Genomic DNA, 57671 nt, shown 5'->3' with positions numbered 1-57671 from the left:
CGCAAGCTCCGGACCGGTCCCCCTCGCGCCGCCGCGCCGCCTCGTCGACGTCACCGTGGACGGGGAGCAGATCCGCGTCCCTGAGGGCTCGACCCTGCTCGACGCCTGCGAGGCGAAGGGGGTCGACGTTCCGACCCTCTGCTACGGCGACACCCTCACCCCGCGCAATGCCTGCCGGATCTGCGTCGTCGAGGTCGAGGGGGCGCGCACGCTCGCCCCGGCCTGCTCGCGCAAAGCCGAGGAGGGGATGAGCGTCCTCACCGACTCAGAGCGGGTCCGGCACAGCCGCAAGCTGGTCCTGGAACTGCTCGGGTCGTCGGTGGACCTGTCGACCACGCCGGGGGTGCCCGAGTGGAACGAGCGCTACGGGGCGGCCCCGGACCGGTTCGGCCCGCGCGCCGACCCCGCGCCCCTGGGCGAGCGGGACGCGCGCCACGCCGGTGAGCACGCACCCGTCGACGGGACGGCCGCCGCCACCGTCGAACAGCCCGCCAAGGACGACAACGACCTCTACGTCCGCGACTACGGCAAGTGCATCATGTGCTACAAGTGCGTGGACGCGTGCGGGGAGCAGTGGCAGAACACCTTCGCCATCGGTATCGCCGGGCGCGGGTTCGACGCGCGGGTGTCCACCGAATTCGACGTCGGGCTGCCCGACTCGGCCTGCGTGTACTGCGGCAACTGCATCGAGGTGTGCCCCACCGGGGCGCTGTCCTTCGCCACCGAGTTCGATATGCGCCGCGAGGGGACCTGGGACGAGGAGCGCCAGACGCGGACGACGACCGTGTGCACCTACTGCGGCGTCGGCTGCAACGTCACCCTGCACGTCCAGGACGGGGAGATCGTCAAGACCAGTTCGCCGCACGACAACCCGGTCACGCACGGCAACCTGTGCATCAAGGGCCGGTTCGGCTACCAGCACGTGCAGAACGCGCCCGGGAAGCGACAGGCGCGGGGCGGCGGGGAGACAATGGTGTGAGCCGCCCCGGGCAGGAACGCCGGGGCGGGCGCGACGCCGGAAGGGCTGAGGGCTCATGGGACGGGTGACCACCCGCGAGAAGGTGCTGCGGATCCGCGGTGCGGCGTCGGACGACCGCGCCGACACCCTCGTGGTGGAGGAGCCGCTGGAGATCCGCTTCGGCGGCGAGGCGCTCGCGGTCACGATGCGCACCCCCGGCGACGACTTCGACCTGGCCGCAGGGTTCCTGGTGAGCGAGGGCGCGGTGGCCGCCGCCGAGGACCTGGCCTCGATCCGCTACTGCGCCGGCGCCACCGAGGACGGGTCCAACACCTACAACGTGCTGGACGTGGCGGCGGCCCCGCACGTGCCGCCGCCGGACCCCTCGCTCCGGCGCAACTTCTCCACCACCTCGGCGTGCGGGCTGTGCGGCAAGGCCTCGATCGACGCGGTGCGCACCACCGCCCGCTGGGAGGTGGACCGGGACCCGCTGGAGCTGTCCCCGGGTCTGCTGGCCGCCCTGCCCGAGCGGCTCCGCGCAGCCCAGCGGGTCTTCGACCGCACGGGGGGCCTGCACGCGGCGGGCCTGTTCGACGCCGACGGGGAGCTGCTGTGCCTGCGCGAGGACGTGGGGCGGCACAACGCGGTCGACAAGCTGGTGGGCTGGGCGCTGCGCCGGGGAAGCCTTCCGCTGCGCCGCACGGTCCTGATGGTGTCGGGGCGGGCCTCCTTCGAACTGGTGCAGAAGGCCCTGATGGCGGGCATCCCCGCCCTCGCCGCCGTGTCCGCCCCGTCGTCCCTGGCGGTGGAGCTGGCCCGGGAGAACGGGCTGACCCTCGTCGGGTTCCTGAGGGGGGACTCCATGAACGTCTACGCCGGCCGAGAACGGATCACCCTGGAGACGGCGTCCCCGACGCCTATGGCGGCCCCGAGGTGACCCCCAGGCCGGACCCGTAGACGCGGAGCCGGCCGGCGCTTCCACAGCCCCCTGCGCCGGCCGGTTCCGACAGCCGCTCCGGCCCTGGCCGGCCCCCTAACCGGCGAGCAGGGCGCGCACCAGGCGCCCGAACACCAGGCGGCCGCCCAAGGCCACCGGAGCGTCGAGGACACGGGGAAGCCCGGCGACACGGACCTCCTCACGCCACAGCACCCGGCAGTGCCCGCCACTCCCGCCCACGACGATCTCGGCCCATCCCGTGACCACGGAACCGCGCTTCTCCAGTCGGCAGAAGCCCGGCCTTCCCTCCACGGGAGGGGACCACCGCACCACGTCCATGGGATCGTCGAACCCCAGCGGCCCGACCCCCGTACGCGCCGAGACCCGAGTCCCGACCCCGGTCGCCCCCGGGGGCTCGACGGTGACACGCGTCAGAGGAATACGCTCCCCATGCCGCCGCCAGTCCGTGATCCGCCCCCACGCCTCCTCAGGCCCCAACGCGACACGACGCACGATCCTGAAATAGGCCACGGGCCGATGGTAGACGAAGTCAGGCGGACGACGCCGGTTCCCCGACGCTCCATTGGCGCCGAAGACGCTCGGCCAAGTCGGTGCGCTCGAACCCTTCGAGGATGGTGACCAGCCGATCCACAATCGCCGACCTCTCCCACACCTCAAGGTCGGCGAGGAAGGCGTCCATCACGGGGGTCTCGGTTCCGTGGCCGCCCTCGGCGGTGATGCCTCCCACCTGTTCCGGAGGTGTCAGTAGTTCGTCGAGCTTGTCTCCGATCTCCGAGATGGCGGGCAGCTGCTCGGGGTGCTGCTCGAACCACCACACCCGGGCGAGAACGGAGTCGACCAGGACATCGCGTTGGAGCTCGCGCACACGTTCCATCCGCGCTCGGTGCGCGGCGGATCGGATCTCGTTCCTGGGACCGAGAACCTCCAGCTCCTTGGCCAGCTTCATGTCCTCGGGGTCGACGGCGAGTTCCACTGCGACTTGATGGGCCCTGACCTCCGCCCTCTCGAAGACGGGGTCATCGGCCAGTTCACACTTCAGTTCCGCTTCCGCAGCCCCCTTGTCTCCGAGAGTGAAGCGTGCGGAATGCGCTCCCGCCGACTTGATGACCTCCCGCTGAAGCTCCGCCAGCGCCCGCCTCCGCTCCACTTTCCCGATACCGTTCCAGGTGACCTCCATCGCGAAGGCGGCGTCGAACCAAAGCCCGTCGTTCCCGCTCGGAAGACGCGTCTCGAAATCGACGTAATCCTCGGGAGCTCGGAAGGCGATGCTCCATGACGGAATGGTAGGCCGCTCCCCCTTGGATTCGGAATTGAACAACGGCATACGATCCACCTTTCAGGACATGCTCAGCGCTCGTCGTTGATCTGTGCGTACAGTCGCTCGATGGCCGCGACCCGCCGCCCATGGGCGAGACGCCAGCGGTTGATGGCCCGGATCGACATGGCGGCCAGTTCCGGATCGGAGGACGCCGCCGCACGGAGGGAGGCCGGGACGGGCTCCATGAGGTTCGCCTGCGTCTCGAAGGCGTCGAGCCAGGCCCACATGGCCCTAGACGTCTGTCCCGGATCCGCTGAGAGCGTCCTCCAGCACTCCGTGATGGTGTCCTGAGTGACCCTGCCTGCGGCGAGGTCGGCAAATATCGATGGGACCGGTGCGCCTCTCTGACCGTCTCTACGGGTCAGCAGGCGCGCCAGCCCCTGAACGGCGAAGTGCCGCCGGTGCCCGTGCCAGGCCGAGTCGCCACCCCAGGTGGTGAGCTCCTCGAGAACCGCTTCGAGGTTGTCCTGCTCCTGGGCGATGTTCTCGATGATCCCGACGATCGAGTCCGCCCACTGGTGGGGAACCCTGGCGGCGATGAGGCGGAGGCGCACCATCGCCGACCGCGGCTGGGCGCGCCCGTACACGCCGCACACCTCGGCCGCCATGCGCAGTCTCCAGGTGCCTCCGCTGTGCGCGATCTGGTACAGCTCCGCTCGGACCCGGCTCCCGATCTCCACGGTCACGGCGGCCTCGGCGACGGCGGGGACCGCCGACCATATGAGTCTCGGGGTGCTTCCCCACTCCCTCATCAGCTCGATGACGGGGGCGGGGTCGGAGTGGCGCAGCCCGAGGCGGAGCCAGCGGTCGGCGAGCCCCCTCTTGTCCTGGACCGAGAGGGCCTCGGCGGTCTCCCTGGACCATTCCAGGAGACCGGAACGGGCGTGGGGGTGCTCGCGCCAGAGGTGATCGAGGGCCGCACCGCCGAGTTCGGGACGGGTGAACCGGATCCGGTCGCCGGTCACCTCCGCGGGGAAATCGCGCAGCAGTTCGGACAGTCCCCGCCCGGAGATGGGGGTCCTCCATACCGAAGGGATCTTCCAGCGGTCGGCCAGGGCATGGGCCCGCTCCAGCACGACCGGGCAGGGAGCGCCTTCGAGCAGGGCGACCGCTTCCAAGAGGACGCGCTGGAACTCATCGGCGTGGTCGCGGGAGGCGAACCAGGTGCGCAGCCGCTTCGCCGAGTCCGCGAAGGTCTCGACGACCGAATCGACCCACGCCCGGTAGGCGTCCTCGCCCAAGGTCTCCCCCTCCGGACGATCGCGTGCCGCCAGCCCCGCGAGCTGAGTGGCCCGGCCCGGCTCCGCGTTCTCCAGTGCGGTCCGCACCGCCCCGTTGCCGCACCAGCGGTCGGCGTCGGCCGCGCTCGTCCTGTACCGCATGGAGGCGTGGAAGACCTCCAACGGAGGCGGCGGCTCTTCGATCTCCAGCCAGGCGTACGCCTCTCCGAACTCCTCGGTCCACTGTCTGGGGTTCACGATCACGATGAGGACGGTCCCCGCCTCGCGCACTCGGGCGGCGAAGGACCGGACGGCCGCCTGCTGTGTCCGACCGATGTCGCCCGCGTGCGAGACGTCGATGAGGTAGGTCCGGTCCTTGTCGACGGTGACGGAGGACAGGCCGGCATCCCGTTCGCTCAGGTCCGGCATCTCTTCTTGGATCGGGGTCTCCGGCCGGAGCGCGGCGAGAGCGTGGATCGCACTGGCGCCCCTGCCGGTCCCCGGTTCGCCCACGACGATGCCGACCCCGGCTTGCCTCAAGTCCCCCTCGAAGCGGTCGTAGCCCTTGCAGGCGACGTACGTGGCGCGGATGGTCGCGATCTTCCGCTCGTCGATGCGCAGCGCGCTGCGGACCCGCTCGGCGACCTCATCGGAGTAGACGTACGAGTGATAGGAGATCCCACCATTGACCTGGCCGGCCTGGACCGCCTGCCCTCTGTTCGAGGCCATGTGCGAACGCGTCGGCCAGCCGTTGTCCGGACCGCTCTTCGGAGCTTCCTCCCCGGGCCGGGGCCCGTCGGAATCCCGCGGGCCGGGCTCGCCCGGGGCCGATCCTCCTTCGGCCGCCTGCCCCGGGCCCTCGCGACCGCTCGCCTCCTCGCCTGGGGACTCGGCCCTGGGTTCCTCAGGGGTGCCTGATTCCGGTGTGCCAGCGCGGCGGGGGGTGTCCGCCATCGTCGGAACTCCTCATGGTTCGGGGGTGCGGCCGTGCAACTGCACGCCCCCGACCTTCGCCCATTCATGGGGCGCTATGTGTACAGAATCGAACACATGGCGATCTTCAATCGGCCTCGGCCGGTAGAGGGAACAGGGCTCAGGCCCCGTAGGCCTCCGCCAAGGCCTTCAGGACCTCGGAGCAGCCTGCGTCGAGTTTCACCGTCGCCGACTCGTCGGCGCGGGTCTCGCCGCGGTTCACGATGGCGACGGGCTTGTCCTGCTTGGCCGCGTGCCTGACGAACCTGCGGCCCGACAGGACGGTCAGGGACGAGCCCGCCACAAGCAGGGACGCCGACGCGTCCACCAGTGCGTAGGCCTCGAGCACGCGCTCCTTGGGGACGTTCTCGCCGAAGTAGACGATGTCCGGCTTCAGCATGCCCCCGCAGAACTCGCAGTCGGCGACGCGGAAGCCCTCCGTGGAGGCCAGGACCGCGTCGGCGTCGGGGGCGACCTCCACGTCGGCGACGCTCTCGGCGAAGCGGGGGTTGAGCTCGGTCAGGCGCTCGGCCAGGTGGGCCCGGCCGATCGTCCTCCCGCACGACAGGCACACCACCCGGTCGAAGCGCCCGTGCAGGTCGATCACCCTCCGGCTCCCCGCCTCCTCGTGCAGGGTGTCGACGTTCTGCGTGATGACGCCGGACACCGCGCCCGCCGCCTCCATGCGCGCGAGCGCCGTGTGCCCGCCGTTGGGGCGGGTCGCCTCCATGTAGTGCCATCCCACGTGGTTGCGGGCCCAGTAGTGGCGGCGGAAGGCCGGGTCCCCGACGAACTGCTGGTAGGTCATCGGCCTGCGGGGCGGCGAATCCGGGCCGCGGTAGTCCGGGATCCCCGAGTCGGTCGAGATCCCCGCCCCGGTCACCACAGCGATCGGCCCGTCCCCCAGAACCTCCCGCAACCGCGCGGCCGCCGCGGCCGGGCTCTGGGCCTGCGTCATCTGAACCACGCAGACGAGCCTATGCGCGCCGGGCAAGCGGCCGGGCGCATCAGCGTCCGCGGGTCATCCCTTCACATCACCGTCGACGTAGGTCCAGCGGCCCTCGTGGCGGGTGAAGCGGCTCTTCTCGTGGAGGCTTCCGGCGGCACCGCCATGGCGGTAGGAGGCCCGGAATTCGACCGTTCCCTCGGTATGGAAGGCCGTCCCTCCGGTCGTGGACAGGATCTCCAACCCCGTCCACCGCATTGCGGGGTCCAGGTCCAGTTCCCGAGGGCGGGTGCTGGGATGCCAGCTCTGCTTCACGTAAGCGGCGTCGCCCACAGCGAAGGCGCTGTACCTGGAACGCATGAGCTCTTCTGCGCTGGACGCCGAACGCGTCCCCCGGTGCAGGGGAGCGCAGCATTCGGCATAGGCGCCGCCCTTGCCGCACGGGCAGGGCCGGCCGGGGGCATCGGTGGTGTCGGGGCGTCGTCGGGACATGCCCCCATTCTCCCGGCGCGACGGTGCCGGTTTACACCCTGTCCTGCAGCGCGCATGCTGGGGCCACACCGATTCGCAGCGGGAGGAAGACACCGGGGGGAGGAAAGCGAGGCCGAGCATGGCCGCGATCCACGTCGCCTGGTGGAATGTAGAGAACCTCTTCGATGTCGAGGACTCCCCGCGCCGCAGCGAGAAACTGACCCGTGTCCTCGGGTCGTCACTGGAGGGCTGGACCGCCGGGCTCTTAGAGCGCAAGGTCGACCGGCTCGCGTCGGTCATCGCGGGAATGAACGCCGGACGCGGCCCCGACCTGCTCGGGGTCTGCGAGGTGGAGAACGAGCACGTGCTGCGCCTGCTCGCCGAGGCCGTCCGCTCCCGGCTGGGGCGCCCCTTCCGCACGGCGCACGCCGACACCTCCGACCGGCGGGGCATCGACATCGCCTTCCTCTACGACCCCGACCTGCTGCAGGTGCCGCCCGAGGCGGTCTACCAGCACGTCGTCATGCGCCGGACCGGTACCCGGGAGATCCTCCAGGTCAACTTCCGCACCCGGGCGGGCACGACCTGGGCGGTCTTCGGCAACCACTGGCCCTCGCGCAGCGGAGGGCGGTGGGAGTCGGCCGCCTATAGGGCCGTGGCCGGCGAGACCCTGGCCTACTTCCACCAGCGCGCCCTGGAAGTGCACGGGCCGCGGACCCCCGTGCTGGCCATGGGCGACTTCAACGACGAGCCCTTCGACACGTCCCTGGTCCAGCACGCGGTGAGCACCCGCCAGCGCGCGAAGGTCCTCAACGCGGTCTCGGTTCCGCGCCTGTGGAACCTGATGTGGCCGCCCCTGGGAAGCGAGGCCCCCGACGGCTCCGACAGGGGGCCGACGGGGACCTTCTACTTCAACAACTTCGCGAACATGCTGGACCAGTTCCTGGTGAACCGGAACATGGTCACGCGCGGCTCACCGCTCAGGGCGCTCCCCGAGTCGGTCCGCATCGTCCACGACCCCAAGGACATGGTGTCGACCGGCACCTACCCCTCCCCCGTCGGGTTCGGTGGGATGGGCAAGCCGGTCGACACCTCCGGCTACTCCGACCACTACCCCGTCACCATGGACGTCGAGACGTCCGAGTGACGGCGGGCGCCCCCGTCAGTCCTCGTCGTCGCCGGTGTAGACCTCGGCGGTGCCGGGCCCGTGGTCGGGCAGGGCCGACCCCGCGGCGGCCTCGCGGTGCAGGCGCAGGAACTCCAGGTGCCGCTCGTACTCGTCGAGGATGTTGCCGATGAGCTGCTGCTTGCTGAAGCCCATCACGTCGTAGCCCTGGCTGCCCTCGGTCAGGTGCACCTCGAAGCGCACGTAGGTGTCGTGCTCGGTGAGCGAGCGCATGGCGAACGCCGGGGTCGGCATCTCGATCGGCCACACGCGGTAGCTGAACTCCTCCTCGGCGCCCATGGGCACGCGCAGCTCCAGGTGCGGGATCCCGGTCTCCTCGTCGATCCTCTCGCTGATCGAGGCCTCCGATCCCTGTTCGCGCAGCTCCTCGGCCACATCCTGGAACGCGGGGCGGCACACCTCCTCCACGAAGCGGACCGCCGCCCGCCGCCCGGGGAAGTTCGTCACCCGGGCGATGCGCTGGCGCCAGTTGCGGTCCGCGCCCCTGCGGTCGACCTCGGTGCGGTTGGACAGCGAGGAGGACAGCGTGGTGCGGAACGCCTCGACCCGGAACTGCTCGACCCGCAGCGCCCGGTACAGCCCCCAGATGACCAGCAGCATCACGAACGAGAACGGCAGGCCCATGATGATGGTCGCGCTGGTGAGCGCGTCGACGCCGCCGACGATGAGCATGGCCAGGGTGAGCAGGCCGGTCACCGAGGCCCAGAAGATGCGCAGCCACGCCGGGGCGTCGGTGAGCGGGGTGGGCAGGTGGGAGCTGAGGTTGCCGGTCACCAGCGCACCGGAGTCGGCGGAGGTGACGTACAGCAGCAGCCCGACCACTGTGGCCAGCCCGGCGCTGAAGGTGAAGGCCGGGTACTGCTCCAGCAGGGTGTAGAAGCCCTTCTCCGGGGTGTTCATGGCGGTCTCGCCGAACTCGGTGTTGCCGCCCATCACGGTGCTCAGGGCGCTGTTGCCGAAGATCGACAGGAAGGTCAGCGTGTACAGCAGCGGGACCACCAGCGTCGCGGCGACGAACTGGCGGATGGTGCGCCCGCGCGAGATGCGGGCCAGGAACATCCCCACGAACGGCGCCCAGGCGATCCACCAGGCCCAGAAGAACAGGGTCCAGGCGTTGAGCCAGTCGATCGGCTGGTCGTAGGCGAAGGTGTTGAGCGTGATTCCGGGCAGGCGGCTGACGTAGTCGCCGATGTTGAGGATGAGCGTGTTGAGCAGCCAGACCGGGTCCTCGGCGATCATCACGTAGATCATCAGCACGATGGCCAGCAGCACGTTGAGCTCGGACAGGCGCCGGATGCCCCGGTCGACGCCGGCCACGGCCGAGACCGTGGCCACGAGCACGGCCACGATGATCAGCCCGGTCTGGGCGGCGACCCCCTCGGGGACGCCGAACAGCGCGTTGAGGCCGTAGTTGAGCTGCACCACGCCGATGCCCAGCGACACCGAGATGCCGAAGACGGTCCCGATGATCGCCGCCAGGTCGACCGCGTCGCCGACCCGGCCGTGGATGCGCTTGCCGATCAGGGGGTACAGGGCCGAGCGGATGGCCAGCGGGAGGTTGTAGCGGAAGGCGAAGTAGCCCAGGGCCATGCCCATCAGCGCGTACATCGCCCAGCCGGTCACCCCGTAGTGGAACAGCGACCACACCACGGCCTGCCGGGCCGCCTCGACCGTCTCGGCGTCGCCCTCGGGCGGCGCGAGGTAGTGGGTGACCGGCCCGGAGACCGAGAAGAAGAGCAGGTCGATGCCGATGCCGGCGGCGAACAGCATCGCGGCCCAGGCGAACACCCCGTAGTCGGGCGTGGAGTGCTGCGGGCCGAGCTTGATCTTGCCGTAGCGGGAGACCGCCACGAACACCACGAACAGCAGGTAGAGGGTGGCGACGAGGAAGTAGTACCACCCGAATCCCTCGGAGATCCATCCCACGACCGCGCCGATCACCCGTTCGGCGTTCATCGGCGCGATGATCGCCCACACCGAGATCACGAGGATCAGCGCGGACGAGCCGAAGAACACCACGGGCTTGAGGCGGCTCTTCTCGTGACGGCTCCCCTCCTCGGTGGCGGGGTCCTGCGCTCCCGCCGAGCTGTCCTGTCCTCCGTTGGCGGACACCGATCTCACCTCTCCTGCCTGCGGTGCTGGCACCGGCTCACTGCGAACGACCCGGGACGGCCCGGGGCGGCCCGAGCGGGACGCGACCGGGTACGAACGGATGGCCCCGTACGCAGGGACGATCCTGTCTCCATCCTTCCGCGACCCCGCCCCGGCGCCCCCGCAACCCCCACCGCTCGGCGCGCCGCAGGCCCGCAGCACAGCGCCTTAAGGAGCGGAGGGGATCGAAGGGGACCCCGGACGGGGGCCGCCGCAGTATTGCGCACCCGCCCCCGAAGAGGGAAATCGGAACCCCTCACCGACCTGGTGATTTCCCTCTCCGCTCCTCAGGAGCACACCATTCCCGATCGCGGACGCGAGCCATTCCCCATTCGAGACCGACAACTCGAGACCGATAACGGAGCCCGTTCCCTCATCGCCTCGGCCCGAGTAGTGTGCCGGCATGCTTCTCACCGAGGACCGCTTCTCGCAGGTGGTCCGATCCGCCCGGGATAACATGCGGACGGCATTGGACCTGATAGCAATCCATGCGGAGAAACCGGTCCGGGGCCGGCAGCCCCGCGCATCGCTCAACCCGTTCACCGTGGTCGCATCCGTCGGAAGCTGGGAGCGCTTCATCGCCGACCTCATAAGCGCGGCCAAGGAGGACGACTGGCACGGCCCAGGGGCGCACAAGGCCGCCAACGGCTCCCACTGGCCGGGCTTGATCGATCGCCGCCTGACCGACGCAGGCGTTGTCCGTGAGGCACTGACTCCCCGGTGGGAGGTGAAGTTCCCGGCCAACGCATGGGTCGGCGTACGACCGCGCGGCTGGAAGACGGTCCTGCGGGGTTCGCCCGACGAGGACCGCGAGGAATTGCTGGACTACATCGCCGAGACCCGCCGCGCCCGCAATGGCGCCGCGCACTACGCCCTCATGCAGAACGCGTGGGACTCCGCACACGAAGCGGATCAGGACGGCTGGTACCCGTGGCAGTCCGACGCCGATGCACCGACCCTTCAAGCCGGTTATGTTCGCGGCGCCACCGCCGTTCTCCTCCAGCTCATCGACTGCACGGCCGCCACCGTCGCCCGAGACCACGATTGGGACCCCGACCTCTCCAGGCTTCCCGACGACTGGTTCGAGGCCGAAGCGAAAGCGGACCGCTTCGCCGGAGTCCGCTTCTGGGGAGGGGCCGAACTCCACCGCACCGCCCCCTGACCCTCCATCCGTCCTGACCGTGGAGCCGCCGCCCCGTTCAATCGGCGCCGGAGAGCAGCTCCTCCGCGACAGTGCCCGGCTCGGCCCAGCACCTCCACGCGGGGGCCCGCACCGTGCGAATGCCCGACACCTCTTGGAAGAGGGCCGTCCGACCGAGGGTGCGCTCAAGCGCCCTCTCCGAACCGGGCTGTGCCGGAGCACCGATCCCTGAACTGTCCACGATCACGGCGACCTCGCCCTGGGAACTCGGGACGAGGAGGTCACACGCGTACCCGTTGACGACGGACCCCGCCTCCGGGGCGGCCCCTCGGGCCGTCAGCGATTCGAATAGCCGGTTGCGCGCCTCGTCGGGGGCCTCTTCCTCCGTCGGCGAGAGCGTGTGGGCAGCCAGGTCGGCGAGTAGGCCGCCCTGTTCGGACCAGTATCCCCGGTCTCCGACGATGTAGAGGCGCGAGCGCGCTCGGGTGACCGCCACGTTCCACAGGTTCTGCTGCCTGGCGGCCCACTGGCCCGCCCCGCGCTCGACCCCGGTCGCGGCCGTCGGGGACACCACCATGACGTCCCGTTCTCCGCCCTGGAATGTGTGCACGGTACCGACCCGGATGCGGTCCCCCGCCCTGCCACCGAGGTGCCGGTCGAGGTCCCTCTTCTGCGCCGCGAAGGGGGTGACCACGCCGATGCCGGCGTCGGCCGGAAGGTCCGTCCACAGTTCACGCAGCAGGCGGAGGACCTCCTGCGCCTCGTCGGGATTGCGGCAGGAGCCACCCTTGGGCCTTTCCGGGAGCCCCTTGACGTCGATCCAGGTGACGGCCCGGTCGGCGGGTGCGGCGAGCTCTGTGGTGCGGGTGCGCACCGCGAGCCTGTTCCCGTAGAAGCGCCTGTTCACCGGGACGACGATGTCGGGGTGGCAACGGTAGTGCTCGTCGAGCCAGAGCACGTCGCGACCGGCGCGCGCCAGCGCGGAGGCGGCCGCGTGGTAGGCGGACGAGCGGGTGTAGACGAGCGACCGTTCATCGAGCCAGTCCTCGTCCAATCCGGATGCCGCCTGGATACGCCGGTCCTCGGACGCGTCCAACGCGTTCACCGGCTGGAGCTGGTGCGGGTCGCCGATGATGAGCGCCCGCTTGGCCCGGAAGAGAAGCGGGAGCAGGTCGGCGATGGTGCACTGGCTCGCCTCATCGACGACGACCAGGTCGAACAGGCCCTCCCGCGGTGGGAACACGCGGGCGGAGCGGGACGTGGTCGCCCAGGCCCGGGCCACGCGCACGAGGCGGTCCATACCGACCCACGTGGATTTGCGGGCCGCCAGGTTGTCCAGCCGCTCGTCGAGAACGGAGACGCCCTCGTCCCGTGCCCGGGCCACCTGCGCCACGACGAACTCCTCGGCGTCGCCGCGCCGCTGCTCCCGCAGGGCGCAGACCCGGCCATAGGCCTCCGCAGGGGCCGGAAGGCGGTCGAGGCGGGCCCGTGTACGGCGCCAGTCGGACTCGGTGTCCAGGAGGGCGGCGAGCGCCTCCAACTCGGCCTCATCGCGCCCGTAGCGCAGGGAACGCCGTACGAGCCACCGGTAGAACCACCCGGTCCACCTGCGTTCCCGGGCCGCGTCGACCCGATGGGCCCACCGGCGGACGCTCTCCAGGTCCGGGAAGGCGTCGTCCGGAGCGACTTCCTCGGCCACCCGCGCCCTGTCGCCCTCACGTGTCGGGGCCAGGGCGGCCAGCCGGTGTTCCAGCGCACCGATCTCCTCGATCGCCTCATGTCCGGCGCCGAGGCCGCGCTGGTGCAGATCGAGCCGTTCCGCTGCGGTGCGCCCTCGGGAGGAGTCCAGACGCGCCGCCCGCAGCCTCCCGAGGATGTCGGCTTCTCTGCTCTGCTTGTCCGCATTGCCCGTACGGACGATCAGGTCGGCCCCGGGAAGCAGGCGGTTGGCACGATCGACGACCTCGTCCACCGCCGTGTTGTTGGTCGAGGCCACCAGGACGGACTCGCCGCCGGCGACGGCGGTGGTGACGACCCCAGTGATGAGTTCGCTCTTGCCCGTGCCCGGAGCGCCCGTGGCGACCGTCAGGGTCTCGCGCATCGACGATGCCAGGATGCGCTCCTGCGCGGAGTTGCTGAGGCCGGTGATGACGGGGCGCCGGCCACCGGCGCGTCGGGCGTCCCCGCACACCGCCGGATCGGCGAGCGCTGCCAGGGCCGTGGACGGGATGCGCTCGGTCTTCAGGCCCTTGCCTGAACGGTGGTCCAGATCGGCCGACAACCGTCCGACCGCGGAGGCCGCAGGATCGGCAGCATAGAGCAGAGCCGCGTTGCGGGCCCCGCCGGTCAGCGGCCGGCCGGCCTCCAACCGGTCCTCAAGCCTCCCGGGAACCAGGTCCTGGACCTGCGTCAGTCCCAGGCGCCCGCACAGTGCGCGCGCCTTGTCCGCGAGTCCTGCTACGCCCTGCCCCGCCCAGTCCGCCTCGAACCAGGCCAGCAGCTCCTCGATCTCCTCTTCACCGAGGTCGGCGGCGCTGAGCAGGACCTCCCGATTGAGCTCGGGATCGCCGACCGGGACGAGCGTGTCGGCGCCGCCCGGCCCGCCGCCCTCGCGCACTTCGACGTCCAGCACGAGCAGGGGGGCGACTTTGAAACCGGTCCTCCCCTTGCCTCTGCTGCGGGCCGGGTCGAAGAGCACGGCCGGGTACCCGTAGCGCAGAGGGCGCCCCTCCCTGCGGGCGCCGTCGGCGATCCGCGCGGGGTCACCGGTCAGTCCGACTTGCTCGCCCTCTCCGCTCAGGAGGAGTTCCCGCCCCGTCCCCACGACCGCGTACAGGCCCGACCTGAGGTCGGGGAGCTGCTGGAGGACGCTCTGCCTGTCGAGGCAGGAGCGGTAGTAGTCGAAGAGGGCCGCCCATTGCCGGGTGTCCCAGGGGCGCTCGGCGCCACCGCGCTCGGGCCCGTGCACCGCCCCACCGCCCGCGTGGCCCACGGCGGCTCCGCCGTCGGCCCGGCCCTGGACCGGTTCCGCCGCCCCCGTCCCCGGCGACGCCTGGTCGCCCAGCGCCACCCCGGTCGCCGCCCCCGCGTGCCGGGCCAGCTTCAGGCCGCCGCGCACACCGAGGCTGAAGCCGGTCACCCGCTGGCGCCCCTGGCCCTCCACCTGCCGGTGGACGTACTGGTAGAGGTCGAGGGCGTCGATCCAGCCGTCGCCGTCGGAGTCGTCGGCCGCGCCGGCGAGGCCGCGGACCACGGCCGCGGTGAACGGGGAGGGGTCCGTTCCCCCGGTGTTCGCCCCCTCGTAGGCGAGCTCGATGGCCCCCGAGGAGGCGATGACGTAGGTCCCGGACGCGTCCCCCGCACCCATCTGGCGTTCGTAGTCGGGGTGCTCGTCGGCCCCGGCCCCGCTCCGGGTGGCGAACCCGTCGGCGAAGGCACCGCTGTAGCAGCAGTCGAGCAGGACGAACTTGCTCGCCGCGCGGGACTCCTTCAGCATGCGCTGCAACGACTCGGCGGGCAGTCCGGTGGACTCCAGCCGCTCGGAACGGGTGTCGCCGAAGGCGAAATGGAGCCGTCCCCGGGAGTTGCGCAGTCCGTGCCCGGAGAAGGAGAGCACCACCAGGTCCCCCGGCCCCGCCTCCGCCAGGACGTCCTCGACGGCTTCGACCGCCTCGGCCCTGTGCGGGTCGTGGAGGGGGCGCACGCGGTCGAAGTGCCCTTGGGCCTTGAGCACCCTCTCCAAATGGTCGACGTCGGCCCGCGGCGATTTGAGGTCGGAGAGCTCGCTGTAAGAGGTCGCGCCGATCAGCAGGGCCGTGCGCTTCACCGCTCCTCCCCGGCGCCCTCGGGGCCGTCGGCCCCCGAGGCGCCTCCAGCTCCCGCACCGTCCTCATCCGGATCCACCGGATCCACGGAACGGCTGCGCTCCAGGGGCCGCGCCGTCTGGGAGTCGGTGTTCAAACGGGCCAATGAGGACACCATCCGCTCGATCTCCTCGGGCCGCGTATGCCCTTGCACGGTCAGCCTGGTCGCACCGTTCTCCACGGTCACCGATTTCTGAGCACGGGTATAAAGCCATTCCTGGACGATCGCGGCGATGTGCGGAGCCGCCTGCCGAACCGCGACCCCGGCCATGATGATCGCGCCGCCGACCACCGCCAGGTCCCCGGCGCGAGCCCCTTCGGGGACCGCATCGGGCTCTGTTTCGAGGCCGACCCGCTCGGCGTCGACCCCCTCCAGGAGGTCGAGCAGGTCACGGGTGTGCTCATCGGCCTCTTCGGGGGTGGTGTCCTCTCGGAACCCGATCCTGATCCGCAGGTCGGTCACGCGCGCTCCCTACCATCGGTGCGATTCGTTCCCGTCCGGTAACCGGACGACCACGGTGCGAACCTGCCACATATAGCACCGGAACGGTCACCGCTTTCCTGAAATCGACACGGATGACCGCTCCCGGCCAGGACCGGCGCCGAGCAGGCCGACCGCCGATGCGGGTCCGTCACCGCGCTCGGCACGTCCGCTCAGACGAGGACACCGGGCACGCGACCCGCGAGAGCCAGGACGGCGGCCATCGCGAGAACGAGGAACAGGGCGCCCGCACATCCGCCCCCGCCCGTGCGGGCATGGTGCCGGGAGCCCGGGGACGCCGCGCCGTGGGTGGACACATGGACGACCATCTCGTCTTCGTCGTCATCCTCGAAGGGCGCGACGAACCGCCGGTAGTACTCGTCGTCGGAGAGTTCGCGCGGGCGCCATGTCCGGTGCCAGCCCGTCCGGCGCTCGAGTTCGGCCCGGCGGTCGTAACGCTCACGGACTTCGGCCGCCCGGGCCGCGTCCCCCGCGTTCTCGAAGAGCGACTTCTGTGCCTCGGCGGCCGCCGCGTCCAGGATCCGCTCGGCCTCCTGCGGCGCCTCCACGCGGATCCCGGCCTCGCGGGCTTTGGCCGCCTTGGGGTGCTCCTCAGAGGGGTCGGCCACGACCAGCCGCACGGTCTTGGTGACGTTGACCCCGACCGTCGCCCCGCGCTCGGCGGCGGAGTCGACCACTGCCCGGACCGCCGCGGACTCCCCCGCCGGCACGATCCTCCACCCCTTGAGGGGGCCGTTGCGGCGGGCCTTCTCCTTCTCGGCCACCTCCAGCAGGTCCCCGACCAGGTGCCGCGCGCCCAGCTGGTCGGCGGCCTTGTTCAATTCGCGCAGTTCGGCGGAGGTCACCACACCGTCGGCCTCCGCGCGCGCACGCGCCTCGGCCAGGACCTGCTCGTGGACCCTGCGCACGGTGGAGCGGGTGAATCCCGCCTGTGTCGCCAACCGCGCCAGCCGGTGCGCCTCCTCCCCCACGATGCGCCCGTCGGCGAGGGCGTCCACCAGGACCGCACGGTACTCTGCGGCCGCACGCGGCTCGGGGGAGAGCGAAGGCCGCATGTCCGGGAGTCCGGCCGCCAGGTTGGCCAGCCACCCTTCCTCTCCTACCGGTTCGGCCCCAGTGTTCCGTACGGCCGAGAATTCCGGGAATTCACGTGCGTACGGGCTCGATGCCCATCCCGTCCAACCGTTCCCACAGAGGAATGAGCGCGCCGTCGGGGTCACGGAAGAACCGGCTGCCGCGAATCCGCTCGAACGTCCACCCGACGCGTTCCAACTCCCTCTGGCGCGCCGCGTCCTCCGCCGCGTTGGCCTCGTTGTGGAACGCATCACCGTCGCATTCGACCGCGAGCCTGCGGCTGTGCCCTTCCACCACCAGATCGATACGGAACGGGCCCGCCTGGTACTGGGGGAGGACGCGGTAGCCCCTCGCCCTGAGCGCGCGGAACACGCGCTGCTCGAAGAGGCTGTCGAACGGGTCCACCCGTTCGTCCTCCGGCACATGCGCCAGGCCGGTGCCGTCCTGCTGCTCCACCGGGCGGTCCAGGTAGTCCAGGTAGGCCCGGCGCAGGTCCGTCTCCCCTAGGTCGGTCAGGGCGAAGCTGTGGAAGAGCCAGACCTGGTCGCGCGCACGGGAGGCGGCGACATTGATGGCCTGCTGAGCGCCCTCGGAACTGTACGGCGCGGCCCTTCTGGGCTCGCCCTCGGAGTCGAACGGTGCGTACACGGCGCCGATGAAGACCACGTCCCGCTCGTCGCCTTGGAAGGCTGAGGGGGTCCCCACCCGGATCCGCCTGGACACGCGCTCCTCCAGGTCCAGCTCGGCGGCGAGGAGGTCCTCGATGAGGGCCTGCTGGCGGCCGGACTGCAGCACGATGATCCCCATGGTCCGCCCCGCGTAGGCCGGGTCGGCGCAGCACTCGGCGACCTGCCTGACCAGCCTGCGCGCTTCGTAGGGGTTGGTCTGCCGCTGGCCCTTGCCCTCCAGTCGGCCCTCCGGGACATGGACGCTGCGCAGCGGCGTGAGGCGGTCGCCGCCGAACTGGCGGAGCGCCTGCAGCCTGCCCTGGTAGAAGTGCTCATTGGAGAACCCGATGATCTCCGGCATGCACCGGAAGTGCTCCTTGAGCATCAGCCGCCCGCGCCCTCCGGCCAGGCCCGAGACGATGTCGAACAGGCTCCGGTTCGGGGAGAACAGGTTGCGGCGGGCGGGGGTCAGCGCCCCCAGGTGGCGCTGCTGCATCGTGAAGACGCTGCCCTGGTCCACCCCGACGTCGGCCGGGCTGACCTGCTTGTCGTCGCCGACCACGACGACCTTCTCGGCGAGCCAGGCCAGCACCAGGGCCGTCGGCCCGGACTGGCTGGCCTCGTCCACGACGACCACGTCGAACACGCCCGGCCGTTCCATCGGGATCGTGGAGACGACCTGGTAGAACGGCATGATCCAGGCGGGGACGGCGGACGTGCACTCGCGAAGGCTCTCCTGGGCCTGGCGCTGCAGGCGGCCGACGTACTTGCCCGTCCCCTTTCCGATCTTGTTGACGCTCGTCTGGTACGAGCTGAGCGCGATCTCCTGGGCGTCGTCCAACCGGTCGAGGCACCCGGTCCAGGCGCGCGCCGCGGCCAGCCGCGCCATCGTCAGGCGCACCTCGCCGTCGGCCTCGGCCAGCCGGGCACGGGCCTTCTCCTCGGCCCGGGGATCGGTGAGCTCGGCGAGCCTGCTGTTCCACGCCGACCAGGCCCAGGCCCGGTCGAAGTCGTCGATACGGCGTTCCCACTCGGGAAGGTGCGGGTCGGCCGCCACGGACCCGGCGAGCGCCGCGTGGCCGGCCGCGAGCGCGCCGTAGGCCGCCTCATAGTCCGCGACCAGGCGCGCGGCCTCACGCACGCGGGCCATGTCCGCACAGGCGGCCGCGTACGCGTCGGGGTCACCGGACTCCAGCGCCTCGCGGGCGCGGGTCAGCCCCTCCGGGACCTCGGAGGCGCGCCCGGACCAGTCCCTCAGGAGAGAGACGGCCCGCTCCACGCGCTCGCGGTGGTCCGCCGCACTGTTCTCCGCGTCGACCGCGGCGAGGAGCACGCCGACCTCATTCACCTGGTCGGCGTCGGCGAGATCGAGCGAGGCGAGTCCCGGCAGGCCGGCGCAGGCCTCCGTGAGCGCTCGCCTGGCATCGGCGAGCGCGATGAGCACGTCGAGGTCTCGCTTGGCGTCCTGCAGGCGCGCGATGCGTGCCGGTGGCTGCTGCCATGCCCGTCCGGCCGCCGTGTCACCGACGAGGAGCCCTTCGGCCTCCTGCAGCGCGCGCTCGGCCGTGACGCGGGCCAGCACCGTTGCGGCGTCGTCGGCGCTCTCCAGCGGGCGCCCGTCGACCTGCACCGACGCGAGGAAGGACGCATGGTCCTTGGCCAGGCGCGTGCGCCCGAGCAGGCCGCGGAGCCTCCCTCCCGATGCGAGGCCTTCGCTGAGTCGGCTCACGCTTCCGAGGGCCTCGGCGACGCCGAAGGCGTCGAGGCCGGTGACGAGCGCGTCGCCGACACGCCGCGTCTCCTGGTCGGCGAGACCGACCGCCTTGCGGACCCCCTCTTCCCGCACGGCGACCTCGCTGGAGCGGCCGGCGAGGACGTCCGCCAGCGACGGGGCCCAGCGCTCGCCGAGCCGGCGCGCAGTGTCCCGGGCGGCGATGAAGGCGTCCATCGCGGTCCGGATCCGCTCACAGCGCTCGGGGTCCACGCCGGCGAGGAGGTCTCCCAGATCGGCGCCCCCGATCCCCGAGGCCTGGGCGTAGGCCTCGTCTGCGGCGGCGATCGCCTGTACGGACTCGGCGAACTCCCCCGGTGACGGGATCCCCGAGGCTTCCGGAACCTCGGCGGCGAGGCGGCGTGCCTCCGGGCCGACGGCGCGCGCCGCGTCCACGAGGGCGCGGAGGGTGTCGGCGGTCACGGTGGGGTGGTCGGCCGGAACCTGCCCCACCCAGGAGTAGCGCTCCTCCTCGTCGGCGAGGCGGCGCGCGATGGCGGAGAGCCGTCCGCTGTAGTCGCCGATGGTCCGCGGGTGTTCGTAGGTCTCCTGCTCGCGGATCCCCCGCAGGTCCTTGAGGGCCTGGTCGCGGTCGGTCCGCGCCTTTTCCAGCCGGTCCTCCAGCCCGGCGATGTCGCGCCGAGCCTGTCGGGCATCGTGGTCGCCGCGCCGCTCCAGGATCGCCTGGACGGAGGTTTCGAGCTCCTTCTTGGCCTCCAGGCCGTCGCCGGTGCGGCTGACGGCGAGCGGCCGAATCTCCTCGGGGAGCTTGTCCTTGAGGACCTTCAGCGCGCGCGTGGTCTCGCTGGTGATGAGGACCCGCTGCCCCTTCGCGAGCAGGTCGGTGACCAGGTTCGCGATGGTGTGGGTCTTCCCCGTCCCCGGCGGCCCTTGGACGACGACCAGGTCGCTGTCCTGGAGCCGGGATGCGATCCGGCGCTGTTCGGCGTTTGAGGGCAGAGAGAAGTACAGCCCTTCGTCCGGTGCGCCGCGCTCGGCGGTCGGCTCCCCGGTGTCCTCCTCCTGGGCGTCCTCCTGGGCGGCGCCCAGGTCCGTCCCTACGAGGCGCTGTACCAGGTCCGTCGCCGCCTCCCCCCTGCCCAGCGCCTCGACGATCCGCTTGAGGGCGTCCACGCGCCCGCGCTGGGGGCGCTGCCGGAGGATCACGGCGGGTGCGAAGGCCACGACGGGCCCCTCCCCGGCCCCTTCGGCCCCCTTCGCCGCGCCGCCCGCGGGAGCGGGAGCGGCCATGGAACGCGAGTACTCGGCCTCGGCCGAGGTCGCGACGGCCCACTCTTCGAGGGCACGGTGCAGGTGGCCGACCGCTTCAGCGGCCGGAACCTCCTCGGCTTCCTCAAGGGCGCCCAGCACCCGGCCGCGCGGCTCTTCGCGGAGACGCTGATCGGCCTCCAGCATCTCCTCTTCGAGCTCGAAGCGGGAGGCCTCGGGGTCGGGCACCAGTTCGATGCGCCCGGACTCGTCCATGGAGGAGACCAGGCGGCGCGCGACCAGGTGGCGGCGGACCGGGTGCCCGTCGGCCGTCCACGTCAGGTGCCCGACGCCCAGCACCAGCTCGTAGGCGTCCCCATAGTCATGGGCCTCCTGGTGGATCCGGAACAGGGCCTCGTAGGCCTTCACGAACGGGGCCTTGGAGCGCTCGTCCTCGGCCCACTCCAGCCACCGCCGGGACCAGCGGGCGTAGGTCTCGCGGACCGTCTCGTCCGGCGCCTCGTCCGGTCCGTCGGATTCGCCTTCCCCGCTGTCCTCGGGTGCGGGGTGCTCCTCCTGTCCAGCCCATTCCGCACCGGACCCGTGTCCGGGCAGGGGTGTCTCCCGCAGGGGCGGGGGCTCGGTCCGCTCCCAGTCGCGCACCCCCCGGGGGTCGACCCACGGCTCCAGGGGCACCGGAAGGTCGGGCGGCCGCGTGTGGCGGACCCGGTCGGCTTCGAGCCAGGCGTCGCCGTCGTCGGGGTCGACGATCCCGCAGTCGACGGCACGGGTGTTTCTGGGAAGTTCGTCCAGCCAGAGGACGCGTTCCGCCGAGTCGAGCGTCCTGACCGGACGGCTGCGCAACTCTTCGGACTGGAGAAGGAACCGGTAGAGGCTGTGGACGGCATCGGCCCCGGCGGCTTCACGGTCGGTCACGGTCGCGGTGAACTCCTTGTCCTCATGCCCGGCGGCCACCGCTGCGGCCCACGGTGGAACGCCGCCCGCCTGAGGGAGAGAGGCGGGCACGCCGACCCTACAGAGGCGTGCGGGGCGACAGAGCCATAACGCGAGTATCGGCGGCCGATGACCGGATCCGGTCGGTCACATGGCGGTATACCGATGTTTCCCGCGGGGCTCCACTCCCCTTTCACCACTGGCCGGTCGCCCACCCTCTTCTGAAGCAGGGCGCACAGGCAGCACCTGAGAAAACAGCGACACACGCCATTACAGGAGGGCTCACTTTTCTCAAGGTGTTCCTTATTCGGCCATGGCGGACCGTTGACGGCGTGTTCCTCACGGGGTGTTCTAGTAGGAACGAAGAAATTCCTCCCCTCGGAGATGCGATGACGGCGTTGCCGAGCGACCCCTTCCCCGACCGCGACGGCTCCCCTCCCGCCGGCGGATACGCCGCGCGCAGACTCGAATCGTTCATCTCGGAGGTGGCCGACGCCTGGGGGCGGGGCGGCTTGGAGGAAGAGCAGCTGCGCACGCCCCTGCTCAGACTCGTAGAAGGGATCTCCCACGACTTCGGGACACCGGCGACGGTCTTCGGCGAGGTCCCCCTCAAAGCGCTCGGAGCCCGACCCGACTTCGGGGTCGACGCCAGGAACACCGGACGCGACCCCATCAACAGGATCGGCTATATTGAGCTGAAGAAGCCGGACAAGCCCATTCCTCCGAGCGACTTCGTGCGCGGACACGACCTCAAGCAGTGGGAGAACCTCAAGAGCCTTCCGAACCTGCTGTACACGAATGGTACCCAGTGGTCGCTTTTCCGGTACGGCGTTCTGCGCGACCGGACGGTCGAGACACCGGCCCTGTTCTCGAAGAAGCGCAGACGGCTCCCACCCCAGCGTGAATTCGAGGGGCTTCTATGGGACTTCCTCACCTGGGTACCGGAGCAGGGATACACGCTCGACCAGCTCATCACACGTGTCGCGCACATGTGTCACCAGCTCCGGGGAGAGATCTGCGATCTCATCGAGGAGGAGCGCTACAGCGACGACCCCAAGCCGTTCACCAGCCTGGCCCGGGAGTGGAAGAACCTCCTCTTTCCCGACATGGAACCCGGCCCAGAATTCGCCGACGCTTATGCCCAGACCGTCACCTTCTCCCTGCTGGTCGCACGGGAATCCGGGGTCGACTTCACCGACAAGAGCACGCGCGAGATCGGCGACCAACTCGGAAAGCACCACCATTTCCTCGGGGAAGCATTCGCCACACTCACATCCAGCGAGGAGATAGAGAAGAAGACCCTTGTGCCCACGCTCATCCGCATCCTCCAGCCACTCGACTGGAACACGGTGATGCAAGGAGAAGAGCACGCCTACTCCGACCTCTACGAGACCTTCCTCTCCCGTTATGACCAGCAGTTGCGGAAGGAGACCGGCTCGTACTACACGCCGGAGCCCGTGGCCTCCTACATGGCGGAGTTCGTCGACTCGGTCCTCAAGAAGAGGATGGGGATACGGACCGGGCTCGCGGACAGGAGTGTCACGACGATCGACCCTGCCATGGGTACGGGAACCTTCCTTTCGGCGGTCACGAGGCGGGCAGCGACCACTCTCCTCGATGAATCCGGTCCCGTCCAGACGCGGCACCGGCTGAGAGAGATGTACGAGTCCCGGCTGATCGGGTTCGAGTCCAGCGCCTCACCGTTCGCGGTCGCCGAGCTCCGGCTGCACCAGCAGCTCCAGGACGTGTACGGAGCCGAAGTCCCCAGGGAGCATCGGCGTTTCCTGGTCGACACCCTCGACGACCCCGGCCGTGCGATTCCGGCGTACGGCCTCCGCTATGCCGAGATCCTGGATTTCCGCAGGAGGGCGAACGAGACGAAGCGCACGACGCGTATCCAGGTCGCCATCGGAAATCCTCCCTACATCGACCACGCCACCAAGAGGGCACCCGCCCCCTGGATCACGCGGAGGAGGCTCGACCGTGTCACGGACCCGTTGACCGATCGCCCGTCCCTCGATGAGTTCAGGGAGCCGGGCATGGGGAGGTTCGAGCACAAGCTCCATCACACAGGCGTGTACTTCTGGCGTTGGGCGACATGGAAGCTGTTCGACGCCCACCCTGACCAGCCCGCCGGCGTCATCGCCTTCGTCAGTACATCCGCCTTCCTCACCGGGGACGTCTTCATGGGGATGCGGAGGTACCTGCGCGCGACCGCAGACGAAGGCTGGATCGTCGACCTGTCTCCGGAGGGGCACCAGCCTCCAGTCCCGAGCCGGGTTTTCCAAGGCGTCCAGCAGCCGATCTGCATCGCCGTGTTCGCCCGTTACGGTGAGCCTCACCCCGACCGCCCCGCAAAGGTCTGGTACACGTCGCTCGAAGGGCGCAAGGAACAGAAGTTCACCGCTCTGTCCTCCGGAATCGCTTTTGGCCTGGACGGCGCGTCCTTCTCCCCGACCGAGAGCGGTGCAACGGCTCCGTTTCTCCCTACATCCCCCGCGTCCACTGCTTGGAAATCCCTTCCTTCATTCGGCGACCTGTTCCCCTGGCATGCATCCGGCGTCCAAGCGAAACGCACCTGGGTCATCGCCCCTGAGCGGGACACGCTTCTTCGGCGCTGGAGGAGGCTGAAGAGCGCATCTCCTGAGATGATGGACCACCTGTTCAAGGCCACCAGCGACCGGTCCACGACGACAAACGTCACGGGCAACTCCTCCGTAGCCCACGATCACAACGAACCCGAGTGCGCCGAGTTCGCCTACCGCGCTTTCGATCGCCAGTTCATCATCAACGATGATCGTTTCGTCGACCGCATCCGTCCCCGACTGTGGCAGTGTGCTGGCCTGAGTCAGGTCTATGCCGCCGAGCAGCACAACCACCGGATCGCTTCCGGACCGGGGCTTCTCTTCACTTCCTGTCCCCCGGACCAGCACTATTGCCGTGGTCATGGCGGTGGTCGAGTACTTCCCCTCTTCCGCGACCAGGAGGGACGCGTGCCCAACAAGCCGCCCCGGCTGCTCTCGGTACTGGAGTCGCGGCTCGGGATCACCGTCACCGCCGAGGACCTGATGGCGTACTGCGCCGGGATCGCGGCTCACCCCGGGTTCGTGGCCCGATTCCAGGAGGAGCTGAAGGTCCCCGGGATCCGAGTCCCTCTTTCCACCGATCCCGACCTGTGGCGGACAGCGGTCGAATACGGGCGGCGGGTCGTCTGGCTGCACACCTACGGAGAGCGCTTCTGCGACCCGGACGCGGGCAGACCGCCAGGAGCCCCGCGCCTTCCTCGCGAGCGACGCCCCCAGCTCGTCGCTGAGATCTCCGACGGCAGAGGAGGCCTGCCCGACCGCATCTGGCACGACTCCGACACCGGTGACGCAGGAGACCGCCTGCACGTCGGGGAAGGTGCAATCGCTCCCGTCTCGCCGCGCGCCTGGCACTACGACGTGAACGGCATGCGGGTGGTGAAGAAGTGGTTCTCCTCCCGGCAGCGCAATCCACGGGGGAAGCGACGGGGAACGCCCCTGGACGACATCCGTCCCGACCGCTGGTCGCCCGATTACACCGACGAGCTCGTCGACCTCCTGTCGGTCCTGACGCTTCTCGTCGACCTCGAACCCCGGCAGGAACGGCTCCTGGACGACATCATGGCCGAACCGCTGATCACCGTGGACGAGCTCGTCACCGCCAACGCGCTTCCCCCCGACGACTGGCACAGGAAGGGGCCTCCTTCGGACGGTCAATTGGAACTCCCGCCCGAGTGACCGGACCCAAGAACGGCAGCCCATCCCTACGTGCCCCCTATCAGGTCCTGTCTGGAGTTCTGCGGTGTCCCGCCGGCCCCCGCCCCGAACCCCCGTTGATCTCGGGAAAGTCGGGGTTAAGAGAGCCGTCATAAGGCCGACTTCCCCGAGATCAACTCCGGAGGGGCCGGGCGAAGGGGAACTCCAGACAGGATCTAGCGTCGCCGTTCGCGAAGAGCTGCCAGCCGGCCGTCGATCGCATACGTCAGATCCCGGAACTCCGACCTGCACTTTTCGACCAGGCCCTGCATACTCCCCATCGCGCCGTCTGCCGTTCTCAGGTCGAACATCGGCTTCCGGGCGTCGTGCGCGAGGGGCATGAGGCTCCGGTACTGACGGATCGTGGCGATCTCATGGTCTCCGCCGCCCTCGATACCGCTCTCCTCCAGGACGAAGCGCTCGTACACCATGGGGATGCGATCCAGCCACCGCTTGTAGGCCCCGACCGGGCGGTCCAGACGGAAGCCCGGCTGCATGATCACGTAGCCGAGGGGACTCATGTTGCCGCTCGGAAGCGCCATGTCCCTCGGGGCCTGGTGCACGACGACGCCCTGCCACTTCCCCCTCCACTCGGCCAGCGTCGGCCCCAGGTTCCGCAGCCCGCGCAGGGAGAAGAGATCGGCGGCGAGCGGCATCAGCACCGTGTCCGAAGACAGGAGGGCCGCTCGGTTGATCGCACCCAGGTTCGGGCCGATATCGATGAGCACGACGTCCGGGTCGACCACCCGTCGCGCATTCTGGATGACACGGTAGAAGGCGGTCGTCGCGCGCACGGCCTTAGCGTTCCCGGCAAGGGTGTTGCCCCAGGCCTGGGACAGTTCATCTTCGAAGCGGCTGAGTTCGAGGTCCCCGGGAAGGAGCCACAGCCCTTCGGCCACCTGTGCCGGCTCGATGAGCTCCACATCACCGGTCCCCTCGACGATGGGCTGCACGGCCTGCACGATCGTCTTAGGGGTACCTGGGGAGAGCAGGGTGAACATCACCTCCTGGCGAGAACCGTACGAAGGATCCGACTCATCCCAGAGGAAGGCCAGATCGTCTTCGTCCAGGAACGCCGAGGTGAGGTTGGACTGCGGGTCCAGGTCCACGGCCAGTACGCGCTTGCCCCTGCGCTGGTACATGTGGGCGAGGTGGTAGGCCAGCGTCGTCTTCCGGACACCGTCCTTGATGTTGAACAGCGCGATCGACGTCACTGGGCCCTCCTCATCACCACGACCCACGAACTCACGTCCACGGTGAACTCGGGCGGCGGGTTCCCGTTCTTCTCCACTGCGGCTCGGATGCGGGAGATGCCGCGCCCGAAGCGGTTGACGAATCCGAGGTTCTTCATGGCGGCGGCGAGCGACGGGTTCCTGTAGTCGTTGAACCGGTCGACGTTGTCCTCCCTGACCTGCCCGTAGGGTCCGCCCGGGTTCGCGATCTCCACCCGGTCGCCGAACCACTGGATGCGCACGGGCGCGTTGGGCGACTCGTAGTCCGGTGCATCACCGCGTTCATGCACGCCTCACCCAGCGCCGAGAGCGGGGACTCCGGCCTTGAGGACCGGCTCCCCGACCGGACGATCTACATCGTGCCGGAACCTGCACAGCCCTGGTGGTGATCGGTGGGGCCAGGGCCGCCCGTGGGGATCTCCCGGTCGGGGACGGGGACCGGGAGCCCCTCGTCCCCACGGGCGGCCGGGGAGGCACCGGCCCCCGCGGGGAGGCAGTGGGGCCGGTGCGCTGTGGTCGTCGGGCTCAGCCCTCGCCGGTTCCGCTGGAGAAGCGGGAGGAAAGATCGGGCCTGTGGACGATTCGGCGGGCGGCGCCGACCTGGCGCATGAGGCGTTCGAGGTAGGCGTACTGGAGGTCGGCCCTGTCGTGGCGGCCCAGGCGCAGCACGAGGTGGACGCCGGGAGCCAGAGTCAAGAGCAGCTCGCCGTCCTCGGTTTCATTGAGGCGCACCATGCCGGGGGCCGGGTCGGTGATGCGGACGGGGCGGTTCACCGGGGCCTCCCGCAGCCGGGCATGGCGTGCCGGGACAGCGCGTCCCGGACCTCATCGCGGCCCAGGCTCCGGGCCAGGGCCGTCAGGGCACGCAGCTCCCGGGCCTCGCGGCGGGCGGCCCGGCGCTCGTGGGCGTCGAGGTAGGGGCGCACGCGCGGGCGGGGCAGCTGGGCCAGGTAGTGGTCCGTGGCGGCGAGCAGGGCGGCGAAGTCGTCCAGGTCGCGGCAGGAGAAGCCGACGTCGTGGCCGGCGTGTGCGGCGGTGAACAGGAGCGCAGTGCCGTCGGAGGTGTAGCCCAAGCCCCAGCGGGTGTAGTGCAGGGCGAGTTCGACGAAGCGGGAGTAGGAGTCGCCGTCGAGGCGAGGGGCTGCGTAGGTGACGCTCATCGGGGTGCCCCTTCGGGGCGGGGCGCGGTGGCCGGAGTGGACATGGCTCCCCCAGGGGAGAGGTCGGACCGAGTGGGAGACCCGGTGGAAGGTTGACGCCTTCCATCATCGAACGTAAATTTTCGATCCTCAATAGGGAGTCCGAAAGTCGCCATCACGAGATCTATGAGGTGAATGCGTACATCGACCCCCGCAGCCAAGGGGCGGCGCTAAGATCACCACGACCGTCAAGGAGGGGACGTGCCCGGACCCACCATCAGTCGCCGCCAGCTGTCAGGAGTCCTTCGGCGCCTGCGCCGCGACGGCTCGCTCACGCTGGAAGAGGTGGCCGACCGATTGGAGTGGTCGTCGGCCAAGGTCTCGAACATCGAGACGGGCCGCACCGCCAAGCCCTCTGTCACCGATGTCAGCGCCCTGCTACGGGTCTACGAGGTGGCGGAGGGCACCGCCGAGCACGACGAGGTCCTCGCGCTCGTCCGCCAGTCCCGCAAGCCGGGCTGGTGGCACCGGTACGGCGATGTGCTGACAGGCGCGTACGTCAGTCTCGAGGCTGAGGCCACACGGATCTCGACCTACGAACCGATCGTCATCCCCGGCCTCCTGCAAACCGAGAATTACGCGCGCCTGCACCAAAAGGCCGCGTCGGCACCGCTGGCGACCGACGAGATCGAAAGGGCTGTCGAGGCCCGCAAGCAGCGCCAGGCCCTTCTGGCCAGACCGGACGCGCCCCGGCTTTGGGCGATCATCGACGAGAACGCTCTCCGACGTATGGAGTCCGAGCCCGAGATGATGCAGGAGCAGCTCGAGCACCTCGTCATAGTGGGCGAGGATACGGCTAACGGCGTGACCCTTCAGGTCATGCCGACTGCCAAGAGCTTCCGCAGCGGCCTCGTGGGCCCGTTCGTGATACTTGAATACAGCGGGCCGGACATCGCGCCGTTCGTGTTCTTGGAGACGGACACCGACGGGCTGTACCTGGAGCGGCCTGAGGAGATCGAACGGTACCGGACTCTCCTCGAACAAGCCCAGTCCATTGCGCTTGACCCGCATGAGTCGGTGGAGCTGATGCGTTCCCTGATGCGACAGTAGAGAGGCTGATGAGTGTGAGTCCCCTCCGAGAGCTCCGTTTCCGAAAGAGCAGCTATAGCACTCCCCAGAACTGTGTCGAGGTCGCCGACGTCCCTGGGATGAGCGCCGTGCGCGACACGATGAACCGGCAGCGGGGCCACCTGGAGTTCCCGAGCGCCGAGTGGACGGCGTTTCTAAGATCGCTCGAGGGTGAGCGTTAGGCAGACGAGCGCGGGGCTCGGCCGCCTGGCCGGGCCCCAACATGCATACGGACGGCGACTACCCGTGTCCACTGCCGGCCGCAAGCGCTTCATGCTGCTCAGAGAGCTGCGAACAGTCTCACGACCTTGGTGTTGATCCGAGAAGTCCAGGAAGCCCTGGAAGAGTGAGAACCGTGCCGAAGCAGCCGGAGTGGAGAACCAGCAGCTACAGCGGCGTCAACGGCAACTGCGTCGAGGTCGCCCACATCCGCGCCGGAGCTGCTCTGCGCGACTCCAAGCACCCCGACCGGGCCGTGCTGGGGTTCCCCTCCTCCGAGTGGCACGCCTTCCTCTCGGCGCTGGGCGACGACACCACCTCCTGAGGCCCTTACCAGCCCCGCTTTCCGGAAGCCGCCGCCTGGCCGCCTCCGGCCACTCCCGCCCCGACGATTCGGAGCACGCCGCCCTTCCTGAAAGGATTCGCAGGAGAGGCACGGTGGCCGGATCCCCCTTCCCGCGGGGGTCGTGGCACCCCCTCGGCGGCACCCCGCCCCGCTCAGGACTTTCGTCCCTTCTCTTTTCCGGGCGCCCCGCTTCACCATTCTTTGGTTGTGAACATAGTTCACACTCGCTACTGTTGGCTCATCCGACGCTGCCCGCAGCCACGGCCGGTGAACCCGCACACCTCCTCTGGCCACGCGTCGCCCCGCGTCCTCCCCGCGAGGGCGCGCCCAGCAAGCGCGATCAGGAAGTCCGGCGATGCCCAGCACAACCGAAGAGCGCCCCGCCCCGGGATCGCTCGTCGCCGTCCGCGGACAGAAGTGGGTCGTCAGCGATGTCGACCACGCCGACGGCGGCACCCTGGTGACCCTGCAGAACACCGACAGCGGCCGCTACGGCGAGACCCTGAGCGTCCTGTGGGAGATCGAGCCCGGACGGCGGGTCCTCCCCCGCGGCTCCCTCCCGCCGGTCTCCCCCGACCGCTTCGACCCGCCCGAGCGCCTGGCCGCCTTCCTCGACGCGGTGCGCTGGTCGGCGGTCACCTCGGCCGACACCCGCACCCTCCAGGCCCCCTTCCGCTCCGGCGTGGCCATCGAGGACTACCAGCTCGAACCGGTCACCCGCGCGGTCGGCGCCCCGCGCGTGAACCAGCTCCTCGCCGACGACGTCGGCCTCGGCAAGACGGTCGAGGCCGGGCTCGTCGCCCAAGAGCTGCTGCTGCGCCACCGGGCCCAGCGCATCATGGTCGTCTGCCCCGCCGGGCTGACGGTCAAGTGGAAGGACGAGATGGCCGAGAAGTTCGGCCTGGACTTCACCGTCATCGACTCCGACCGCTGCGCCCAGGTCCGCCGGGCCTACGGCAGCGCGGCCAACCCGTTCAAGGTCTACCCGCTCACCATCGTCAGCCTGTCCTGGCTGCGGGGCCCCAAAGCCCAGCGCCTCCTCGACGAGGTCCTGCCCGTCGGCGGCGCCATGGGCCCCGAGGACCGCGTGTTCGACCTGCTCATCCTGGACGAGGCCCACCACGTGGCGCCGGCCGCCCCCAAGCAGGTCTACGCGGTGGACTCCCAGCAGACCAAGCTCATCCGCCGCCTGGCCCCGCACTTCACGCACCGGCTGTTCCTGTCGGCCACCCCGCACAACGGCTACCAGGCCTCGTTCACCGCGCTGCTGGAGGTCCTGGACGACCAGCGCTTCGCGCGCGGCGTCGAGCCCGACCCGGCCGCCGTCAAGGACACGGTGGTGCGCCGCCTCAAGCGCGACATCACCGACGCCGACGGCAACCCCCGTTTCGTCGAGCGGGACGCCCGCTCCCTGCCGGTCGACTACCCCGACAGCGAGCGGGAGATCCACGGCCTGCTCACCCGCTTCGCCGAGCTTCGCCGCAGAAAGCTCACCACCCGCCGCGGCCGCAAGGCCACCGACCTGGTCACCCTCCTGCTGAAGAAGCGCCTGTTCTCCAGCCCCGCCGCCTTCGCGCACACGGTGGAGGTCTACCTGGAGACGCTGCGCGCCAAGGGGCGGCCGCTCGACCCGTTCGCCGACGGGGACGGCGCGGACGAGGTCCCCGAGTGGATGGAGGACTTCTACGACGAGGCCGCGGCCTACAACGACGAGGAGCTGGCCGAGGCCGAGGACGACGCCCTCGACCGCACGCGACCGATGCAGCCCGACCCGGACGACGACGAGACCGCGCTGCTGGAGCGCATGCTCGAATGGGCCCGGGACCACGAGGCGCTGCCCGACGCCAAGGCGTCCAAGCTCATCGAGTACCTGACGGCGGTCTGCAAGCCCGGCGGGCACTGGACCAACGAGCGCGTCGTCGTGTTCACCGAGTACCGCGACACCCTCGACTGGCTGCGCGAGCTCCTCCGCCAGGAAGGGCTCGGCGGTGACCGGGTGGCCGAGCTCCACGGCGGCCTGGGCACCGACGAGCGGGAGCGGCTGCGGGTGGCCTTCCAGAAGGAGCCGTCCGAGCACCCGGTACGCATCCTGCTGGCCACCGACGCCGCCAGCGAGGGCATCGACCTCCAGCGCCACTGCCACCGCCTGGTCAACTACGACATCCCGTTCAACCCGAACAAGCTGGAGCAGCGGATCGGCCGCATCGACCGATACGGCCAGACCCGCACCCCGGAGATCCGCCACTTCGTGGGCACCGGATGGGACACGGCCGTCGACTCCTATGAGGCCGACCTGGAGTTCCTGTCCCGTGTGGCCACCAAGGTCGCCCGCATGGAGGAGGACCTGGGGTCGGTCAACGCGGTGCTCTCGGACGCCGTGCAGCGCCGGATGCTCGGCCAGGGCGCGCCGGTGGACGTGGACGCGGCCGGCGCCAAGGGCGACCGGGTGCCGTCCGAGGCCAACGTCCGCGAGCAGGTCCGGCGGGTCCGCACCGAGCTGGAGCGGACCGTCGAGGAGCTGGGCATCACCCCCGTGCGGGTCAAGCGGGTCGTGGACACGGCGCTGGGCCTGGCCCGCCAGCAGTCCCTCCGCCCGCATGTGGACGAGAAGCACTTCGCCGAGGGCCTGTTCGAGGTCCCGCCGCTGACCGGCTCGTGGGTGCGGGCCACCGAGGGCCTGACCGAGAAGCCCGCCGCGGGCGCCACGGACGGCGGCAAGGGGCGCGGCCGCAAGCGGGACGAGCCGCTGCGCCAGCTCCCCGTCACCTTCGACCCGGAGGTGGCCAAGGGCCGCGACGATGTGGTGCTGGCCCACCTCAACCACCCTCTGGTGGCGATGTCCACGCGCCTGCTCCAGACGGCGGTCTCCAACGACCAGGTGGGCCTGGACCGCGTCACCGCGGTCGTCAGCGACGACCCGGAGCTGGAGGACGTTCTGGTCGGCGCCTTCTCCCGGTTCGTGCTGGTCGGGGCCGACGGCATGCGCCTGCACGAGGAGGTGCTGCACGCGGGCGGCTGGCTGCCCGAGGGCGGGCGCTTCCGCCGCCTGGAGAACCTGGGCGCGCTGCGCGGGATGCTCGACCGGGGACTGACCGACGGCACACCGCTGGCCGGGCCGGTCTGGCACCGGATCCACCAGCGGTGGACCGACCGCGCCTCGGACGGCCTGATGAAGGCGATCGAGTGGCGCAAGGAGACCCGGCTGGAGTCGCTGCGCCGCAGGCTGGAGCAGCGCGAGGCCGAGGAGCGCGAGCGCGCGACCGAGGTCATCGACCGGTTCAGCGCCACCCTGCGGGCGGCGCTGGCCGAGGACGACGCGGACGCCGAGAACGCGCTGTTCAGCACGGCGGAGATCACCCGCACCAGCAAGGAAGAGCGCGAACAGTACCGGAAGGACCGGATGAACTGGGAGAAACGGTTGGACGAGCTGGCCGCCGAGCGCGACCGCGAGCTGAAGGCGATCGCGGCCCGCTACAGCCGCCAGGAGCCGCACTCCTTCCCCGTCGCCGTCGTCTTCGTCGTTCCGAAGCGGGAGGCCGTCCGATGAGCGCACCCACCACCGCCGCACGCCGGCGCCGCACCACCGGCGAGGACAGCGCCGAGCAGCACCGCAACTGGCTGAGCCTGATCGAGGTCGACGGGCCGTTCCTGACCCTGCCGGTGCTGCGCGCCACCTGGCCCGCGCGACTCGACCCGCTCGACAAGGAGGAGCGCGCCCGGCTGCGCCGCGAGCACGCGCGCTGGCAGGCCGCCTCGGCCACGACTGCCGGGCAGGAGGCGTGGATCCGCTACCTCCTCGCGGACATGCTGGCGTGGGGCGATGACCTGCACCTGGCGGCCCGGAGCCCGGAGGAGGGTGCCGAGGGGAACGGCGCGGAGCGCGTCGGGGCGGCTTCCGCGAGCGACGGCGACACGGGCGAGGACGGGGGCGGGGACACGGACGCCGCCGCGCTCGACGCCCTGGCGCTGGAGGTCCCCGAGCACGAGACCCGCGTCGTCCCGTCGTTCGTGCTGACCGCGCCGGGTGAGGCCGTCAAGCCGGACACCGTGCGGGTGCTGGGACTGGTGTGCCCGCCCGGCCAGCAGCCCACCGCCCGGATCAAGGGCGAGGCGTGGGCCGCCAGCCCGGCCGACCGGGTGGCGCAGCTCTGCCGCCACCACGGGGTGGAACTGGGGCTGGCCACGGACGGCCGCTGGTGGGCGCTGGTGTGGGCGCCGCGCGGAGGCGTGACGACCACCGCAGTGTTCGACACGGCGGTGTGGAACGAGCGCGCCGAGCGGGACGTGGTGGAGGCGTTCCACTCCCTGCTGTGCCGGCGCCGGTTCTTCGGCGTTCCGGACGAGGAGACGCTGGTCCGGCTCCTGGCCAAGAGCCAGGACGGGCAGGAGGAGATCACCGAGGCCCTGGGCGTGCAGGTGCGCCAGGCGGTGGAGCTGCTGGTCGCGGCGTTCGGCCGGGCGGACACCAAGCTGCGCGAGCGCGGCGAGCCCGACCTGTCCGAGGTCGAGGCGCACGAGGTCTACCGGGGCGCGGTCTCGGTGATGATGCGCGTCGTCTTCCTGCTGTTCGCTGAGGAGCGCGGGCTGCTGCCCTCGGACAACGACCTGTACCTGAAGTCGTACTCGGCGGGCCGGCTGTGCGCGGAGCTGGAACAGCGCGCGCTGGAGGGCAGCGAGGACGAGCTGGAGGAGACCTACACGGCCTGGCACCGGCTGCTGGCCCTGTTCGAGGCGGTGTACCGAGGCGTGGACCACCCGCGCCTGCGGATGCACCCGCACGACGGGTCGCTGTTCAATCCGGACGAGTTCCCGTGGATGCCGCTGCTCATCGATGACCGCACAGTGCTGCACATGCTGCGGTCGGTGCAGTACGTGGTGGTCGGCAAGGGCAAGAGCAAGGAGCGGCGGGCGCTGTCGTTCCGGTCGCTGGACGTCGAGCAGATCGGGTATGTGTACGAAGGTCTGCTGTCCTTCGACGGATACCGGGCCGAGAGCGAGACGGTCGGACTGACCGGCAAGGTCGGGGCCGAGGAAGAGGTGGAGCTGCGACGGCTGGAGGAGATGGCCGCGCAGTGCGCCGACGTTCCCGCGCTGGCGGCCAAGCTGGCGGCGGAATTCAAGGACTCGGGGATCGGGTCCGCCCGCGCGCTGGAGAAGAAGCTCACACCGCTGTCCGGGGTGGAGAAGGAAGAGGCCCGGAAGAAGGTTCAGGCGGCGGTCGGCAACGACCAGGCGTTGGTGGAACGGCTGATGCCGTTCTATGGGGTGTTGCGGGAGGACCTGCGGGGCCTGCCGTTCGTGGTGCTGCCGGGCGAGCTGTACGTGACGGAATCGTCGCTGCGGAAGAACACGGGGACGCACTACACGCCGAGGTTCCTGGCGGAAGAGGTCGTCGAAGGGGCGCTTGAGCCGCTGGTGTACGAGCCGGGGCCGCTCCAGACCGCGAACAAGGACGAGTGGAAGCTCAAGTCCAGCCGGGAGATTCTGGACCTGAAGGTCGCGGACATCGCGATGGGGTCGGCTGCCTTTTTGGTGGCGGCGGCGCGCTATTTGGGCGACAAGCTCCTCGAGGCGTGGACGAACGAGGGCGACGAGCGGGTCCGCGACTACACACCGGGCAGCGACGGCGCGAGCGCCGATGAGGATCCGGTGGTGATCGAGGCGCGGCGCCAGATCATCGAGCACTGCCTGTACGGGGTGGACATTAACCCGATGGCGGTGGAGATGGCGAAGCTGTCGCTGTGGCTGGTGTCGATGGCACCGGAGCGGCCGTTCACATTTTTGGACGACAGGTTGGCGGCCGGGGACTCGCTGCTCGGGATCACATCGCTGGAGCAGCTTGAGTACATGCATATGGATCCCAGGCAAGGACGGAAGATCCATGAGCGTGGGATAGTGGATTTCACTGCCGGAGCGAGGGAGCTTGTCAGCCGAGTTGCTGAACGACGGCGTGAAATCGCGGAGGTCGACGGATCGACCTTGGAAGGCTTGAGTCGAAAGCGCAAACTCCTGGCGGATGCAGAACTGGAAGTGACCCGGGCCCACCTCCTAGCAGACCTGACGGTTGGCTCGGCCTTGGTTTCCGCAGGACGCGGAGATCGAGAACAGAGAGAAGCAACACTGACTGCAGCTGACCTGGCACGACGACTGAACAAGGCGGAACCCGAGGCAAAACAACAGGCGAGTGAGTGGTTGCGAACCCATAAGCCAGGACACACTTTCAAGCGCTCACCACTACACTGGCCACTAAGATTTCCCGAAGTCTCCACAAGTGGGGGATTTGATGCAATAATTGGAAATCCTCCATTCCTGGGCGGAAAAAAGATTGCCGGGACACTAGGAAGAGATTATCGAGAGAATCTCATTAAATACACTGGGGGAGCGGTTCGAGGAAACGCTGATCTCGTCGCATATTTTTTCCTGCGTGCAGATACTTTGATTTCTAAGAGTGGAACTTCTGGCCTCATCGCGACGAACACCGTTTCACAAGGAGACACCCGTGAGGTCTCACTAGACCAAATAATCGACAATGGAACGGTTATATATAAGGCGGTAAAAAGCTCTCCCTGGCCTTCCAAGAGCGCCGCCCTTGAATACTCTGCCGTCTGGTTCACACACACCAGACTCGGAGACGTCGCAAAAAGGTGCATCGACGACACAGCAGTAGCCGAGATAGCGTCGACCCTCACCCCAGCAGCACGCACACGCGGCACACCAAGAAAACTTCACCTCAATAAAAATAGGGCTTTTATTGGCTCCTACGTGCTTGGCACTGGATTCATTATTTCACATGAAGATGCGCGCTTCCTCGTCAGCGAAGATCGCAAGAATTTGGAAGTAGTATTCCCGTATTTGAATGGCGAGGATCTTAACAATCGACCCGACCTCTCGGCAAGCCGCTCGATTATCAATTTTCACAACTGGCAAGAGGAGGAAGCGAAGGCATACACAAAGCCGTTTTCGATAATCGAAACGAATGTCAAACCAGAGCGGCAGAGAATAACCGAAGACGGGTCGTTTAAACTTCGATCCCCGCTACCTCAAAAGTACTGGCAATATGCCGATAAAAGACCAGGGCTTTATCGTGAACTCTCGCACCTCGCCTGGACAATCGCTCTCACAATCGTCAGCAAGGTAATGATCCCAGTAAAGGTGCCGACCGGGCAAGTTTTCGCGCATCGACTTGCCATTTTCGCGAGTGACGATGACGCATTTCTCGCTACCCTCTCAAGCGCAATACATTTTTGGTGGTCATCTAGATACACTTCAACATTGGAGACTCGAATAAACTACTCTCCTTCAGACGTCTTCGAGACTTTCCCTCTCCCTGAGCTCACCCAGGAGTTGCGGGACCTCGGCGAACGCCTCGACTCCTACCGTCGAGACGTCATGCTCTCCCGGGACTCCGGCCTGACCAAGACCTACAACCTCGTCTTCGACCCCGATTGCAACGACGACGACATCGTCGAACTCCGCCGCATCCACCGCGAGATCGACGAGGCCACCATCCGCGCCTACGGCTGGGAGGAGCGCATCGAGGCCGTCGGCGGGCTCGACCACGGCTTCCACAAGGTCGGCGGGCGCGAGACGCGCTACACCATCGGCCCGGCCGCCCAGCGCGAAGTCCTCGACAGCCTCCTCGAACTCAACCACGAGCGCTACGCCGAAGAAGTCGCCCAGGGCCTCCACGACAAGAAGAAGACCGGCAAGTCCAAGAAGAAGGCCGCCGACGACGAAGGGACGCTGTTCTGATGTCCTCCGACGGGCTCTTCCCCAACCCCAACGGGGAGCAGACCTCCCTCGACGCGGCCGGCGCCGCGCCTTCCGCGCAGGATGGGCAGGGGAAGGACGCCCCCGCCGACCAGCAGCCGCCCCGCACCGGCCCCGCCCTCACCGACCCCCAGGAGCTCATCGACCGCCTCGACACCCCCCAGACCTTCAGCGGCGCCTCCTCCTACCAGGTCCGCGACGAGTTCCAAGAGCTCGTCGCCCGTGACCTCCTCGGCCCCTGGGGCGGCGACTACGAGGAGTTCGCCCCGCGCGCCCGCGGCCCCCGGGAGCGCTATCTCGTCGGCATGCTCGGTCCCCGCGACAAGCCCGCCGCCTCGCACACCGCCGACGCCGGGGACCTCGCCGACACCGAGGCCGGCGTCGGCGGCAGCGCCAAGGGCGAGGAGGGCGGCGAACTCCCCGACGTCGTCACCACCCAGAACCTCGGGCACATCTGGGCCTCCTCCATGGGCCTGGCGTTCACCGTCGCCGACGACACCGACGCCCTCTCCGTCACCGCCTCCTGGGGCGAGTACTCCCGCCGCACCATCACCGACGAGGACGGCAAGTCCCGCACCACCTGGGCCCGGGAGCCGCGCACCTACTCCCGCGAGGTCCGCCTGGACGGCGACCGGAACCAACGCATCGGCCTCACCGCCGCCGACACCGACACCCCCGGCGTCTACCTCGACGTCGCCGTGCGCCCCCGCGACGGCCGCCGCACCGTCGAGCTGACCCTCATCAACGGCCAGCAGCAGCCCTCCACCACGCCCGACACGGCCTGGCTGTTCCAGACCCGCCTGGCCGTCACCGCCCGCGACGGCGGCTCCCCCGTCTTCCTCCCGAGCGACGACCCGCTGGACCCGGCCCAGCCCGCCCCTCCGCAGGCCGACACCGAAGACCTTCGCCTCCGTCTGCTCTACCGCAACCAGCTCTCCTACGCCCGGGGCCGCAACGTCGCCGTCAAGGAGAACGCCGACCCCGAGCTGCGCCGGGCGTGCAGGCTGGAGACCACCTGGCTGCCCACCTACGACGTCCCGCCGACCAGCGCCCCCTCCGGTCCAGGCACCCCGCTCGAAGGCACCGAGCTGTCCATGGACGCCCTGGCCGCGGCCTCCCCCGAGGAGCTGGCCTCCGGCCTGGCGCCGCTCGCCGACGGCTACTCGGCCTGGCTGGACGAGCGCGAGGCCGAGATCGGCGGCCTCCCCGAGTCGCTGCGCGGCACCGCCGAGGCCGCCGTCTTCCAGGCCCGCAGCGCCGCCGAGCGCATCCGCGCCGGGATCGACCTGCTCTCCGACCCGTCGACGCCCGGCCACGGCGACGCCCTGCGCGCCTTCCGCTTCGCCAACCGGGTGATGGCCGACCAGCGCCGCCACACCGAGATCGGGCGGCTCCGCGAAGACCGCGACCGCTCCTACGCCGACGCCGAGCGCGCCGTCCGCGAGCGCGGCCCCTCCGCCGCCTCCTGGCGCCCCTTCCAACTCGCCTTCGTACTGCTGAACCTGCCCTCGCTGGCCTCCCCCTCGCACCCCGAGCGGGCCGCCTCCCCGCGCGCCCTCGTGGACCTGCTGTTCTTCCCCACCGGCGGCGGCAAGACCGAGGCCTACCTGGGACTCACCGCATTCACCTTCGCCATCCGCCGCCTCCAGGGCATCGTCGGCTCCGGCGAGGACGCGCGATCCGGGATGGCCGGGGTCGCCGTCCTCATGCGCTACACGCTGCGCCTGCTCACCGCCCAGCAGTTCCAGCGCGCCGCCTCGCTGGTGTGCGCCGCCGAGGTGGAGCGCCGCGCCGATCCCGACACCTGGGGCGAGGAGCCCTTCCGCATCGGCCTGTGGGTCGGCGGCGGGGTCTCGCCCAACTGGTACAAGGAGGCCGAGGACCAGATCCGGGACGCCCGCGAGGCCGGCCACGGCGAGCGCACCAACGTCCTGCAGACGCTCGCCTGCCCGTGGTGCGGGGAGGAGCTGACCGCCCAGCGCGACCTGGAGCCCGACCCGGTCGCCCATCGGGTGCGCCTGTTCTGCCCCAACGGCGAGGGCGCCGACGCCTGCCCGTTCTCCAAGCGCTCCTCCGCCGACGGCCTCCCCATCCTCACCGTCGACGAGGAGATCTACCGGTACACCCCGAGCCTGGTCATCGCCACCGTGGACAAGCTGGCGCGGCTCCCCTGGAGCGGGTACGCGGGCATGCTCTTCGGCCGGGTCCGCGAGTACTGCCCCCGGCACGGGTTCCGCCACGACGACCTGGACCGCAGGACCGACTGCCGGAGCCGGCACATCGCGAAGGCGGGCTACCCCGCGGCGACCAGCCGCCCCGTCCCCCGGCTGCGCCCGCCGGACCTGATCATCCAGGACGAGCTGCACCTGATCTCCGGGGCGCTGGGCACCACGGTCGGGCTGTTCGAGTCCGCCGTGGACCGGCTGTGCACGTGGACCGCGCCCGACGGCTCGCGCACCGCGCCCAAGATCGTGGCCTCCACCGCCACCACCAAGCGCGCGGAAGCCCAGGTGCGCGGTGTGTTCGCGCGCGACCTGCAGATCTTCCCTCCGCAGGTCACCGACGTGGCCGACACCTTCTTCTCCCGGCAGGTTCCGATCTCGGAGAGCTCGCCGGGCCGCCGGTACATGGGCGTGTGCGCGCACGGGGTGCGGCTGAAGTCGGCCGAGATCCGGCTGGCGGAGATCCTGCTCATCGCCGGGCAGACCATGTTCGACAAGCACGGCGAGGCGGCCGACCCGTACATGACGACGGTCGGCTACTTCAACGCCACCCGGGAGCTGGCGGGCATGCGGCGCTACGTGGACGACGACGTGGTCACCCGGGTGCGCCGCAACGGCCGCGCGAAGGGGCTGTCCAACCGTTTGCAGGGCACCACCCAGCTCCTGGAGGTCCAGGAGCTCACCTCGCGCGTGTCCTCGGGGGACATCAGCCGGGTCCTCAAGGGCCTGGAGGTGCCGTTCGACCCCGAGCTGGACACCTCCGACCGCAAGCGGACCATCATCCAGCACGGGGCGGCGGTCATGCGCGGCCGCGGCAGCGGCTCGCGGCCCAAGCAGCCCGAATACCACCCGCTGGCGGACCAGCGCATGCTGCGCACCCGGGAGGGCCGCGTCCCGGTGGACATGGTGCTGGCCACGTCCATGCTCCAGGTGGGGGTGGACGTGTCCCGGTTCGGGCTGATGATGGTGACCGGGCAGCCCAAGAACACGGCCGAGTACATCCAGGCCACCTCCCGCGTGGGCCGCGACGCCCGCCGGCCGGGCCTGGTGGTCACGCTGTACAACTGGACCCGCCCGCGCGACCTGGCGCACTTCGAGGACTTCCGGAACTACCACGCCTCCTTCTACCGCGAGGTGGAGGCGCTGTCGGTCACCCCGTTCACCCGCCGCTCGCTGGACCGGGGCACCGCGGCGGCGTTCGTGGCGGCCGTGCGCAACCTGGCCGAGGAGTACTCGCACAACGCCGACGCCAACGACGTGGACCTCAACGGCGATGTCGTCGACGACGTGGTCCAGCACTTGCTGGAGCGCGCCGAAGAGGTGGGGGGCCTACGTGGAAAGGCCTACCTCGGCGAGCGCATCAACGCGCTGAAGGACCTGTGGAACCGCAAGCGCTCCGGGGAGACACGGCTGGGATACGACCGCGAGTCCTCCGGCCCCACCCGGTTGGTGGAACTGCTCAACCGTCCCGGCGAGGGCCCCTGGATGGCGACCACCGTCGGCATGTCCATGCGCGAGACCGAGAACGAGGTCAACCTCCTCCTGCCCGGGGACGGGCGCTTCCTGAACCCGCCGGTCGGCGCTCCGGAATGGTCCTTCGCCCCGGGCGGCGCCGATGACGGCGATGACACCGGTGCTGCGGACCCCGAAGACGACGCCGACGAACTCGGCCAGTCCGCGTTCGACACCAAGCAGGCCCGGGAGGGGAAGCGATGAGCGCCCAGAGCGGCAAGTACCGGCGCCGGGTCGGCGCCGTCCGCCCCAGCCACCTCATGTTCACCACCGGGGTGGGCGCCCTGGTGGACCTGCCCAACATCGCGGTGCTGGTGCGCGGCGTGGACGACTGGAACTACGACGACGTCCCCGACTGGCAGCCGATCACCGAGCCCCGGCTGCTGCGCGAGCTCAACAAGTTCCACGACGGCCGCCACGTCAAGCAACTCCGTCCCGCGCCGTGGCTGGACGGCCTGGACGCCGACCCGAACGGCCCGGCGGCACGCGTCGGCGTCCCGGTGGTGCCGTTCCCGACATGGCTGCGGTGCACGGCCTGCAACGAGCTCGCCGCGCTCGACTCGATGGCCTTCGACTTCGAGAACGACAAGGCCCGCCGGCCCCAGGACGCACGCTTCTTCCACCGGGGCTGCCCGAAGAAGCGCAGCGGGAAGCCGCCGCTGGCCGTCGCCGCCCGTTTCGTCCTCGCCTGCTCCCAGGGCCACCTCGACGACTTCCCCTATACCCACTTCGTGCACAAGGGCGCGGACTGCCCCAAGGCGCCCAAGCCCAAGCTGCAGATGGAGGACCGCGGCGGCAACATCGGCGCCAACGTCTCGATCCGCTGCATGGCGTGCCAGGAGCGGCGCAACATCCGCGACGCCCTGGGCGAGCGCGGCCGGGACGAGCTGCCCGCCTGCCGGGGGCGCCACCCCCACCTGGGCACCTTCGAGCAGACGGGCTGCAAGCAGCGGCCGGTCGTCCTGGTGGTCGGCGCGTCCAACCAGTGGTTCGCCCAGACCCTGTCGGTGCTGTCGGTCCCCGAGGGCGGGGCGAGCGACCTTCAGATGAAGGTGGAGGAGCACTGGGACCAGCTGTCAACGCTGCCTCCCATGATGTACGAGTGGGCCCGTGAGAATTCGCCGGTGATGAAGTCTTTCGCCAAGTGGGGCGACGACGAGCTCGCCGCCATGGTGGAGAAGGTCCGCGCCGCCAAGGAGGCCGAAGCCTCCGGTGGTTCCGGCGCCGAACAGGAGCAGGGCCAGCCGGACCTGCTCACCCCCGAGTGGGAGATCTTCTCCGCCCCCGAGGCGCCGGAGCCCACGGACGACTTCGCCCTCTACCGCTCCCCCGAAGGCGTCCCCGAAGCGCTGACGCCATACTTCTCCGACGTGGTGCAGGCCGAGCGCCTGCGCGAGGTCCGGGCGCTGCGCGCGTTCACCCGCCTGGACGCCCCCGACCCCGAGGACCCGGACCTGGTCTCGCGCGCGCCGCTCAGCCGCGGCGAGCTCTCCTGGGTCCCGGCCAGCGAGGTGCGGGGCGAAGGGATATTCATCCGCGTCCCCGAGGAGGTGCTGAGCGGCTGGGAGGAGCGCATCATCGGCAGCGATGCCCTGCGCCTGCACCAGGAGGCCTACAAGCAGTTCCGCATCAACCGCTACTCGGGGCGCATCCCCGGCGGCTTCGACCCGATGCGGCTGTGGCCGGGTGCACGCTACATCGCCCTGCACACGCTGTCCCACCTGATGATCCGCGCGATCGCCCTCGAGTGCGGCTACAACGCGGCCAGCCTGTCCGAGCGCATCTACGCCGGGAACGAGGAGGACCCGCGCGGCGGCATCCTCGTCTACACCGCCGTCCCCGACGCCGAGGGCACCCTGGGCGGCCTGGTCTCCCAGGCCGAGCCCGAGCGCCTCGGCCCGCTGGTGGACAAGGCGCTCAAGGGCGCGATGCGCTGCTCCTCGGACCCCCTGTGCCGCGAGCGCCTGCCCCAGGCCCACTCCGACTTCCTGCACGGCGCCGCGTGCCACGTGTGCCTGTTCGTCTCGGAGACCACCTGCGAGAAGGGCAACCGCTTCCTGGACCGCCGCTTCGTCGTCCCGGTGGACGACCCGAAGCTGGCGCTGTATCCGGAGCTTCCGTAGCGGGGGTGGGGGTGAACGCACCGGTGGACAGACCCGGCCCCTCCGCCTTCGAGGCGGCCGCCGAGGAGGCGGCCGCCCGCCTAGGCGGCGCGCTCCTTAAGGAGGTCGCGGGGCGGATCGGCGAGGGCTGGCCCGACCAGGCGATCCTGGGCTCCTCCCGGGACTCGGGCGGGGTGGCACCGCTCTTGGAGGCCCGTAGGTCCGGTGGCGTGCCGCGCGCGGAGGCCGCGGCCTTCCTGCGCGGCCTGGCGGCCGGGTACGCCCGGGGCAGCGGCGCGGTGTCGGTGGAGACCGTGTGGAGCGGCCCGGCCAGCCACGCCGTCCCGACCCGGGCGACCGCGCAGGCCCTGCTGGAGGTCATCGAGGAGGCGCACTCCGAGCTGGTGCTGATGACCTACTCGGCCCGGCGCAACGACGCCATCCGGCAGTCCCTCGCGGCGGCCGCCGAGCGGGGCGTGCGCATCGACGTGGTCGTGGAGACGCTCGAAGGTGCGGGCAGCGCCCTGGGCGGTGACCAACCCGGGGCGGCCTTCGCCGGGCTGGACGGGGTCGGCCTGTGGCACTGGCCGCTCGCCCGGCGCACGGAGAAGGGGGCCAAGTCGCACGCGAAGCTGGCGGTCGCCGACCGGCGGGTGCTGCTGGTCTCCAGCGCCAACCTGACCCAGTCCGGGGTGGCCCGCAACATCGAGGCGGGCCTGCTGGTGCGCGGAGGCGAGGCTCCCCGGCGGGTGGCCGAGCACATCGCCGAGCTGCGGGCGCGCAAGGTGCTCGCCCCCCTGTCGACAGGGGGCGCGCCGTGACCCGGGACGCGATGGTCAGCGCCGCCGACATCGCGCGGCTGGCGGGGGTCGGCCGGTCGGCGGTGAGCAACTGGCGGCGGCGGTTCACCGACTTCCCGCGACCGGTCGCCGGGGCGCCGTCCAATCCGCTGTTCGCACTGGAAGAGGTCGAACAGTGGTGCTTGGAGCGGGGAAAGCCGTTCGAGGCCGATGACCTGGACCGGCTCTGGCAGCGGGTGCAGGCCGAGGTGGAGGGGGTCCGGCTCGCCGAGTTCCTCGCGCATGCCGGGACGGCCCTCACCGCCCGGCGCGGGGCGGGGCTGCCGAAGCCGCCGGAGGAGTGGTCTCCGCTCTTCGACGCGCTCGCCGCGTCGGCTGAGAAGGCCGACGACGGCGCGGCCGGTGTGTTCTCGCGGCTGTGCGAGCGCTTCCGGGCCGCCCGCGAACGCGCTTCAGAGGTGGAGCGGGAGGTCGCCGAGACCATGGCGGGGCTGGCGGGCATCGGGCACGGAGCCTCCGTGCTCGACCCGGCCTGCGGGACAGGCGTGCTGCTCCGGGCCGCCGCCTCCCGAGGGGCCGCCGTGCTCTGGGGCCAGGACCGCGACCCCGCCCACGCCGAGATCGCCCGCGCGCGCCTGGTTCTCATGGGCGGCGATGTGGAGGAGGTGGAGGTCGCCGTCGCCGACTCCCTGAAGGCGGACGCCCTCCACGACCGGCGGGCCGACGCCGTGCTGTGCGACCCGCCCTTCCGCGACCGCCACTGGGGCTGGGAGGAGCTGGCCCGCGACGACCGCTGGACCCACGGGACCCCGGCGCGCGGCGAGGGGGAGCTGGCGTGGGTCCAGCACTGCCTGTCCCGCCTCCGGCCGGGCGGTGTCGCCGTGGTGCGGGTGCCCGCCTCGGCCGCCCACCGGCCCTCGGGAAGGCGCATACGGGCGGCGCTGGCGGCCTCGGGGGCCCTGCGCGGCGTCACCGAGCTGCCCGGGGCCCAGTCCCTCGTCTGGGTGCTGGAGCGCCCCGACGGGGAGTCCGGGCGGAGCGGGTCCTCACAGGTGGAGTTCGTGCTGTCCGGCGATACGGCCGAATCATGCCTGCTCGACCGCGCGGAGCTGGTGGGAGAGGCCGACCTGCGCCCCTCCTCGCACGTGCCGCGGAGGGAGCCCGACGCCTCGTACGCGCAATGGCGCACGGCCCTGCTGTCGGCCGTCGACGGCCTTGCGGAGGCCCCGCCGGTCCTCACCCCCGGTGACGCCCCCAGTGCCCCCGAAGGCTCCGCCGCGGTCGTGAGCAGCATCGGAGAGCTGGTGGACCAGGGTGTGCTCGAACTGCACACCGCCCCCTTGGCCACCCCGGCCGACCGGGGCCCCGTCCCCCTGCTCACCCACAAGGACCTGCGCGAAGGGCGCGGTCCCGGCGGCCGCACCGTCGAGTCGACCGGCCGGGTGGTCCTGCGCCCCGGGGACGTGGTCGCCTCCGCCACGGGCGATGTCTCCCCCCGCGTCGCCGGCACGGCGGAGTCGGGCGCCGCGGTCGGGCCGAGCCTGGTCGTGCTGCGGGCCGACCCCGAACGGATCGACCCGGACTACCTGGCCGCGGCGCTCACCGCGGGCTCGGCCCACAGGCTCCGCAACGACCCCCGCAAGGCCCGCATCGCCCTGCTTCCATTGGAGCGGCAGCGCGCCCACATCACGGCCCTGCGCCGCCTGGCCGACACGGAGAGACGCCTGGCGCACCTGGCCGAGCTCGGCGCCCGCCTGGTCGAGGCGGGGCGATCGGGCCTGGCCGACCGGTCCCTTGCCCCTGCCCACCCCACGGCACCCGAGGAGAAACGCCCATGAGCGGCGCCGCCCCCGCCCCCCGGCCCCTGCTCGCCGAGCGCTACGAGCTCAAGCCGACCCCGATGGCGCGCGGGGGCATGGGCGAGGTGTGGGAAGGGCACGACACCCGGCTGGACCGCGAGGTCGCCGTCAAGTTCCTGCGCTTCCCCGACGGCGAGCACGACCCGGACCTGGTGCGCCGGTTCGTCCGCGAGTCGCGCATCACGGCCCGCCTGTGCCACCCCGGCGTCCCCGGCGTCTACGACGCGGGGACCGAGGACGGGCGCCCCTACCTGGTGATGCAGCGCATCCACGGGATCAGCGTGGCCGACCTGGTCGCCGAGCAGGAGCGGCTGCCGGTCGGCTGGGCGGCGGCGATCGCCGCCCAGGTGTGCGCGGTGCTCACCGCCGCGCACCGCCGGTCACTGGTGCACCGCGACCTCAAGCCCACCAACCTGATGCTGGAGCCGGACGGCACGGTCAAGGTGCTGGACTTCGGGCTGGCGGTCGCGCTGGACCGCTCCGACGGATCGCAGATCACCCGCAGCGGCGAGACCCCCGGCAGTCCCCCGTACATGGCGCCCGAGCAGCTGCTGAGCGGCATGAGCACTCCGCAGAGCGACTTGTACTCACTGGGGTGCACCCTGCATGAGATGCTCACCGGACGGCGCCTGTTCTCCGGGTCCACCCCCTTCGCGGTGATGCACAAGCACGTCGAGGAGCGCCCCCGGCCGGTGGCGGAGCTGCGCCCCGACGTCCCTGCGGGGCTCAGCGCGGTGGTCGCGCGGATGCTGAGCAAGCGCCCGGAGGACCGGCCCGCCGGGGCCGACGAGGCCTATCGTGCCCTGCGGCCCTTCGCGGCGGTGCTGGGGCCGCTTCCGGGGGTCCTCGACCCGCCGTCGGTGCCCAGCCCGACCCGGATGCAGGCCTCGGTCCTCGAACGGGTCTTCGCCGGGGCGGCCGGGCTCGACGGTTCGTCAGAGCAGAGGTCGGAGCAGAGGGAGGCCGACCGCGGGGCCGCCCCGGTGGAGGGGGCCGCCGCAGGGGGCGGTGGGGACGGCGACGGCGAGGTGTCCATGACGCGGCTGGACATCGCCCACGCCCGTTCGGAGGCGGCCGCGCTGTCCGGTTCCTCGCGCTACCGGCAGGCCGCCGACGTCCTGGAGGCCGCCGTGGCCACGGCGCGGGGCGTCTTCGGGCCGCACGACAGCGATGTCGTGGAACTCCGCATGGACCTGGCCAACATCCTGTTCGAGGGCGGCGACTTCCGGGCGGCCGAACCGGAGTTCTCCGCGCTGGCCGCCGACCTGGCGACCGCCGACGGCCGGTCCGACGGATCGCTGGTCTTCCGCTGCCGTCTCCAGGCCGCCACCTGCCGCGCCCTGGCCGGGGAGACGGCGAGCGCGCTGGAGGAGCTGCAGGCACTGCGGGCGGACGAGGAGCGCGCCTACGGTCCCGAGGACGCCCGCCCCCTGGAACTGCGACGCCAGATCGGCCTCCTCCAGCGGGGCGCCGGCCAGCACGCCGAGGCCCGCGCGACCCTCACCGCCCTGGCCGAGGATCTGTCGCGCATCCACGGGCCCGACCATCCCACCCTCAAGCAGGTCACCGACCTGCTCGACCCCCCGCAAAGCGGGCAGGCCGGCGCATAGCCTTCCCCGGCAGGCGCCCCTCTCCGCATGTCCCCCGTCCCCGTGTCCCCGGACCCAGAAAGTGAGATCCCATGGCGCGTCTGGCCATCCACCGGAACCTGCTGAGCGACTTCGCCTCGCTGCAGAAACCCGTCCAGGAGCGGGTGAGCGAGGTGTTCTCCAAGTTCGAGAACGCCACACACGCGGGACTGCACTTGGAGAAGGTGAACAAGGCGCGCGACGACCGCATCCGCACCATCCGGATCGACAAGTACTGGCGGGGCGTGGTCCTGGCCCCCGAATCCGGCGACACCTACACGCTCCTCAAGGTCCTCGGCCACGACGAGGCCTACAAATGGGCCGAGCGCCGGAGGGTGTCGGTCAACGGCGCGACCGGCCGCATCGAGATCCGCGACGCGGAGGCCATCGACAGTTCGCTCCCGCAACTCGCCCGGATGGCCGAGAGCGCCCCCGAGCGCCTGTTCGACGGGGTGAGCGACGCCGACATGGAGCGGCTGGGCGTGGACGAGGAGACGCTGCGGTTCGCCCGCGCGCTGACCGACCCCGTCCAGTTGGAGGCCTCGAAGGGCTTCCTGCCGCAGGTGCAGTGGGAGGTCCTCTACGGCCTGGCGACCGGCATGTCCGCCGACGAGGTGTGGGAGGAGATGAGCGCCTCCATCACCGGCGAGCGGATCGACCCCGACGACCTGGACGCCGCCGTGCAGCGCAGCCCCGACCGCGTCGTGCTGGTCGACGGCCCCGACGAGCTGATGGCGGTGTTCGCCCGCCCGTTCGACCTGTGGCGGGTCTACCTCCACCCGATGCAGCAGCAGGTGGCGCAGGCCCGGTACCGCGGCCCCGCACGCGTCACCGGAGGGCCGGGGACGGGCAAGACCGTCGTCGCGCTGCACCGCGCCCGGACGCTGGCCGAGCGCGGGGAGGGGCGGGTGCTCGTCACCACCTTCACTTCGACGCTGGCCGACTCCCTCTCGGCCGGGCTGAAACTGCTCGCCGACGACACCCGGACCGCCGAGGCCCTGGAGAACGTCACGGTGGAGCACGTGGACCGCCTGGCGCACCGGGTCTTCCGCGAGGTGCACGGCCAGCCCACGCTCCTGCGGCCCGAGCGCGAGAGGAAGATGTGGAGCGAGATCGCCGAGCGCCTCGGGGTACCGTTCGGGCCCGGCTTCCTCGGCGAGGAGTGGAGGCAGGTCGTCATCGCCCAGGACATCTCCGATGCGGAGGGATACCTGGGTGCCAAGCGCACCGGGCGGGGCAGGCGCCTGGGCGCGACCCAGAAGGCCCGGGTCTGGCAGGCGATGTTCGAGTTCGAGCGCGCGCTGGAGAAGGAGGGGCTGTGGACGCACGAGACGGTGTGCGCCGAGGCCGCGCACATCCTCGCTGAAAAGGACGACAAGCCGTTCCGGCACATCGTGGTCGACGAGGCCCAGGACCTCAGCGCCGAGAAGTGGCGCCTGCTGAGGGCCGCGGTCCCCGAGGACCACGACGACCTGTTCATCGCCGGCGACACCCACCAGCGCATCTACCAGCACCGCATCAGCCTGCGCGACATGGGCATCGCCGTGGCGGGGCGCTCGACCCGGCTGCGGATCAACTACCGCACCACCGCCGACATCCTCGCCTGGAGCCTGGAGCTCCTGCACGGCGAGGCGATCGACGACATGGACGGCGGCCTGGAGACGATCGCCGGGTGCCGCTCGGAGGTCCGCGGCCTCGCGCCCCGGACCACGGGCTACCCCGACCGCGCGGCCGAGCTCCGCGGGGTGGTGGCGACCGTGCGCGAATGGCTGGACTCCGACATCCTCCCCGGGGAGATCGGCATCGCCGCGCGCTCCAACCGACTGGTCAAGGAGGTGTCCGACGCCCTCCAGGCGGCGGGCGTCCCCGCCACGGCGCTCTCCAGCGGCCACACCGACGCCGAACGCGTCTCGGTGGGGACCATGCACCGGATGAAGGGGCTGGAGTTCCGGTGCCTGGCGGTCGCGGGGGTCGATGCCGGTCAGGTCCCGGCGGCCGCCGCCGTCACGCCCGAGGGCGAGGACCCCGGGGCGCACGCGGCCGACCTCCTGCGCGAGCGCTGCCTGCTCTTCGTGGCCTGCACCCGCGCCCGCGAACTCCTCAGCGTGTCCTGGCAGGGCGATCCCAGCCCTTTCCTGCCCGAGTCGCGCTGACCCGGACGGACACGACGTCCCCACCGACGAGTACGAAACGACGAAACGACGAGCCGGACGAACCCCCGAAAGGTCGGCCATGGCCAAACTCTCGACCCTTCTCGACCAGATCGACGCCGGGACGGTGCTGCTCCCGGAGTTCCAGCGCGGTTACGTCTGGAACCGCGACCAGGTCCGCGGTCTGATGCGCTCGGTGTACCGGGACCACCCGGTCGGCGGCCTGCTGCTGTGGGAGACCAGCGCGGCGGACGTGTCGGTCCGGGGCGGACTGACAGGAACGGGCACGCACCTGATGCTGCTGGACGGCCAGCAGCGCGTCACCTCGCTCTACGGGGTGATCCGCGGCAAGCCCCCGGCGTTCTTCGACGGCGACGAGCGGTCCTTCAGCGACCTGTACTTCAACGTCGACAGCGAGGCCTTCGAGTTCTACGCTCCGGCCAGGATGAGCGGCGACGACCTGTGGGTGGACGTCACCGAACTCTTCAACACGGGCCTCGCGCCGTTCCTGCAGAAGTTCGCCGCCTACCCGGAGAAGTTCAACGTCTACGTCGAACGCCTCAACCGCCTCCACCAGATCACCGAGAAGGAGTTCCCGCAGGAGAAGATCACCGGTGCGGACCGCACCGTCGACGAGGTCGTCGAGATATTCAACCGAGTCAACTCTGGCGGGACCAAGCTCTCCAAGGGCGACCTGGCACTGGCACGGATCTGCGCCATTTGGCCCGAGGCCCGTAGCGAGATGCGGGCGCGCCTGGACGACTGGTATGCGGCCGGCTTCGACTTCTCCCTGGACTGGCTGCTGCGCAACGCCACGGCGGTCGCCACCGGTCGAGCCATGTTCAGCTCACTGGAGACCGTAGAGGCAGAGCCCTTCCAGCGCGCCCTAGGCCAGTCGGTCGAATACATCGGCGCCTTCCTCGACGCGGTCTCCGGGCGCCTCGGCCTGGACCACGACCGGGTGCTGATGGGGCGCTACGCGGTGCCGGCCGTTTCGCGGCTGCTGGCGCTGGAAGGGGGCTCCTTCCAGGACGCCCGCCACCGGGACAAGGTCCTGTACTGGTACATCCACACGGCGCTGTGGGGCCGGTTCAGCGGATCGACGGAGACGCACCTCCAGCAGGACTACGACGCCCTCGCCCGCGGCGGGGTCGACGGGCTCATCGCCAACCTGGAGCGTTGGCGCGGCGGCAGCCTGGACATCAACGCCTACGACTTCGAGGGGTCGACCCGCGGGTCGCGCTTCTACCCGCTGCTGTACATGCTGACCCGGGCGACCGGCGCACGCGACTTCGGCAGCGGGCTGGAGCTGAAGGCCGAGATGCTCGGCAAGCACTCCTCGCTCCAGTTGCACCACATCTTCCCCAAGGCGCTGCTGCGGGGGAACTATGAGCGGGGGCAGGTCAATGCGATCGCCAACTTCTGCTTCCTGACGCAGAACACCAACCTGGAGATCGCCGACCGCGCCCCTGAGGAGTACCTGGCAGAGGTGGAGGAACGGTTCCCCGGGACACTGGCCTCGCAGTGGATCCCCACCGACCCCGAATTGTGGAAGGTCGACCGCTACCTCGACTTCCTGGACGCCAGGCGGGAGCTGCTGGCCGAGGCCGCACGCTCGTTCCTGTCCGAGCTGCGCTCGGGTGAACGGGAGGGCGGTGAGGCGCTCGGCCGTGTGACGCTGGTCGCGGACGACGGCGAGAACGACCCGCGTGCGGTACAGGTGCGCGAGCTGGTCGATGAGCTCCTGCGGCTCGGATGCGCCGAACCCCGGCTCGACACGGAGATCGCCGACCCGGTCACCGGCCGGGAGCTGGCCGTCGCGGAGGCCTACTGGCCCGACGGCCTCCAGCCCGGCCAGGGCGACCCCGTCGTGCTGGAACTCGACCCGGAGCAGGCCGACCTGCAGCGCCTCCGGGAGTTGGGCTATGAGGTGTTCACCTCCCCCGACGCCCTGCTGGGCTTCGTCAACCGGCGCAACGCAGAGGCGGCGGGCGAAGAGGGTGAAGGCCCGGACGAGGCCGATGCGCCCTCGGCACCGGAGACGCCTTCGGCACCCGAAGACGGCGAGGCGGAGCTGCTGAAGCGCTTCGACCGGGCGATGCGGGACGTCTACGACCGCGCACAAAAGGAGGCCGGGTACACCGCGACCTACTTCCTCGGCATGCTCGCCGACCACGGCCCGTTGGAGACGGCACGCAGGCTGCTCGCATCGCCGGCCGTGTCCGACGGGTTCGCCTCGCTCTGGGAGCGGGGGCGGCTCGACCTGACCGTGGAGGCACTGGTCTGCCGCCCCGAGTACGCCTCCCTGTTCAGCGAGACCGAACTCGGCCGCGCCCGGATGCGCCTGGAGCAGTTCGGCTACCGTCTCTGAGGGCGATCCTGAGGCATTGCACGGGCGGTGCCGCAAGGTTCCATTGCGGCACCGCCCCGGGCGTGGCCTCCTCGGGCCTGCACGGCTCGCCGGGACACCTCGCCAGGACTTGAGGAGCCCCCGGAAGCCGTGCCGCCGCGCCCGGACGGGAGCGGTCGAACCGATTCTCCTGCGGCCGGCGCACAGCGGATCGGGAACCGAGCGAGGACGATTCATCCACATCCACGGGAGCGGATGTCCGGCCGTGCCGTGACGGTGGACACCGTGCACCTCTCCTCTGGGACGCGCCCCCACGTGCGCCGATCGCGGCGTCTCTTCGGTCCGTCGGCCGCTCGCTCCGCCACGGTAGGGCTCGTGGAAACGGGGCCTGGTCACTAGCATGGCGGGATGAAGCGCAGAACCGTCGCCCTCCTCGGGGCCGTCGGTGCCGGCGGGCTCGCCTTGACTGTGGTGGCCGTCGTCGCCACCGTCCACCGGGCGGACGCCCCCGACGCGACCACGAGCGTGAGCAATCCGCGGCCTCCCGGTGAGGTCTCCGAACACTGGACCGACGAGCGGATGGAGCGGGCCGAGCCGAGATGAGCCCTCCCCGTGCCTTCCCCGTCCTGGTCGGCGCCGGAACGGGGAAAGCGGCCGGCCGGGCGCGCGGCCTGCACGCCCCGGCCGTCAGGGGTCAGGAGATGTCGTTGTAGACGTTGATCGCCGCGTCGCCGTGGTTGGGCGAGTGGACGTCCAGGTCGACGGGGTCACCGTCGGCGTCCTTCTCGGAGTTGCTGTTGAGGCCCACGATGTAGCCCCAGCCGCGGTCGGTCTCCAGGTCGTCCAGCCACGGGCCGCCGCTGGTCCCCTGGGCCATGTCGCACTGGTGGACCAGTTCATCGGTGAACCAGCCGGCGTCCTCGGTCGGCCCGGTGCAGTACCACAGGTCCTCGCCGGTGAAGTCGTCACGCTCGTACCCGTTGGCCGGGAAGCCGAAGTGGTGCACGTTGTCGAACTCCTGGCCGTAGTTGAACCGGTAGCCCTGTGCACCCGTCACGTCCTGCAGGTCCCCGCGCTGCGGCTGGAGGTTGAAGCGCACGGCGCCCAGGTCGTACTCGTAGTTGCGGTCCTCGGTCCAGCCCTTGACCGTGACGGCGCGCCGCCACTCCCAGCGCCCGTGCGGCTCCCGGCCGTTGTCGGCGTCGGGCACGAACATGAAGGCGCTGTGCCAGCCGTCACTGCCGCCCTCGCCCGCGTGCAGGCAGTGGCCGGCGGTCCAGACCGTGTTGCGGTTGTCGGTGTTGATCACCGAGCCCGAGCAGCGGGACGGGTCGCCGTTCTCGTCGTCGAAGTAGAGCTGGCCCATGGTCAGGGCGGGCATGCTGCCCTGGTTGCCCCACCGCTGGGCGGTGGAGCCCTGCAGGGGCGTGGCCCCGTCCGGGGCCGGCCGCGCTCCGGCGGGCGGGGCGCCCTCACCGGTCAGCGCGGGCAGGACGTCCTCGGGCGGAGGGCTCGGCCGCTTCTGAGCGTCGGTCCGCTCGGGAGGCGCCATCGGCTCGGCGGAGCGCATCCGCTCCTCGGTCCAGTGGGCACTGATCTCGCCCTGAACGGCGACGTTGTCGGAGGCCACCGCTGCGGCCTCGGGGGCCGCCTCCTGCGCGGCGGCCGTCGGAGCCGCAGAGGCCACCAGCGCGGCCGCCACGGCGAACAGGGACATGCTCCGCAAAGGCACACCCATGGGGATTCCTTCCACCGGCCGTGAGCCGGAATTCGGGGGATGGTCGGGCGCGGAGCCGGACGGGCGGCGGCGGGGCCGCGCACGAGGAGTGTCGCCCGCCTCGCAGGGCTCCGCGTCGACTGCAGACTGTCACTGTGACACTGGGTGATCAATATGGCGCGGAAGGTAGGGAACCCTTATGTCGCACGCCCCCGTTCCGGTGGCCTGGGAGCCTGGTACGCCCCACGGCCGCATGCGGACACCAGGGTCCCGGAACGGTGTCAGGACGAGTTGCGGCCGTGGGGCCGCCGCAGTGTCGTGAGCCGGTCGCGGACAGGGTTCCGCGGCATCTTGCTCAGATTGAGCGGAGGATCCAGGGCCGCGAGCACGGCGGCCTCCAGGTCCCCGAGTGCATCCGCATCGTCGACGGGAACGGCGATCAGTCGCAAGTGCCGGTGCATCCATGCCGACAAACGCTCCTCGTCGATATCGGGCTCGTCCCAGGCGCTCGCCAGAACCGACCCGAGACTGCGGCGGAATGTCGAGAACTCGTGGCGACGGCCGAGGTGCATGCTCCGGATACGCCCCCACAGGGTGTTCCTCGATCTCCTCCCGCTGCGCGGCCTCGTCGCCCCGGCCTGCCCTGCGTAGATGAGCCCCGGCTCGACCGGATGGCGCAGGCCTGCCGCAAGCTCGCAAGCGCCGTCCCGGTCGACCCACCAGCTGTACAGGCCGGGGGTGCGAAGGCCTGCACCGCCGGTGGCCTGGAACTCGGCCGGCGTCACGGCGCTCCCCGGGGCGCAAAGCCGTTCGACGAGCTCCGGAACTTCCGGCGCGTCCACGGAGGCAGGCGATGATGGCGCTGCCGGAGGAGCACCGTCCCGGTACCAGGACAATCGCTTCCCCAGGGAAAGGCCGCGGAGAGGTTCCTCCACTTCGGCGCCCTCGCTTCGGAGGAGGTCTCGGATGGCATCGGTATACGCGGACCCGGCGTGCAGGTGGACGACTTTCCCGTCCAACGGACCGATGGTCTCGGTGAGCTGCCCGACGACGCGGATCCCCCACGCCCGCCTGTAGTCACGGGGCTGGGCGGACAGGCGGCGTTCATAGGGCTCCAGCACGGTCTCCGGCCGGACGAGTCCGTGTTCCGCGGAAAGCACGAACCAAGGGGCGCCCGTCGATTCCGCATAGGCGCGCTGCTTGAGGAAGAGAGGCGAGGTGTACAGGTCCTGCGCAGGAGCCGATCGGTCGAGCTTGGTCTTCACACACCCGACCAGAACCACGATACCGGCGGCGCCTGACACCCGCCGGACGAACGTCACCGATTCATGGAACTTGACGTCCACCGCGGTGAATCCCCGCCATCTCGAGCGGTCGCCTCTCCAGAAGGCGTCGTACACGTAAGCCGACCGAGGCAGCCCGCCTATCATCTCCTCGAGTTCGGCCCACGTGTACGTCACACGATCCTCGACCGATGCCAGTGCGTTGCGAAGCGGAGTCCAGTCGGCCATGTACGGATTATGGACCATTCGGTGGGCCTCGACGAAGCGGCGGGGCAGGACGCGGCACGGATGTCCGAACGGCTGAACGCCCTTGCCTCAGGGGAGGAGCGCCTCGCCCTGGTCGAGACTTTGTTGGCACACCGCCGTGCGGATCGATCGGAGACGGAGCCGGTCCGCGCCGGACCCGGAAGTGTCCGGGTTCTGGCAGCATGGCCGCCGGGTGGGGCCCGTCCACATGGAGGGCTGGGCCTCCGAGGTCGGCTGGAGCAGCAAGCGCCTGTGGTTGCGTTTCCGCGCGCAGATCGCGGTCTGCCGCCCAAGCGCGCTGCGAGGCTGGACCGGTTCGACCACGCGGCCCACCTTCTGGCCGCAGGTCGGAGCGTGGCCGGGGTAGGCACGGACAGCGGCTATGCCGACCAGCCCCACCTGCACCGCGACGTCATGGCGTTCGCAGGGATGCCCCCTGGCGAGGCCCCCGGCGACCCGTGGTTGGCAATCGACGACGTCGTCTGGCCCGTCCTGCCCCGGCGCGCCGCTCTTCCGGAGCCGCCCGCCCCTCGAGCGCCATCACCAGAGCTCTCGCCAAGTCGGATTCGCGGATAATTTGGGAACATTCACAACAAGGCCCCGTACACCTCGCCCAGAAAATCACTGAAACCATCGGCGAAGCGATTTCGACGCGACCATCCTCACAGCACAAGAAGATCACTCAACCATTCCCTGTAAAGTCGGTCGAGACCTCCTTCCAAACCGAGACCTGATTCAAAATACAGGGAACGGATCGCGCCAGACCAACGAGAGGAATACACCCCCTGAAACCGTATCAGCGTCGTCGACAATAAATTCGACCTTCGCCTTCTACAGCCACATCCGAACGGCCGCCCCGCCTTTTCCTCTCACACCAGGGCGCCACCTTGCCCCTCGGAGCGCTGGCCGCAGCCGGCGCACGTATAACCCTCTGCCGCCGAGGCCGACCGGCAGCGACGCGGCCGGGGCCCATGATCACCCCCGGCGTGCCGTCCTCCCAACTGGTCGGTCTATATTGCACATATGGTGCGTATCACACGGCCCGTCAAACGATGGGTCCTCATCCCCCTGTCCGTGGTCCTCGTGCTCGTGCTGGTGGCGGCCGGGGTCGGGTTCTGGACTGTTCAGCGTGCGTTTCCGCAGGTGGACGGGGAGATCGCGGTGCCGGGGCTGGAGAGCGAGGTCACGGTGTACCGCGATCGGAGCGGGATCCCGCAGATCTACGCGAACTCGGCCGAGGACCTGTTCGAGGCCCAGGGCTTCGTCCACGCCCAGGACCGGTTCTGGCAGATGCACTTCAACCGGATGACGACCTCCGGACGCCTGGCGGAGATGTTCGGTGAGGAACAGGTGGAGACCGACGTCTACCTGCGCACCATGGGGTGGCGCCACGTCGCCGAGCAGGAGTACGAGCTGCTCGAGCCCGAGACGCGGGCCTACCTCGACGCCTATGCCGAGGGCGTCAACGCCTACCTGGACGAGCGCGACGGCGGTGAGCTGGGACTGGAGTTCTCCGTGCTCGCGTTCCTCGCGCCGGACCACGAGGTCGAGGAGTGGACCCCGACCGACAGCCTCGCCTGGCTCAAGGCCATGGCCTGGGACCTGCGCGGCAACATGGAGGACGAGATCGAGCGCGCCTCCCTGCTGGCCTCCGGGCTCGACCGGGAGCAGGTCGAGGAGCTGTACCCGGACTTCCCGGAGGAGGAGCACCCCACGATCGTGCAGGAGGAGGACGGGAAGGGGGATGAGGAAGGCCCTGAGGAGGCGCCGGCGGACGACGCGCCGGCCCCGGCCGCCCCCGTCCTCCAGGAGGTCGGCGCGGGGCTGGACTCGGTCCCCTCCCTCCTCGGTCCCGAAGGCCCCGACCTGGGGTCCAACTCCTGGGTGGTCTCCGGCGAGCACACCGCCTCGGGCCTGCCCGTCCTGGCCAACGACCCCCACCTGGGCCCGCAGATGCCCTCCATCTGGTACCAGACCGGCCTGCACTGCACCGATCCCGGCGAGGCGTGCCCCTTCGACGTCACCGGCTTCTCCTTCGCCGGGCTGCCCGGCGTCGTCATCGGGCACAATGCCGACGTCTCCTGGGGCTTCACCAACCTCGGCCCCGACGTGGCCGACCTGTACCTGGAGCGGATCGAGGACGGCGCCGCCATCGTCGACGGAGAGCCCGAGCCGCTGGACACCCGCGAGGAGACCGTGCGGGTGGCCGACGGCGAGCCGGTCGAGTTCACCGTCCGCTCCACCCGCCACGGTCCCGTGCTCTCCGACGCCGAGGCCGCCCTCGACCTGCGCGGGTTCGGCGAGGCCCCGCCGGTCGACACCGACGGGGAGCCGGTCGAGCGGACGGGTGGAGAGCCTGAGGACGGCGGGTACGCGGTCTCACTGGCCTGGACGGCGCTGACCCCCGGCACGACGGCCGACGCGATCTTTTCCATGTCCACGGCCTCGGACTTCGAGGAGTTCCGCGACGCCGCGCGCTCCTTCGAGGTCCCCGCGCAGAACCTCATCTACGCCGACACCGAAGGCACCATCGGCTACCAGGCCCCGGGCACCGTCCCGGTACGCGGCAAGAGCGACGGCCGCTGGCCGGCCCCCGGCTGGGACTCCTCCTATGACTGGGAGGGTTACCTCGACTTCGAGGACCTGCCGTCGGTGCGCAATCCCGACTCAGGCGTCATCGTCACCGCCAACCAGGCCGCCGTCGGTTCCGACTACCCGCACTTCCTCACCGAGGACTGGGACCACGGCTACAGGGCGGCCCGCATTCACGAACTCCTGCAGGAGGAGATCGACGCCGGTGACGGACTCACCGCCGAGGACATGATCC

The 57671-nt window shown here is 70.4% G+C and carries 35 protein-coding genes (2 of these 35 only partly in view); 19 read left to right on the top strand and 16 right to left on the bottom strand.

What is annotated here, in order from left to right:
• Positions 1-979 carry the 3' portion of a 2Fe-2S iron-sulfur cluster-binding protein gene (locus tag C892_RS0100675; RefSeq protein WP_017555592.1) on the top strand. 23 nt of this gene lie to the left of the window's left edge, so 979 of the gene's 1002 nt are visible here — the last part of the coding sequence; its start codon lies off the left edge, out of view; its stop codon occupies positions 977-979.
• Positions 980-1034: 55 nt separating this feature from the next.
• On the top strand, positions 1035-1895 hold the full coding sequence (gene fdhD / locus C892_RS0100670; RefSeq protein ID WP_017555591.1) for a formate dehydrogenase accessory sulfurtransferase FdhD: 861 nt from the start codon (positions 1035-1037) through the stop codon (positions 1893-1895).
• A gap of 96 nt (positions 1896-1991) precedes the next feature.
• On the opposite strand, the gene C892_RS32045 is transcribed toward fdhD, so the two are convergent.
• From C892_RS32045 to C892_RS28310, 5 genes are all read right to left on the bottom strand, one after another.
• Entirely contained in the window at positions 1992-2162 is a 171-nt protein-coding gene (locus tag C892_RS32045) for a hypothetical protein (RefSeq protein ID WP_239647212.1), read from the bottom strand.
• A gap of 283 nt (positions 2163-2445) precedes the next feature.
• A complete protein-coding gene (locus C892_RS29855; RefSeq protein WP_017555589.1) occupies positions 2446-3240 on the bottom strand; it encodes a hypothetical protein in 795 nt (264 codons plus the stop codon).
• A 23-nt stretch (positions 3241-3263) separates the two neighbouring features.
• A complete protein-coding gene (locus C892_RS0100655) occupies positions 3264-5183 on the bottom strand; it encodes a hypothetical protein (RefSeq protein ID WP_017555588.1) in 1920 nt (639 codons plus the stop codon).
• Between the two features lie 364 nt (positions 5184-5547).
• Positions 5548-6384: an NAD-dependent protein deacetylase gene (locus C892_RS0100650; protein WP_017555587.1), complete on the bottom strand. Its 837-nt coding sequence runs from the start codon at positions 6382-6384 to the stop codon at positions 5548-5550.
• A 63-nt stretch (positions 6385-6447) separates the two neighbouring features.
• Positions 6448-6864 (bottom strand): YchJ family protein, encoded by a 417-nt coding sequence (locus C892_RS28310; protein WP_040685203.1) that lies wholly within the window; start codon positions 6862-6864, stop codon positions 6448-6450.
• Between the two features lie 118 nt (positions 6865-6982).
• Between C892_RS28310 and C892_RS0100640 the strand changes: the two genes are divergently transcribed.
• The gene (locus C892_RS0100640; RefSeq protein WP_017555585.1) at positions 6983-7990 is read left to right on the top strand and encodes an endonuclease/exonuclease/phosphatase family protein; all 1008 of its coding nucleotides are present in this window, start codon (positions 6983-6985) and stop codon (positions 7988-7990) included.
• A gap of 15 nt (positions 7991-8005) precedes the next feature.
• On the opposite strand, the gene betT is transcribed toward C892_RS0100640, so the two are convergent.
• Positions 8006-10141, bottom strand: a complete 2136-nt coding sequence (gene betT, locus C892_RS0100635; protein WP_017555584.1) for a choline BCCT transporter BetT — start codon at positions 10139-10141, stop codon at positions 8006-8008.
• Between the two features lie 442 nt (positions 10142-10583).
• Here betT and C892_RS0100630 point away from each other — a divergent pair, with 442 nt between their 5' ends.
• A complete protein-coding gene (locus C892_RS0100630; RefSeq protein WP_017555583.1) occupies positions 10584-11342 on the top strand; it encodes a hypothetical protein in 759 nt (252 codons plus the stop codon).
• Between the two features lie 37 nt (positions 11343-11379).
• On the opposite strand, the gene C892_RS0100625 is transcribed toward C892_RS0100630, so the two are convergent.
• From C892_RS0100625 to C892_RS0100610, 4 genes are all read right to left on the bottom strand, one after another.
• Positions 11380-15147 (bottom strand): caspase, EACC1-associated type, encoded by a 3768-nt coding sequence (locus C892_RS0100625; protein ID WP_017555582.1) that lies wholly within the window; start codon positions 15145-15147, stop codon positions 11380-11382.
• The gene (locus tag C892_RS0100620) at positions 15144-15647 is read right to left on the bottom strand and encodes a hypothetical protein (RefSeq protein ID WP_017555581.1); all 504 of its coding nucleotides are present in this window, start codon (positions 15645-15647) and stop codon (positions 15144-15146) included. Before C892_RS0100620 ends, C892_RS0100625 begins: the two co-directional genes overlap by 4 nt.
• 191 nt (positions 15648-15838) lie before the next feature.
• Positions 15839-16741: a hypothetical protein gene (locus C892_RS31545; protein ID WP_017555580.1), complete on the bottom strand. Its 903-nt coding sequence runs from the start codon at positions 16739-16741 to the stop codon at positions 15839-15841.
• 91 nt (positions 16742-16832) lie between these two features.
• A complete protein-coding gene (locus tag C892_RS0100610) occupies positions 16833-21344 on the bottom strand; it encodes a PDDEXK-like endonuclease domain-containing protein (protein WP_239647211.1) in 4512 nt (1503 codons plus the stop codon).
• Positions 21345-21751: 407 nt separating this feature from the next.
• On the opposite strand from C892_RS0100610, the gene C892_RS0100605 reads away from it, so the two are divergent.
• Positions 21752-25123 (top strand): type ISP restriction/modification enzyme, encoded by a 3372-nt coding sequence (locus tag C892_RS0100605; RefSeq protein ID WP_017555578.1) that lies wholly within the window; start codon positions 21752-21754, stop codon positions 25121-25123.
• Between the two features lie 194 nt (positions 25124-25317).
• Here C892_RS0100605 and C892_RS0100600 read toward each other — a convergent pair whose 3' ends face one another.
• From C892_RS0100600 to C892_RS0100585, 4 genes are all read right to left on the bottom strand, one after another.
• Positions 25318-26355, bottom strand: coding sequence for a ParA family protein (locus C892_RS0100600; RefSeq protein WP_017555577.1), 1038 nt, complete (start codon positions 26353-26355; stop codon positions 25318-25320).
• The gene (locus C892_RS0100595; protein ID WP_239647210.1) at positions 26352-26663 is read right to left on the bottom strand and encodes an ATP-binding protein; all 312 of its coding nucleotides are present in this window, start codon (positions 26661-26663) and stop codon (positions 26352-26354) included. Before C892_RS0100595 ends, C892_RS0100600 begins: the two co-directional genes overlap by 4 nt.
• Before the next feature lie 235 nt (positions 26664-26898).
• Complete coding sequence (locus tag C892_RS0100590; protein ID WP_017555575.1) at positions 26899-27147, bottom strand: hypothetical protein; 249 nt, start codon at positions 27145-27147, stop codon at positions 26899-26901.
• The gene (locus tag C892_RS0100585; RefSeq protein ID WP_017555574.1) at positions 27144-27533 is read right to left on the bottom strand and encodes a hypothetical protein; all 390 of its coding nucleotides are present in this window, start codon (positions 27531-27533) and stop codon (positions 27144-27146) included. Before C892_RS0100585 ends, C892_RS0100590 begins: the two co-directional genes overlap by 4 nt.
• Positions 27534-27773: 240 nt before the next feature.
• On the opposite strand from C892_RS0100585, the gene C892_RS0100580 reads away from it, so the two are divergent.
• From C892_RS0100580 to C892_RS0100525, 13 genes are all read left to right on the top strand, one after another.
• Positions 27774-28622, top strand: coding sequence for a helix-turn-helix domain-containing protein (locus C892_RS0100580; RefSeq protein WP_017555573.1), 849 nt, complete (start codon positions 27774-27776; stop codon positions 28620-28622).
• Between the two features lie 8 nt (positions 28623-28630).
• Positions 28631-28822, top strand: a complete 192-nt coding sequence (locus tag C892_RS30240; RefSeq protein ID WP_083934295.1) for a DUF397 domain-containing protein — start codon at positions 28631-28633, stop codon at positions 28820-28822.
• A gap of 173 nt (positions 28823-28995) precedes the next feature.
• Positions 28996-29184, top strand: coding sequence for a DUF397 domain-containing protein (locus tag C892_RS31695; protein ID WP_017555572.1), 189 nt, complete (start codon positions 28996-28998; stop codon positions 29182-29184).
• 376 nt (positions 29185-29560) lie between these two features.
• On the top strand, positions 29561-32752 hold the full coding sequence (gene drmD, locus C892_RS0100570) for a DISARM system SNF2-like helicase DrmD (protein ID WP_017555571.1): 3192 nt from the start codon (positions 29561-29563) through the stop codon (positions 32750-32752).
• Positions 32749-36957, top strand: coding sequence for an Eco57I restriction-modification methylase domain-containing protein (locus tag C892_RS0100565; protein ID WP_017555570.1), 4209 nt, complete (start codon positions 32749-32751; stop codon positions 36955-36957). The genes drmD and C892_RS0100565 overlap by 4 nt, the downstream gene beginning before the upstream one ends.
• A complete protein-coding gene (drmA, locus tag C892_RS0100560; protein ID WP_017555569.1) occupies positions 36957-40913 on the top strand; it encodes a DISARM system helicase DrmA in 3957 nt (1318 codons plus the stop codon). The genes C892_RS0100565 and drmA overlap by 1 nt, the downstream gene beginning before the upstream one ends.
• Entirely contained in the window at positions 40910-42832 is a 1923-nt protein-coding gene (drmB, locus tag C892_RS0100555) for an MrfA Zn-binding domain-containing protein (protein WP_017555568.1), read from the top strand. Before drmA ends, drmB begins: the two co-directional genes overlap by 4 nt.
• Positions 42833-42855: 23 nt before the next feature.
• Positions 42856-43632: a DISARM system phospholipase D-like protein DrmC gene (drmC, locus tag C892_RS0100550; protein WP_239647209.1), complete on the top strand. Its 777-nt coding sequence runs from the start codon at positions 42856-42858 to the stop codon at positions 43630-43632.
• On the top strand, positions 43629-45449 hold the full coding sequence (locus tag C892_RS0100545) for an N-6 DNA methylase (protein ID WP_017555566.1): 1821 nt from the start codon (positions 43629-43631) through the stop codon (positions 45447-45449). The genes drmC and C892_RS0100545 overlap by 4 nt, the downstream gene beginning before the upstream one ends.
• Positions 45446-47080 carry a serine/threonine-protein kinase gene (locus C892_RS0100540; protein WP_017555565.1) on the top strand — a complete coding sequence of 545 codons (1635 nt, stop codon included), beginning with the start codon at positions 45446-45448 and terminating at the stop codon, positions 47078-47080. Before C892_RS0100545 ends, C892_RS0100540 begins: the two co-directional genes overlap by 4 nt.
• A gap of 71 nt (positions 47081-47151) precedes the next feature.
• Entirely contained in the window at positions 47152-49251 is a 2100-nt protein-coding gene (locus tag C892_RS0100535; RefSeq protein ID WP_017555564.1) for a UvrD-helicase domain-containing protein, read from the top strand.
• 79 nt (positions 49252-49330) lie between these two features.
• The gene (locus C892_RS0100530; protein WP_017555563.1) at positions 49331-51619 is read left to right on the top strand and encodes a GmrSD restriction endonuclease domain-containing protein; all 2289 of its coding nucleotides are present in this window, start codon (positions 49331-49333) and stop codon (positions 51617-51619) included.
• A 387-nt stretch (positions 51620-52006) separates the two neighbouring features.
• Positions 52007-52201 (top strand): hypothetical protein, encoded by a 195-nt coding sequence (locus tag C892_RS0100525; protein ID WP_017555562.1) that lies wholly within the window; start codon positions 52007-52009, stop codon positions 52199-52201.
• Between the two features lie 91 nt (positions 52202-52292).
• On the opposite strand, the gene C892_RS0100520 is transcribed toward C892_RS0100525, so the two are convergent.
• Together C892_RS0100520 and C892_RS0100515 are read right to left on the bottom strand one after the other, a co-directional pair.
• Complete coding sequence (locus C892_RS0100520; RefSeq protein ID WP_239647208.1) at positions 52293-53336, bottom strand: trypsin-like serine peptidase; 1044 nt, start codon at positions 53334-53336, stop codon at positions 52293-52295.
• Between the two features lie 260 nt (positions 53337-53596).
• Positions 53597-54826, bottom strand: a complete 1230-nt coding sequence (locus C892_RS0100515; protein ID WP_239647207.1) for a DUF6884 domain-containing protein — start codon at positions 54824-54826, stop codon at positions 53597-53599.
• A 1041-nt stretch (positions 54827-55867) separates the two neighbouring features.
• Between C892_RS0100515 and C892_RS0100505 the strand changes: the two genes are divergently transcribed.
• Positions 55868-57671 carry the 5' portion of a penicillin acylase family protein gene (locus C892_RS0100505; protein WP_051060456.1) on the top strand. The gene runs 755 nt beyond the window's last position, so the window shows 1804 of its 2559 coding nt (coding positions 1-1804); it begins with the start codon at positions 55868-55870; the stop codon falls past the right edge of the window.

It is taken from the genome of Nocardiopsis baichengensis YIM 90130, from assembly GCF_000341205.1.
In the GTDB taxonomy this organism is placed as follows: Bacteria; Actinomycetota; Actinomycetes; order Streptosporangiales; family Streptosporangiaceae; genus Nocardiopsis_A; species Nocardiopsis_A halophila.
This window is presented reverse-complemented; position numbering and strand designations above follow the sequence as displayed.

Bases quoted from the DNA above. Each gene is read 5' to 3' on its own strand.
- fdhD (WP_017555591.1), top strand. From the start codon at position 1,035: ATGGGACGGGTGACCACCCGCGAGAAGGTGCTGCGGATCCGCGGTGCG.
- C892_RS29855 (WP_017555589.1), bottom strand. From the start codon at position 3,240: ATGCCGTTGTTCAATTCCGAATCCAAGGGGGAGCGGCCTACCATTCCG.
- C892_RS0100655 (WP_017555588.1), bottom strand. From the start codon at position 5,183: ATGGCCTCGAACAGAGGGCAGGCGGTCCAGGCCGGCCAGGTCAATGGT.
- C892_RS0100650 (WP_017555587.1), bottom strand. From the start codon at position 6,384: ATGACGCAGGCCCAGAGCCCGGCCGCGGCGGCCGCGCGGTTGCGGGAG.
- C892_RS28310 (WP_040685203.1), bottom strand. From the start codon at position 6,864: ATGTCCCGACGACGCCCCGACACCACCGATGCCCCCGGCCGGCCCTGC.
- C892_RS0100640 (WP_017555585.1), top strand. From the start codon at position 6,983: ATGGCCGCGATCCACGTCGCCTGGTGGAATGTAGAGAACCTCTTCGAT.
- C892_RS0100630 (WP_017555583.1), top strand. From the start codon at position 10,584: ATGCTTCTCACCGAGGACCGCTTCTCGCAGGTGGTCCGATCCGCCCGG.
- C892_RS31545 (WP_017555580.1), bottom strand. From the start codon at position 16,741: ATGCGGCCTTCGCTCTCCCCCGAGCCGCGTGCGGCCGCAGAGTACCGT.
- C892_RS0100605 (WP_017555578.1), top strand. From the start codon at position 21,752: ATGACGGCGTTGCCGAGCGACCCCTTCCCCGACCGCGACGGCTCCCCT.
- C892_RS0100585 (WP_017555574.1), bottom strand. From the start codon at position 27,533: ATGAGCGTCACCTACGCAGCCCCTCGCCTCGACGGCGACTCCTACTCC.
- C892_RS30240 (WP_083934295.1), top strand. From the start codon at position 28,631: ATGAGTGTGAGTCCCCTCCGAGAGCTCCGTTTCCGAAAGAGCAGCTAT.
- drmD (WP_017555571.1), top strand. From the start codon at position 29,561: ATGCCCAGCACAACCGAAGAGCGCCCCGCCCCGGGATCGCTCGTCGCC.
- C892_RS0100565 (WP_017555570.1), top strand. From the start codon at position 32,749: ATGAGCGCACCCACCACCGCCGCACGCCGGCGCCGCACCACCGGCGAG.
- drmA (WP_017555569.1), top strand. From the start codon at position 36,957: ATGTCCTCCGACGGGCTCTTCCCCAACCCCAACGGGGAGCAGACCTCC.
- drmB (WP_017555568.1), top strand. From the start codon at position 40,910: ATGAGCGCCCAGAGCGGCAAGTACCGGCGCCGGGTCGGCGCCGTCCGC.
- C892_RS0100540 (WP_017555565.1), top strand. From the start codon at position 45,446: ATGAGCGGCGCCGCCCCCGCCCCCCGGCCCCTGCTCGCCGAGCGCTAC.
- C892_RS0100535 (WP_017555564.1), top strand. From the start codon at position 47,152: ATGGCGCGTCTGGCCATCCACCGGAACCTGCTGAGCGACTTCGCCTCG.
- C892_RS0100530 (WP_017555563.1), top strand. From the start codon at position 49,331: ATGGCCAAACTCTCGACCCTTCTCGACCAGATCGACGCCGGGACGGTG.
- C892_RS0100525 (WP_017555562.1), top strand. From the start codon at position 52,007: ATGAAGCGCAGAACCGTCGCCCTCCTCGGGGCCGTCGGTGCCGGCGGG.
- C892_RS0100520 (WP_239647208.1), bottom strand. From the start codon at position 53,336: ATGGGTGTGCCTTTGCGGAGCATGTCCCTGTTCGCCGTGGCGGCCGCG.
- C892_RS0100515 (WP_239647207.1), bottom strand. From the start codon at position 54,826: ATGGCCGACTGGACTCCGCTTCGCAACGCACTGGCATCGGTCGAGGAT.